General features: G+C 71.7%; 42 protein-coding genes and 2 pseudogenes. 14 read left to right on the top strand and 30 right to left on the bottom strand.

Annotation, left to right across the window (positions count from 1 at the left end):
* The 4 genes and pseudogenes from E1165_RS11205 to E1165_RS11190 all read left to right on the top strand — a co-directional run.
* Positions 1 to 253: pseudogene (locus E1165_RS11205) on the top strand (IS5/IS1182 family transposase); the annotation flags it as partial.
* 37 nt (positions 254 to 290) lie between these two features.
* Positions 291 to 560, top strand: a complete 270-nt coding sequence (locus E1165_RS11200; protein WP_132390469.1) for a hypothetical protein — start codon at positions 291 to 293, stop codon at positions 558 to 560.
* A 923-nt stretch (positions 561 to 1,483) separates the two neighbouring features.
* The gene (locus E1165_RS11195) at positions 1,484 to 1,669 is read left to right on the top strand and encodes a hypothetical protein (RefSeq protein WP_132390467.1); all 186 of its coding nucleotides are present in this window, start codon (positions 1,484 to 1,486) and stop codon (positions 1,667 to 1,669) included.
* Positions 1,666 to 2,049, top strand: coding sequence for a hypothetical protein (locus tag E1165_RS11190; protein ID WP_132390465.1), 384 nt, complete (start codon positions 1,666 to 1,668; stop codon positions 2,047 to 2,049). Before E1165_RS11195 ends, E1165_RS11190 begins: the two co-directional genes overlap by 4 nt.
* 56 nt (positions 2,050 to 2,105) lie before the next feature.
* Here E1165_RS11190 and E1165_RS29880 read toward each other — a convergent pair whose 3' ends face one another.
* Both E1165_RS29880 and E1165_RS11175 read right to left on the bottom strand, forming a co-directional pair.
* Positions 2,106 to 2,306, bottom strand: coding sequence for a hypothetical protein (locus tag E1165_RS29880; RefSeq protein ID WP_243704711.1), 201 nt, complete (start codon positions 2,304 to 2,306; stop codon positions 2,106 to 2,108).
* A 212-nt stretch (positions 2,307 to 2,518) separates the two neighbouring features.
* Positions 2,519 to 4,141: a hypothetical protein gene (locus tag E1165_RS11175; RefSeq protein ID WP_132390463.1), complete on the bottom strand. Its 1,623-nt coding sequence runs from the start codon at positions 4,139 to 4,141 to the stop codon at positions 2,519 to 2,521.
* A gap of 237 nt (positions 4,142 to 4,378) precedes the next feature.
* Between E1165_RS11175 and E1165_RS11170 the strand changes: the two are divergent.
* Positions 4,379 to 4,693, top strand: a pseudogene (locus E1165_RS11170) (transposase); the annotation flags it as partial.
* A gap of 8 nt (positions 4,694 to 4,701) precedes the next feature.
* Here the strand turns inward: E1165_RS11170 and E1165_RS11165 are convergent.
* The 4 genes from E1165_RS11165 to E1165_RS11150 form a co-directional block, all read right to left on the bottom strand.
* Positions 4,702 to 6,684 carry an ABC transporter ATP-binding protein gene (locus tag E1165_RS11165; RefSeq protein ID WP_207916832.1) on the bottom strand — a complete coding sequence of 661 codons (1,983 nt, stop codon included), beginning with the start codon at positions 6,682 to 6,684 and terminating at the stop codon, positions 4,702 to 4,704.
* A gap of 111 nt (positions 6,685 to 6,795) precedes the next feature.
* On the bottom strand, positions 6,796 to 7,563 hold the full coding sequence (locus tag E1165_RS11160) for an enoyl-CoA hydratase/isomerase family protein (protein WP_132390461.1): 768 nt from the start codon (positions 7,561 to 7,563) through the stop codon (positions 6,796 to 6,798).
* Positions 7,564 to 7,609: 46 nt separating this feature from the next.
* Entirely contained in the window at positions 7,610 to 7,837 is a 228-nt protein-coding gene (locus tag E1165_RS11155) for a helix-turn-helix domain-containing protein (RefSeq protein ID WP_007462679.1), read from the bottom strand.
* Between the two features lie 183 nt (positions 7,838 to 8,020).
* Positions 8,021 to 9,625: an ABC-F family ATP-binding cassette domain-containing protein gene (locus tag E1165_RS11150; protein ID WP_132390459.1), complete on the bottom strand. Its 1,605-nt coding sequence runs from the start codon at positions 9,623 to 9,625 to the stop codon at positions 8,021 to 8,023.
* Between the two features lie 238 nt (positions 9,626 to 9,863).
* Between E1165_RS11150 and E1165_RS11145 the strand changes: the two genes are divergently transcribed.
* On the top strand, positions 9,864 to 10,772 hold the full coding sequence (locus E1165_RS11145; RefSeq protein ID WP_132390481.1) for a neutral zinc metallopeptidase: 909 nt from the start codon (positions 9,864 to 9,866) through the stop codon (positions 10,770 to 10,772).
* Positions 10,773 to 10,824: 52 nt separating this feature from the next.
* Here the strand turns inward: E1165_RS11145 and E1165_RS11140 are convergent, their stop codons facing one another.
* The 10 genes from E1165_RS11140 to E1165_RS11090 all read right to left on the bottom strand — a co-directional run bounded on the left by E1165_RS11140 (position 10,825) and on the right by E1165_RS11090 (position 19,557).
* On the bottom strand, positions 10,825 to 11,478 hold the full coding sequence (locus tag E1165_RS11140) for an acVLRF1 family peptidyl-tRNA hydrolase (protein ID WP_132390457.1): 654 nt from the start codon (positions 11,476 to 11,478) through the stop codon (positions 10,825 to 10,827).
* Positions 11,479 to 11,597: 119 nt separating this feature from the next.
* Entirely contained in the window at positions 11,598 to 12,203 is a 606-nt protein-coding gene (locus tag E1165_RS11135; RefSeq protein WP_132390479.1) for a LysE family transporter, read from the bottom strand.
* A 656-nt stretch (positions 12,204 to 12,859) separates the two neighbouring features.
* Positions 12,860 to 13,270 (bottom strand): metal-sulfur cluster assembly factor, encoded by a 411-nt coding sequence (locus tag E1165_RS11125; RefSeq protein ID WP_132390453.1) that lies wholly within the window; start codon positions 13,268 to 13,270, stop codon positions 12,860 to 12,862.
* Entirely contained in the window at positions 13,267 to 13,743 is a 477-nt protein-coding gene (gene sufU, locus E1165_RS11120) for a Fe-S cluster assembly sulfur transfer protein SufU (RefSeq protein ID WP_132390451.1), read from the bottom strand. Before sufU ends, E1165_RS11125 begins: the two co-directional genes overlap by 4 nt.
* Before the next feature lies 1 nt (position 13,744).
* Positions 13,745 to 15,049, bottom strand: coding sequence for a cysteine desulfurase (locus E1165_RS11115; RefSeq protein ID WP_132390449.1), 1,305 nt, complete (start codon positions 15,047 to 15,049; stop codon positions 13,745 to 13,747).
* A 26-nt stretch (positions 15,050 to 15,075) separates the two neighbouring features.
* Positions 15,076 to 15,849 carry a Fe-S cluster assembly ATPase SufC gene (sufC, locus tag E1165_RS11110; protein WP_132390447.1) on the bottom strand — a complete coding sequence of 258 codons (774 nt, stop codon included), beginning with the start codon at positions 15,847 to 15,849 and terminating at the stop codon, positions 15,076 to 15,078.
* Positions 15,849 to 16,175, bottom strand: a complete 327-nt coding sequence (locus tag E1165_RS11105; protein ID WP_132390445.1) for a non-heme iron oxygenase ferredoxin subunit — start codon at positions 16,173 to 16,175, stop codon at positions 15,849 to 15,851. Before E1165_RS11105 ends, sufC begins: the two co-directional genes overlap by 1 nt.
* Positions 16,175 to 17,317, bottom strand: coding sequence for a Fe-S cluster assembly protein SufD (gene sufD, locus E1165_RS11100; RefSeq protein WP_132390443.1), 1,143 nt, complete (start codon positions 17,315 to 17,317; stop codon positions 16,175 to 16,177). The genes E1165_RS11105 and sufD overlap by 1 nt, the downstream gene beginning before the upstream one ends.
* A 60-nt stretch (positions 17,318 to 17,377) precedes the next feature.
* The gene (gene sufB, locus E1165_RS11095) at positions 17,378 to 18,808 is read right to left on the bottom strand and encodes a Fe-S cluster assembly protein SufB (protein WP_132390441.1); all 1,431 of its coding nucleotides are present in this window, start codon (positions 18,806 to 18,808) and stop codon (positions 17,378 to 17,380) included.
* Positions 18,805 to 19,557: a metalloregulator ArsR/SmtB family transcription factor gene (locus tag E1165_RS11090; RefSeq protein ID WP_132390439.1), complete on the bottom strand. Its 753-nt coding sequence runs from the start codon at positions 19,555 to 19,557 to the stop codon at positions 18,805 to 18,807. The genes sufB and E1165_RS11090 overlap by 4 nt, the downstream gene beginning before the upstream one ends.
* A 98-nt stretch (positions 19,558 to 19,655) precedes the next feature.
* Here E1165_RS11090 and E1165_RS11085 point away from each other — a divergent pair, with 98 nt between their 5' ends.
* The gene (locus E1165_RS11085; RefSeq protein ID WP_207916828.1) at positions 19,656 to 20,618 is read left to right on the top strand and encodes a heme A synthase; all 963 of its coding nucleotides are present in this window, start codon (positions 19,656 to 19,658) and stop codon (positions 20,616 to 20,618) included.
* Between the two features lie 57 nt (positions 20,619 to 20,675).
* Here E1165_RS11085 and E1165_RS11080 read toward each other — a convergent pair whose 3' ends face one another.
* The 3 genes from E1165_RS11080 to E1165_RS11070 all read right to left on the bottom strand — a co-directional run bounded on the left by E1165_RS11080 (position 20,676) and on the right by E1165_RS11070 (position 23,115).
* On the bottom strand, positions 20,676 to 21,596 hold the full coding sequence (locus tag E1165_RS11080; protein WP_207916830.1) for a RimK family alpha-L-glutamate ligase: 921 nt from the start codon (positions 21,594 to 21,596) through the stop codon (positions 20,676 to 20,678).
* Positions 21,597 to 21,604: 8 nt separating this feature from the next.
* Positions 21,605 to 21,937, bottom strand: coding sequence for a hypothetical protein (locus E1165_RS11075; RefSeq protein WP_132390433.1), 333 nt, complete (start codon positions 21,935 to 21,937; stop codon positions 21,605 to 21,607).
* Between the two features lie 218 nt (positions 21,938 to 22,155).
* Entirely contained in the window at positions 22,156 to 23,115 is a 960-nt protein-coding gene (locus E1165_RS11070; protein ID WP_132390431.1) for a heme o synthase, read from the bottom strand.
* Positions 23,116 to 23,398: 283 nt separating this feature from the next.
* Here E1165_RS11070 and tkt point away from each other — a divergent pair, with 283 nt between their 5' ends.
* The 5 genes from tkt to pgl all read left to right on the top strand — a co-directional run bounded on the left by tkt (position 23,399) and on the right by pgl (position 32,000).
* Positions 23,399 to 25,537 carry a transketolase gene (gene tkt, locus E1165_RS11065; protein WP_132390429.1) on the top strand — a complete coding sequence of 713 codons (2,139 nt, stop codon included), beginning with the start codon at positions 23,399 to 23,401 and terminating at the stop codon, positions 25,535 to 25,537.
* Positions 25,538 to 25,553: 16 nt separating this feature from the next.
* Positions 25,554 to 26,735, top strand: a complete 1,182-nt coding sequence (tal, locus tag E1165_RS11060) for a transaldolase (RefSeq protein WP_132390427.1) — start codon at positions 25,554 to 25,556, stop codon at positions 26,733 to 26,735.
* A 76-nt stretch (positions 26,736 to 26,811) separates the two neighbouring features.
* On the top strand, positions 26,812 to 29,967 hold the full coding sequence (zwf, locus tag E1165_RS30710) for a glucose-6-phosphate dehydrogenase (RefSeq protein WP_371687329.1): 3,156 nt from the start codon (positions 26,812 to 26,814) through the stop codon (positions 29,965 to 29,967).
* A gap of 112 nt (positions 29,968 to 30,079) precedes the next feature.
* Entirely contained in the window at positions 30,080 to 31,096 is a 1,017-nt protein-coding gene (locus E1165_RS11050; protein ID WP_132390425.1) for a glucose-6-phosphate dehydrogenase assembly protein OpcA, read from the top strand.
* Positions 31,097 to 31,229: 133 nt separating this feature from the next.
* The gene (gene pgl, locus E1165_RS11045) at positions 31,230 to 32,000 is read left to right on the top strand and encodes a 6-phosphogluconolactonase (protein WP_132390423.1); all 771 of its coding nucleotides are present in this window, start codon (positions 31,230 to 31,232) and stop codon (positions 31,998 to 32,000) included.
* Positions 32,001 to 32,083: 83 nt separating this feature from the next.
* Here pgl and E1165_RS11040 read toward each other — a convergent pair whose 3' ends face one another.
* The 8 genes from E1165_RS11040 to rapZ form a co-directional block, all read right to left on the bottom strand.
* Positions 32,084 to 32,428: an RNA polymerase-binding protein RbpA gene (locus E1165_RS11040; protein ID WP_132390421.1), complete on the bottom strand. Its 345-nt coding sequence runs from the start codon at positions 32,426 to 32,428 to the stop codon at positions 32,084 to 32,086.
* 128 nt (positions 32,429 to 32,556) lie between these two features.
* A complete protein-coding gene (secG, locus tag E1165_RS11035) occupies positions 32,557 to 32,817 on the bottom strand; it encodes a preprotein translocase subunit SecG (RefSeq protein ID WP_132390419.1) in 261 nt (86 codons plus the stop codon).
* 95 nt (positions 32,818 to 32,912) lie between these two features.
* Complete coding sequence (gene tpiA, locus E1165_RS11030; protein WP_132390417.1) at positions 32,913 to 33,704, bottom strand: triose-phosphate isomerase; 792 nt, start codon at positions 33,702 to 33,704, stop codon at positions 32,913 to 32,915.
* Positions 33,704 to 34,903, bottom strand: coding sequence for a phosphoglycerate kinase (pgk, locus tag E1165_RS11025; RefSeq protein WP_132390415.1), 1,200 nt, complete (start codon positions 34,901 to 34,903; stop codon positions 33,704 to 33,706). The genes tpiA and pgk overlap by 1 nt, the downstream gene beginning before the upstream one ends.
* 52 nt (positions 34,904 to 34,955) lie before the next feature.
* Complete coding sequence (gap, locus tag E1165_RS11020) at positions 34,956 to 35,960, bottom strand: type I glyceraldehyde-3-phosphate dehydrogenase (RefSeq protein WP_132390413.1); 1,005 nt, start codon at positions 35,958 to 35,960, stop codon at positions 34,956 to 34,958.
* Positions 35,961 to 36,224: 264 nt separating this feature from the next.
* The gene (whiA, locus tag E1165_RS11015) at positions 36,225 to 37,205 is read right to left on the bottom strand and encodes a DNA-binding protein WhiA (RefSeq protein ID WP_132390411.1); all 981 of its coding nucleotides are present in this window, start codon (positions 37,203 to 37,205) and stop codon (positions 36,225 to 36,227) included.
* Between the two features lie 54 nt (positions 37,206 to 37,259).
* On the bottom strand, positions 37,260 to 38,222 hold the full coding sequence (yvcK, locus tag E1165_RS11010) for a uridine diphosphate-N-acetylglucosamine-binding protein YvcK (protein WP_132390409.1): 963 nt from the start codon (positions 38,220 to 38,222) through the stop codon (positions 37,260 to 37,262).
* Positions 38,219 to 39,088 carry an RNase adapter RapZ gene (gene rapZ / locus E1165_RS11005; RefSeq protein ID WP_132390475.1) on the bottom strand — a complete coding sequence of 290 codons (870 nt, stop codon included), beginning with the start codon at positions 39,086 to 39,088 and terminating at the stop codon, positions 38,219 to 38,221. Before rapZ ends, yvcK begins: the two co-directional genes overlap by 4 nt.
* 324 nt (positions 39,089 to 39,412) lie before the next feature.
* On the opposite strand from rapZ, the gene E1165_RS11000 reads away from it, so the two are divergent.
* Positions 39,413 to 39,754 carry a hypothetical protein gene (locus E1165_RS11000; RefSeq protein ID WP_132390407.1) on the top strand — a complete coding sequence of 114 codons (342 nt, stop codon included), beginning with the start codon at positions 39,413 to 39,415 and terminating at the stop codon, positions 39,752 to 39,754.
* 78 nt (positions 39,755 to 39,832) lie between these two features.
* On the opposite strand, the gene E1165_RS10995 is transcribed toward E1165_RS11000, so the two are convergent.
* The 3 genes from E1165_RS10995 to E1165_RS10985 form a co-directional block, all read right to left on the bottom strand.
* The gene (locus E1165_RS10995; RefSeq protein ID WP_132390405.1) at positions 39,833 to 40,732 is read right to left on the bottom strand and encodes an SWIM zinc finger family protein; all 900 of its coding nucleotides are present in this window, start codon (positions 40,730 to 40,732) and stop codon (positions 39,833 to 39,835) included.
* Positions 40,733 to 40,797: 65 nt separating this feature from the next.
* Positions 40,798 to 41,013, bottom strand: a complete 216-nt coding sequence (locus E1165_RS10990) for a DUF397 domain-containing protein (protein ID WP_243704710.1) — start codon at positions 41,011 to 41,013, stop codon at positions 40,798 to 40,800.
* On the bottom strand, positions 41,010 to 42,065 hold the full coding sequence (locus E1165_RS10985) for a helix-turn-helix transcriptional regulator (protein WP_207916826.1): 1,056 nt from the start codon (positions 42,063 to 42,065) through the stop codon (positions 41,010 to 41,012). Before E1165_RS10985 ends, E1165_RS10990 begins: the two co-directional genes overlap by 4 nt.
* Before the next feature lies 1 nt (position 42,066).
* On the opposite strand from E1165_RS10985, the gene recQ reads away from it, so the two are divergent.
* Positions 42,067 to 43,918, top strand: a 1,852-nt coding sequence (recQ, locus tag E1165_RS10980; RefSeq protein ID WP_132390403.1) for a DNA helicase RecQ, incomplete at its 3' end; no start/stop codon positions are given.

Below are 43,918 nucleotides of genomic sequence, written 5' to 3'. Positions count from 1 at the left end.
CCGCCGGGGTATCGCCGCGACCATCCCGATCAAGATTGACCAGGCCGCGAGCCGCCGAAAGAAGGGCTCGAAGGGCGGCCGGCCGCCGACCTTCGACGCCCACATCTACCGGCAGCGTCACGCAGTCGAGTGCGGCATCAACCAGCTCAAACGCAACCGAGCCCTCGCCACCCGCTACGACAAACTCGCCGTCCGCTACCACGCCACCGTGCACATCGCCACGATCAACGAGTGGCTCCGACCCGGCTTATGAAACACCGCCTAGCTCCAGCGTCCGCGCCGACAGCAAGGTGTTCCGCAACGGGCCGTACCTGATGGGCTTCACCGACAGCTTCCGCATGGGGCAACTGCTCCGGTACGCCCTCGACGCGCCGACGCTACCGACCTCGCCGGCCGCCTTGGACCGGCACATGGCCACCACGTTTATCTCGGCCGTACGGAAATGCCTCGACACCGGGGGATGGCTCCACCGGGACGGCGGCCGGGAGACCGGCGGCACCTTCCTCGTCGGAGTCGCAGGCAGGCTGTTCGTCATCCAGGGCGACTTCCAGGTCGGCTAACCCGCCGACGGGTACGCCGCGGTCGGCTGCGGCCAGGACATCGCCCTCGGTGCCCTCCACGCCACCGCTGGGCAGCCACCCGTTCGCCGCGTCCGGGCCGCCCTCGAAGCCGCCGCTCACTTCTCCGCTGGCGTACGGGCGCCGTTCATCCACCTACACCAGCGACCCCCTTCGCCCCGGGAAGGCCCACCCGTAGCTGGGTGAACGCGCTCATGCGGGGCGCCGCAGCAGAGGGGCGATCTTCTCGAAAAGAAAGCCTTGTTCATCGCGCATCCAGTACCGCCCTGCCGAGTCGCGGAACGTCATGCTGACGTCGAGCGCCGACGGCAGTTCTGTGCCGTGGACCCACTCTGGCAGAGGAACTGCAACCTGCCCCTGGTGTGGAGGTATCACCCGGATGGGTTCGTCGGCCCTGAAGCTCCGCCCCCCATCTGGGCGGAACCAAAACCCATACCTCGTAGACGGGCAGGGTGGAGGCGTTGAGGATGTTCGCGCGACAGAACGGATCGCCCGGAACCTCTTGATGCTCAGGCGCCGGCGGAGTCGTCCCCGGAGGGACTATGACGGGCACCCGGACAGGTGGAGCGGGACACGTTCCCGTCTCTCGTCCTCGGCCCGCCGGTCGCGACCGGATTCGATCTTGTACATGCGGTAGCTGACGATGCCTGCCACGAGGGCAAGGGCGGCGGTTGCAAGGCTGGCGACTGCGGAGACCCACGTCGCCAGGTCTCCGAGTTCGGCCCGGGCAAGAAGCCCTGGGGCGAGCCGGACGATGGGCGGTACCACACGCCGTAGCGTACGAAGACATATGTGCGGTTATACGCCGAATGTCTGGCACCGGCAGGACACAAACCGCCTCAGACCAGCCCTCTGCTTGACTTGTTGCACGTGACTGCCGGCCAGGCCAGGGGTATCCTCCGAGCATGGCCCACAGCAGCCCCGACACCGGCGCCCGCAGCGAGGAGATCCTCGCCGCCGCCGGCATCGTCGTCGACGATCAGGGCAAGGCCCGCGCCCGGCGGAAGCTCGACGAGGCCCAGCGCCGCTGGACACCGGAGCTGGACGCTGAACTGCGCGCCCAGATCGGCCTCCCCGCGCGCGCCGCGTGAACGACCGCCCGATCCGGGTCATCCTCGACACCTCCGCGATCGTCGCCTTCACCCGGGCGAGCATCGACGTGGGCGAGGTGATCGCCGAGGTCGCCGACGAGGACTGCCACTTCGGGGTGCCGGTGATGTGCCTAGCGGAAGCGTCCCGGGCCGTCGCCGACACCGCTCGGCTCGATCTGCTCGTCAACCACCCGGCCGCCGCGGTGCTCACCGTCGATCCGGTCAGCTGGCGGGCACTCGCGTTCGTCTACGACACCGTCGGCCGCCTGGACGCGGCCAGCGCGCTGCTCGCCGCCGTCGACAACGGCTGCAACGTGCTCACCGGGCAGCCCGGCCTGTACGCCGGACTCGCCGGCGGCGGCCCGATCATCCCGTTCTGAACGACGACGAAGCCCTCCGCTCGGCTTCAAACGGAGGGCTTCGTCGTGCCGGGGGCTCAGAGTGCGATGACGACCGCGCTGACGAACAGGAACGCGATGTGCCAGGACTGGTCCAGCGCGTACGCGCCGGTACCCAGCGACGGGTTGTCGTCCGGCGCTTCACCGAGCGGGCGCTGCCCGGGGCCTACCTGCGGGTGCTCCAGGAAGGTGAGATCGGCGCCGGTGACCCAGTCGAGGTGGTCTACCGGCCCGCGCACGGGGTCACCCTCGGGGAGGTGTTCCGGGCGATGAACCTGCAGCCCGAGCTGCTGCCCCGGCTGCTCGCTGCCACCGGCCTGCCCGGGCCGGTGCTGGAAAAAGTCCGCCGCCGGGTGGTCGGCGCCCGCCCTTAGCTTGATCTTCAACCTGGCCGAGACCGACTGCGACGCCGACGGCCTCGCCCCTGACAGGCCAGCGATCGAAGGCCCGGTCAGGCAGGACAGCCGACCCTCTGGAACAGGACATCGGTGTCGGTCTGCGTCCGCCAGACCGGGTTCAACCTGATTGGCAGGGCGGGAGCCTGCCATGCCACGAAAAAAGCCAACCTGCCCCGGTAGCGGCGTCTCTCGGGAGTGATGCCCAGTTCGCCGTTGAGGAAGGCACCGATGATCTTCTGTACGGCCGGCCGGTTGATCAACGGCGCATGGATGGCCCCCACCTCGATCAGGGGGATGTCCGGAAGGCCCGGAGGCGGGAGGGCCAACGTGTCGATGGTCGGCAGCAAGGCCATCATCCTTACGCCAGGCACCGGACAGAGCAACTCGTTGCGGAAGAGTGGCGCGTTGTCCAGCAGCGAACGCAGGAACGGTTGGTCGACGTCATCGGGCAAGGGTCCGCCGGGCACTACGAGGAGCCCGCGCAGCAGCCAGCCGGTCCCGATTCCCCATCCGCTGTCGGCACCGGGTGGCGGATAGTAGGTGCGGCCGGCCCGGACCAACGGGTCGCTGAGGACGGCGCTCGTCACCGCCGGATGTCGTAACCGGGCGAGGTAGAAGCGGACGATCATCGCTCCTGCGCTCTCCCCGATCAGCGCAACCGGCCGGCCGGTTACAGCATGCACCCGGTCCACCTGCTCGGCAAGGAGCCGCGCACTGTCGACGATCGACTGATGGGTGTCGCTGGGCGCGTATGGGCGGGCCCGGCCGTCGGCGTTGGTGCCTCGGTAGGAGAAGCGCCACACCGGTCCGGCTGGTGGGGCCGGGTCGCCTGGGTAGGTGGAGTTGAAACCGGCAAGGTAGATCACGGCTTGGGGTACCGGGGGGAGGACAGTGGTCGACGGAGCGGATTGAGGGCCCGTGCTGATCAGCCGCACCGCGACGAGATCGACCGCATACACGCTAGCAACGGTTAGGGCGGCGACGATCGGGGCGACCGGCGCCAGTCGGTAGAGCACCGGCTTCTGGCGCAGGGCGTCCCGGACCAGCCCCAGCCAGATCAGCCCGTTGACCGCCCCCATCGCGCCCGCTGTAGCCACCGCGAACCATCCAGGAGTGGCGGCCACGAGGGCGCCGCCGATGGTGAGGGCTACGAAGGTGAGCAGCGACCAACCGGCCAGGCGAAGCGTCGGCAGGCCACGCCACCAGTCGCTCACGACCCCGCCACGCGCGACGAGCGGAGCCAGGACCAGCAACGGCACCAGTTCCAGGAGCAGGATCCAGGCCAGCGCGAACTGGGCGGTGGCCACCGCGATGGTCGCCCAGGGCAGGAGAAGCAGGGCGATGAACGCGGCGAAGACCAGGCTGCGCCCGGCCAGGCGGCGCAGCGGCGGCCGTGGAATCTCCATGGGCCAGGCGAGCGCGACGTACACGGCGCAGAGCAGCCCATGTACGACGACCGCGGCGAGGAGTTTCGTACCGAGGCTGAACCAACTGTTGTGGTAAACCAGCACCCAGCGCAGGTCGTGGAACATGCTGTACGGCCACACGGCGCTGAACTGCGGCGCAATGGCTCGGGTTCTCAGGAAGCCGACCGCGTGCATCGCCGCTGCCTCGGCCGCGGCCGGCAGCGCCGTCGACGCGAAAAGCAGTACCAGGCGTGCCCGCGCTGTCTGCACCTCCGCCTCCCTTGCCAGAGTGGGAATGGGTCCTCCCCTCTTAACGACTGAGAGTCTCGAAGGCCTCAAGCGGACAACGGTATGTCACCGATTGGTGAAGCCCACTGCGGTTGGGTCCACTGGAGCGTGTGCGGCCTGCCCGTGATGGGCGCTCTCAAAGGTTGATCAAGAGCATCGCTACGCGCTGTTGTGCGCGGACGGCAGCGCTACCCGGGTGACCACTAGCGTGTGTCGAAGCGCCCGGACCGGGTCCTCGCGGACAAGGCCTACAGCTCCCGCGCCAATCGACAGCACCTGGCCCGCCGGGGTATCGCCGCGACCATCCCGATCAAGATTGACCAGGCCGCGAGCCGCCGAAAGAAGGGCTCGAAGGGCGGCCGGCCGCCGACCTTCGACGCCCACATCTACCGGCAGCGTCACGCAGTCGAGTGCGGCATCAACCAGCTCAAACGCAACCGAGCCCTCGCCACCCGCTACGACAAACTCGCCGTCCGCTACCACGCCACCGTGCACATCGCCACGATCAACGAGTGGCTCCGACCCGGCTTATGAAACACCGCCTAGTTGGCGGCGGCGGGCGGCAGGGGCTCGCGGGCGACGTAGGTGCCCATCGGCACGGTGGTGACCACCGGCTCGGGCACCTCGCCCTCGACGTACGGGCGAGGCGAGTCGGTGACCGCGAACTGGGTGCGGTACAGCTCGGCGTAGAGGCCACCGACGGCGACCAGTTCGTCGTGCCGGCCGCGCTCGACGATTCGCCCGTCGTCGAGGACCAGGATCTGGTCGGCGTCGCGGACCGTGGAGAGCCGGTGCGCGATGACCAGCGCCGTCCGCCCGGTCAACGCCACCGACAGCGCGCGCTGCACGGCTGCCTCGCTCTCCGAGTCCAGGTGGGCGGTGGCCTCGTCGAGGATCACGATCGACGGCGCCTTGAGCAGCAGCCGGGCGATCGCGATGCGCTGTTTCTCGCCGCCGGAGAAGCGGTAGCCGCGCTCACCGACCATGGTGTCCAGCCCGTCGGGCAGGGCCCGGACCAGGTCGGCGACCTGCGCGCCCGCGAGGGCCGCCCAGATCTCGTCGTCGGTGGCGTCGGGCTTGGCGTACCGCAGGTTCTCCCGGATGGTCTCGTGGAAGAGGTGGCTGTCCTGGGTGACGACGCCGATCTCGTCGCGCAGCGAGGCGAGGGTGGCGTCGCGGACGTCGACGCCACCGACCAGCACCGCCCCGTCGGTCACGTCGTAGACCCTGGAGATCAACATCGACAGGGTCGACTTGCCCGCGCCGGAGGGACCGACCAGGGCCACCATCTGGCCCGGCTCGACGGTGAACGAGACGCCCCTGAGCACCGGCTCGTTGACGGTGCGGTCGAGGGTGGCGACCTCCTCCAGCGAGGCGAGGGACACCTCGGCGGCGGCCGGGTAGCGGAACCGGACGTCACGGAACTCGACCCGGCCGTCGCCCCGGGGCACCGGCACCGCGTCCGGCTTCTCCTCGATGCCCGGACGCAGGTCGAGCACCTCGAAGACCCGGTCGAAGGAGACCAGCGCGCTCATCACGTCCACCCGGACGTTGGACAGCGCGGTCAGCGGCCCGTACAGGCGGGTGAGCAGCAGCGCGAGGGTGACCACGGTGCCGGCGCTGACCGCGCCGGCGACCACCAGCCAGCCGCCCAGGCCATAGGTCAGCGCCTGGGCCAGCGAGGCGACCAGCAGCATCGCCACGAAGAACGTCCGCGAGTACATCGCGGACTGGATGCCGATGTCCCGGACCCGTTCGGCGCGGAGGGCGAAGCGCCGGGCCTCCTCCTCCGGCGAGCCGAAGAGCTTGACCAGCAGCGCCCCGGCCACCCCGAACCGTTCGGTCATGGTGGCGTTCATCTTGGCGTCGAGGTTGTACGACTCCCGGGTGATCTCGGCCAGCCGCCGCCCGACCCGGCGGGCCGGAAGGATGAAGATGGGCAGCAGCACCAGCGACAGGATGGTGATCTGCCAGGAGAGGGTGAACATCACCGCGGCGGTGAGGACCAGTTGGATGACGTTGCTGACCACCCCGGACAGCGTCGAGGTGAACGCCCGCTGGGCGCCCATCACGTCGTTGTTGAGGCGGCTGACCAGGGCACCGGTCTGGGTGCGGCTGAAGAACTGCAACGGCATCCGCTGCACGTGGTCGTAGACCCGGGTGCGTAGGTCGAGGATGATGCCCTCGCCGATACGCGCCGAGTACCACCGTTGGGCCAGGGAGAAGAGCGCGTCGGCGACCGCCAGGGCGGCGATGACCAGGGCCAGGCGGACCACCGTGCCGCCGGCGTCCGGACCGCCCCGGGTGATGGTGTTGATGACGTCGCCGGCGAGCACCGGGGTGGCCACCCCGATGACCGCGGCGATCACCACGGTGATCAGGAAGACGACGATGTCCCGCCGGTAGGGCCGGGCGAACGCGACGATCCGGCGGGCCGTGCCGCGCTTGAGCCGGTGGGCGCTGACCTCGTCACGGCTGCGCATCGACCGGAGCATGCTCCAACTGGCCATGCCCCCGCCGGACATCGGGTTGGACATCGTCACCTCCGGTCCTGCGCGTGCCGCACCGTCGGGTCCGATTCTCCCGACGACTACGACAACTTCGGCAGTAACCCGGATCTTCCCGAACGGTCCTTACTATTCTCCGCGTCCGGCGAGATCACGCAGCCGGCGGGTCTGCGCCTCCCGCTCCGCGCGCTGCTGCTCGGCGTGGGTACGCCCCGCCGCGCCCGCGAGCAGCGCCTTGATCTCCACCACCGCGTCCCGGTTCGCCGACAACAGCCCGGCGGTCAGGTCCCGGACGGCGCCATCCAGCTCGACCGGAGGCACGACGAGGGTGGCCAGGCCCAGCCGGTCCGCCTCGACGGCGTCCAGCCGCCGACCGGTCGCGCAGATCTCCAGCGCACGGGAGTATCCGACCAGCTCGACGAGACGCTTGGTGCCGGCCAGGTCGGGGACCAGGCCGAGGGTCACCTCGGCCATGGAGAGTCTGGCGTCCTCGGCGAGCACCCGCAGGTCGCAGGCGAGGGCCAGCTGGAAGCCGGCGCCGATGGCGTGCCCCTGGACGGCCGCCACCGAGATCACGTCGGGGCGGTGCAGCCAGGTGAACCCCTGCTGGAACTCGGCGATCCGGTCCGCGCACTCCTGCTCGGGCAGGGTGGACAGCTCCGCCAGGGAGCCGGGGCCCGAGGCGCCGGCCGCCGACAGGTCGAGGCCGGCGGAGAACGCCCGCCCCTCGCCGCGCACGACGACGACACGCACGTCGCCGGGCAGGTCCCGCGAGAAGTCGCGCATGGCGCGCCACATCGCCGGGGTCTGTGCGTTGAGTACGTCGGGCCGGCACAACGTGACCGTCGCGACCGGCCCGTCGCAGTCGAGTCGTACCCCGGTCGTCTCTGCGGTCACCGGACCGCCCGGAGCGCGACGCTGATGGACGACACTGCGGGGCGGGTCACGCCTTCTTGCGGCGCCGGGCGCCGCCACGCTGGCGCAGCTGCACCCCGGACTCGGTGAGCACCCGGTGGATGAACCCGTAGGATCGTCCGGTCGAGGCTGCGAGAGCACGGATGCTCTCGCCCGAGGTGTACCGCTTTACCAGGTCCTTGGCGAGCGTCTGACGCTCGGCTCCGACGATCCGGCGACCCTTCTCAGTGCTGGTGGCTGTGCCAGTGGCTGCCATGCTGATTCCTCACGTCGCAGACTGTGCGGTTCGGATACGGTCCCACCTATTAGACCGCCTCGAACGATCATGCGCCAGATATCAACTCTTCGCCAACCGACACGCTATGCGATGTCAGCTTCCCGATAGAGTGACCCTCCCCTCCCCCGTCCTGTGGAAGGGGAGTGCGCGCCCGCGGGGCGGTCAGGCCAGTTCGACCAGTTCCAGGAGGTCGTCGCTCCAGGCGTCCTCGTCGCCGTCGGGGAGCAGGATCGCACGGTCGGGCTTGAGCGCCAGCACCGCACCCGGATCGTGGGTGACCAGCACGATCGCGCCCGGGTACCGGGCGATCGCGTCCAGCACCTGCTCGCGGCTGACCGGGTCGAGGTTGTTCGTCGGCTCGTCCAGCAGCAGCACGTTCGCGCCCGAGCAGACCAGGGTGGCCAGGGCCAACCGGGTCTTCTCGCCGCCGGACAGCACCCCGGCGGGCTTGTCGACATCCTCACCGGAGAAGAGGAACGCGCCGAGGATCCGGCGCAGGTCGGTGTCGGTCTGCTCCGGCGCGGCACTGCGCATGTGCTCCAGGATCGTCCGCTCCACGTCCAGCGTCTCGTGCTCCTGGGCGTAGTAGCCCAACCGCAGCCCGTGCCCCGCGTTGACCGAGCCGGTGTCCGGTTCCAGCAGGCCGCCGAGCATCCGCAGCAGGGTGGTCTTGCCGGCGCCGTTGAGACCGAGGATCGCCACCCGGGAACCCCGGTCCACCGCGACGTTCACGTCGGTGAAGATCTCCAACGAGCCGTACGACTTCGACAGGCCGGTCGCGGTGAGCGGAGTCTTGCCGCACGGCGCCGGGGTCGGGAAGCGCACCTTGGCCACCTTGTCGGCGACCCGGACCTCGTCCAGGCCGGAGAGCAGCCTCTCGGCCCGGCGGGCCATGTTCTGCGCGGCCACGGTCTTGGTGGCCTTGGCACGCATCTTGTCGGCCTGCGCCATCAGCGCGCCGGCCTTCTTCTCGGCGTTGGCCCGCTCCCGGCGGCGACGCCGCTCGTCGACCTCCCGCGCCTCCAGGTACGCCTTCCAGCCCAGGTTGTAGACGTCGACCACCGAACGGGTGGCGTCCAGGAACCAGACCTTGTTGACCACCGACTCCAGCAGCGAGGCGTCGTGGGAGATCACGATCAGCCCGCCCTTGTGGTTGGCGAGGAAGCCGCGCAGCCAGGTGATCGAGTCGGCGTCCAGGTGGTTGGTCGGCTCGTCGAGCAGCAGGATGCCGCCGCCGTTCTCACCCGCGTCCCGGAACAGGATCCGGGCCAGCTCGATCCGGCGCCGTTGACCGCCGGAGAGGGTGCCGATCGTCTGCGCCAGGGCCCGGTCGGGCAGCCCGAGGTTGGCGCAGATCCGGGCCGCCTCGGCTTCGGCGGCGTACCCGCCGAGGGCGGCGAACTGGTCCTCCAGCGCGCCGTAGCGGCGCACCAGCTTCTCGTCGGCGTCCTCGGCGAGCCGGGCCTCCAGCTCCTTCATCTGGGCCATCAGCACGTCCAGCCCTCGGGCGGAGAGCACCCGGTCCCGCCCGGTGACGTCCAGGTCGCCGGTACGCGGGTCCTGCGGCAGGTAGCCGATCGCGCTGCGCCGGTCGATCTGGCCGGCGTACGGCTGCCCCTCGCCGGCCAGCACCTTCAGGGTGGTGGTCTTGCCGGCGCCGTTGCGGCCGACCAGGCCGATCCGGTCGCCCGGCTGCACCCGCAGGGTGGTGTCGGACAGCAGGATCCGGGAGCCGGCGCGCAACTCCAGGCCGGTGGCAGTGATCATTTCCGGTACTCGCTCTCGGGGTCTGGAAGGGCTGACTCAGGGCACGCGAAACGGCCGGCGGACCGATGGACCGTCGGCGCGGGGCGGTTCAGCCTTCGCAGAGCAGCACGGGGGCAAGTGTACCGGGCGTCCCGCGCCGCGCCGCCCGGATTACCGCGCAAGATCAGCGGGTATCGAAACGGCCTCCGGACCCGGTCCGGTGCCGCAGCCACGTGACGAATCGGTGATCGGGGTCAACATGGAGCTGAACGAGAACGCACGCATCGACACCAGCCAGGTGGACGACCGCCGAGGATCCGGCGGAGGCGCCGGGATGGGCCTCCCCATCCCGATCGGCGGCGGACGCGGAGGGATCGTCGGCATCGTCATCGCCGTGCTGGTGGCGCTGGTCGGCGGCGGCTTCGGGCTGAACGCGGCCATGGACGGCGGGGAGCAGGGCGACAACACCGCCCTGACGCAGAAGTGCGCCACCGACGACGCCCTCCAGCAGCTCGACTGCCGCAACACGCTCTACGTCAACTCCATCCAGGCGTACTGGCGTACCGCCCTGCCGGAGGCGTTCGGCGAGCAGTACCGGCCGGCGAAGACAATCTTCTTCGACCAGCGCGTCACCACCGGCTGCGGGGCGGCCGACTCCGGCGTCGGCCCGTTCTACTGCCCCGCCGACCGCCAGGTATACATCGACCTCACCTTCTACCGGGTCCTGGCCGACCAGCTCGGCGCCGCCGGCGAGTTCGCCCAGCCGTACGTGCTGGCCCACGAGTACGGCCACCACGTGCAGACCCTGCTCGGCACCGAGGCGCAGGTACGCCGCCAGCAGCAGCGTGATCCGGGCAACACCAACGCGCTGTCGGTCAGGATGGAGTTGCAGGCCGACTGCTACGCCGGGGCCTGGGCGAAGAACGCCACCGCCACCGCCGACGCGACCGGCGAACCGCTCTTCAGAAGCATCACCGAGCAGGACATCAGCCAGGCCGTCGACGCCGCCGAGAAGATCGGCGACGACGCCATCTCGGCGCGGGCGAACCGCCCGGTGAACCCGGAGGAGTTCACCCACGGCTCGTCCGCCCAGCGCAGGGACTGGTTCACCCGGGGGTACTCCACCGGCGACCCGAAGTCCTGCGACACCTTCGGCGGCGGCCGCTGACCGAACCGGCCACCCACCGCCCGGCCCCACCGGCATCCGAGACCCGGACGGCTCAGGCCGGACCCGGGTCCCGGACCCGGATGTGCACCGCGCGGGCGGCGGCGACCGCGCCGACCAGCACCGCGTGCCGGGGCTCGGGCACGTCCAGCAGCCGCTCGGCGCGCAGCGCCGCCAGCGGCGCGAGTCGCCGGTCGGCGAGCACGGTGTCCACCGCCCGCCGGTCACCACCGCAGACCAGCGCGGTCAGCGTCGACGTCTCCGGCAGCAGCAGCCGTACGGCCAGCTCGACCGCGTCGCCGAGGGCCGCTCTGGCCTGGTTGTCCCGCCGCCGGGCGAAACGCTGCTGGGACCAGCCGCCGGCCGCCGTCCGCCCCTGCACGTACCGGGTGTCCACCTTCGAGACGGTCAACTCCTCACCCACCGCCACGCCGACCGCGACCGCGCCCTTGCGGGCGAGCAGCAGGCCGATCCGGCGGGGCGCGGCGGCCACCCCCACGAACCCGGGCAGGTCCGGTGCGCGTGGCGCGCCGGGTGGGGTGTGCAGCTCGGCGGTGGCGCCGTCCGGGGCGGTGAGCAGCAGGCCGTACCCCAGGGCGGTGGTGGTGGGTGGGCCGTGCCGGTCCGCGAAGCCCGCCACCCAGCGGGCTACACGGGCCGGGGCCACCTCGACCCACCGGCCGCCACCGACTGCGGGTCTGATCCTCACTCTCCCGAACCTACGCCACCCACCTCCGCCTCACCCCACCCCACCGCCCCGCGATCTCGCCTGCGGGACGACCACCAAGCGGCGCCCGCACGAAACGAATTCGGAAGTGGACCGACGGCTCAGGCCGGCAGGAGGGTGGCCACGGCGAGCGCGGCGATCAACGCGCTGGAGAGCAGGGCGGTGACCAGGCGCCCGCGCGGACCCGTCAGCACCCGGCCGACCAGGGAACCGCCACCGGCGACCAGTAGTTGCCAGCTCGCCGAGGCGAGAAACGCCCCGAGCACGAACGCCGACGCGGCCGGCAGGTCCGGGTCCGTGGAGTCCCGGCGGCCGAGGACGAGCGCCGCGAAGTAGACCACGGTGGCCGGGTTCAGCAGGGTCAGCGCGAGCACTCCGGCGAAGGCTCGGAACGGGCTGTCCAAGCCCCGGCGAGGAATGGCGGCCGGCGTCGGACCGACCGCTGGACGCAGCGCGTACCAGGCGGTGCGGACGGCCAGACCGAACAGCGCCACAGCGGCGGCCACCCGCAGCGGGCCGGCGATCGGGGTGATCACGGAGGCGAGTGCGGCTCCGCCGAGCGCCGCGGCCGCCGCGTACAGACCGTCGGCTGTGGCGACCCCGAGCGCGGCGGCGGCACCCACCCGGAACGAGGTCCGCGCGGCCAACCCCATGACGAGCACGGCGATGGCGCCGACCGGGATCGCGACCCCGTACCCCGCGATCATGCCCGCCAGGAAGGCCGCCGTCACGACGGCGGGCGACGGGTCGCGACCGACGCCGAGGCGGTCCGCTGTCGGCGCGCGGTGGTGGCCGCACGAACAGGGACCCGCATCCGGTACGCCTCGATCACCGCGCCATTCTGGCCCGGCACCGGGCCGTCCCGCCTCTGGTTTTGGCTCCGTCCGGGCAACGGCGGGATCCACCCGACGCGGGCGCAGATCAGGTGCGGCGTGTCCGGAGAACCCTCGCGCCCGCCAAGCAGGGGCCCGGAAAACTGTCGAGGTCCGCGTGGCCGCCGGGCCACCGCCTGCGGACACAATGGCCGGGCCGTCCGACCGCTACCCAGAAGGGGCGCCGAGGACCGTGGATCGTGTCCAGCCCAACGAGACCGTCGTGCCGATGCTGCACTGCGTGTCGGTCGAGGAGAACCTGGCGTTCTGGCAGGCCCTCGGCTTCGCGGTGACCTGGCGGCAGACGAGGCCGTACCTGTCGAGTGGGGGCCCGGCTGCGGGCGCTGCCGCTGACCGCGCCGGAGCGGGAGCAGGTTACGCGCTGGGTCGCCGACGCGGCCGTGCTCGTCCCCTGGCTTGCCGGAGCGGAGTCATAGACGCGTCGAGCGCGGGTACCCGGAACAGGGCGCCCGCGCTCGACGTAGCGATGATCAGACGTTGAAGCCAAGCGAGCGCAGCTGGTCACGCCCCTCGTCGGTGATCTTGTCGGGACCCCACGGCGGCAGCCAGACCCAGTTGATCCGGATGTCGTCGACCAGTCCTCCGCCGGGCCCGGTGGTCAGCGCCTGCCGGGCCTGGTCCTCGATCACATCGGTCAGCGGGCAGGCCGCCGAGGTGAGCGTCATGTCCAGCGTCGCGACGTTCTGGTCGTCGACGTGCACGCCGTACACCAGGCCGAGGTCGACCACGTTGATGCCCAGCTCGGGGTCGACGACGTCCTTCATCGCCTCCTCGATGTCGGCGACGGCGGCCCTGCCGCCGGCCGCCACGGCACCGGTCTGCGGCGTCGCGGCGGCGTCGCCGGTCTCCGGCGTCGCCGCGGTAGCGGTGTCCTCGCTCATGCCTTCACCTCCGTCGGGCTCGCGCCCACCCCGGCGCGTGCCGCGGCGTCCTTGAACGCCATCCACGGCAGCAGCGCGCACTTGACCCGGGCCGGGTAGCGCGCGACACCCGCGAACGCCACCCCGTCACCGAGCACGTCCTCGTCCGGCGTGACCTGGCCACGGCCGGACATCAACTCCACGAACGCCTGGTGTACCACGAACGCCTCACCCGCGCCCCGGCCGGTGAGCAGCTCGTGCAGCACACTCGCCGACGCCTGGCTGATCGAGCAGCCCATCCCGTCGTACGAGATGTCGGCGAACCGGTCGCCGTCGGTGGCCACCCGGACGGTGATCTCGTCACCGCAGGTCGGGTTGACATGGTGCGCCTCGGCCACCCGGGCCTGCGGGTCCTCGGCGTCGCGCAGGCCACGGCCGTGCGGGTGCTTGTAGTGGTCCAGGATGATCTCCTGGTAGAGCTGGTCGAGCTGCATGTCAGTCGAACACCTTCCGCACCTGCTCGAGCCCCGCCACCAGGGCGTCGATCTCCTCCGTCATGGTGTACAGGTAGAACGAGGCCCGGGTCATCGCCGGAACCCCGAACCGGCTGCACACCGGCTTCGCGCAGTGGTGCCCCACCCGCACCTGCACGCCGAGCGAGTCGAGGACCTGCCCCACGTCGTGCGGGTGCACGTCACCGAGGGCGAACGAGATCGTCCCACCCCGACCGACCGGCACGGCCGGACCGAAGATCCGCAACCCGGGCACGGTGGCGAGGGCGTCCAGCGCGTACGCCGTCAGCTCCTTCTCGTGCCACTGGATGGCGCGCATCCCGATGCCGGTGAGGTAGTCCACCGCCGCGCCGAGCGCGACCGCCTCGGCGATCGGCGGGGTGCCCGCCTCGAACCGGGCCGGCGGCGCGGCGAACGTCGAGCCCGCCATCGAGACCGTCTCGATCATCGAGCCGCCGCCGAGCACCGGAGGCATCGCGGCGAGCAGGTCGCCCCGGCCCCAGAGGACGCCGATGCCGGTCGGACCGCACATCTTGTGCCCGGTGAAGACGATGAAGTCGGCGTCGAGGTCGACCACGTCCACCGGCATGTGCGGCACCGACTGGGAGCAGTCGAGCAGCAGCAGCGCACCGACCTGACGGACCCGCTCGGTGATCCGTGCGGTGGCGTTGACCGTGCCGAGGATGTTGGAGGTGTGCACCAGCGAGACGATCTTCGCCCGCTCGGTGACCAGTTCCTCCAGCCCCGACTCGTCCAACCGCCCGGCGTCGGTGACCGGGAACCAGCGCAGGGTCGCGCCGGTCCGCTCGGCCAGCAGCTGCCACGGGACGATGTTCGAGTGGTGCTCCATCTCGGAGATCACGATCTCGTCGCCCGGCCCGAGCCGGAAGCGCGGGTCGGCGTCGGGTCGCAGCGAGGCGTTCGAGAACGCGTACGCCACGATGTTGATCGCCTCGGTGGAGTTCTTCGTGAACACCACCTCGTCCACGCTCGGGGCGTTGACGAACGCGGCGACCTTCGCCCGCGCGCCCTCGTACGCCTCGGTCGCCTCGGTGCCCAGGGTGTGCACCGAGCGCGACACGTTGGCGTTGTGCATCGCGTAGTGCTCGGCGAGCACGTCGAGCACCTGCCGCGGCTTGTGGGAGGTGTTGGCGCTGTCGAGATAGACCAGCCGGTGCCCGTTGACCTCCCGGTCGAGGATCGGGAAGTCGGCGCGTACCGCGGCCACGTCGAAACGCGGCACGTCGTCGTACTGCGGCATCCCCTCGGGAATGACGGTGGTGGTCATCTCAACAGCCCCTGTCGTTCGTGTGGTCAGGCCCGCGCCGAACCGGCCCCGGCGGCGTAACGCTCGTAGCCGGACTCCTCCAGCGTGTCGGCCAACTCCGGGCCGCCCTGCTCGACGATCCGGCCGGCGACGAAGACGTGCACGAAGTCCGGCTTGATGTAGCGCAGGATCCGGGTGTAGTGGGTGATCAGCAGCAGGCCGGTGTCACCGGTGTCGCGGACCCGGTTGACGCCCTCGCTGACCACGCGCAGCGCGTCCACGTCCAGGCCGGAGTCGGTCTCGTCGAGGATGGCCATCTTCGGCTTGAGCAGCTCCAGCTGCACGATCTCGTGCCGCTTCTTCTCGCCGCCGGAGAAACCCTCGTTGACGTTGCGCTGGGCGAACGCCGGGTCCATCTGGAGGCGCTCCATGGCCCCACGCAGCTCGCCACCCCAGGTACGCAGCTTCGGCGCCTGACCGTCGATGGCGGTCTTGGCGGTACGCAGGAAGTTCGCCACCGAGACACCGGGGACCTCGACCGGGTACTGCATGGCCAGGAAGAGGCCGGCGCGGGCCCGCTCGTCGACGGACATCTCCAGGACGTCGACGCCGTCGAGGGTCACCGAGCCGCCGGTGATCTCGTACTTGGGGTGGCCGGCGATCGAGTACGCCAGGGTCGACTTCCCGGAACCGTTCGGTCCCATGATCGCGTGGGTCTCCCCCGACCTCACGGTCAGGTCGACGCCGTGCAGGATCGGCTTGAGCTCACCCTCCGGCAGCTTCACCGACACCTGCAGGTCGCGGATCTCCAGGGTGCTCATTATCGGGTCACTCCATTGCTCGGCGTCAGGCTGATGTAGATCTCACCGTCGCGGATCTCGACGGGGTAGACGGGAACGGGTTCGGTGGCGGGCAGGCCGGTCGGTTCGCCGGTACGTAGGTCGAAACGGGATCCGTGTAGCCAGCATTCCAGCGTGCAGCCCTCGACCTCGCCCTCGGAGAGGGCGACCGCGGCGTGGGAGCACTCGTCGTACACGGCGTAGAACCGGTCGTCCTCGCCGTGCACCAGGGCGATCTGGGTGCCGTCCACGTCGGCGCTGATCACGCTGCCCTTCGGCACGTCCTCGGTCGCGCAGATCCGGATCATCAGGCGTCGGCCTTCGTGAGCCGGGCCTCGATCGCGTCACCGAGCCGCTCACGCAGCTCCTCGACGGGGATCTTGTTGATCAGCTCGGCGAAGAAGCCCCGGACCACCAGGCGGCGGGCCTCGGCCTCCGGGATACCCCGGGCCATCAGGTAGAACAGCTGCTCGTCGTCGAAGCGGCCGGTCGCGCTGGCGTGGCCGGCCCCGGCGATCTCGCCGGTCTCGATCTCCAGGTTCGGTACCGAGTCCGCCCTCGCCCCGTCGGACAGCAGCAGGTTCCGGTTGATCTCGTACGTGTCGGTGCCGGTCGCCTCGGCGCGGATCAGCACGTCGCCCACCCAGACCGTCCGGGCCTCGTCGCCCTGCAACGCGCCCCGGTAGCCGACGTAGCTGCGGCAGTCCGGCACGTTGTGGTCGACCAGCTGCCGGTGCTCCAGGTGCTGCCCGGAGTCGGCGAAGTAGAGGCCGTACAGCTCGGCCTCGCCGCCCCGGCCGGTGTACTCCACGGAGGTGTACTGCCGGACCAGGTCCCCGCCGAGGGTGACCTGCACGTGGGTGGCCTTGGCGTCCCGACCCAGCCTGATCTTCAGGTGCTGGGCCTGGACCGCGTCGGCGGCCCAGTCGGCGACGGTGACCAGGGTCAGCTTCGCGCCGTCGGCCACCGACACCTCGACGTTGTCGGCCAGGGTCGTCGACCCCACCTGCTCCAGCACCAGGATCACCTCGGCGAAGCGCCCCACCTCGACGTAGGTGTGCCCGAAGGCCAGCCCGTCCGCGCCCTCGCCGACCACCCGCAGGACCACCGGGGTGTCCACCACCGCGTCGGCGGCCACCGACACCAGCAGCGCCTGTCCGGTCCCGCCGTACGCCAGCGCGCTGACGCGGTCGACCGGGGTGAGCACGCCGCCCACCCGCGGGTCGTCCCGGACGACCCGCTCGACGGTGACGCCCTGGGGCAGGTCGCCGTACTCGTGGCGGACCGCGGCGGACGCGGCCTGCGCCTCGCCGACGAGGCCGCGCAGGCGCTTGAGCGGGGTGAAACGCCACTCCTCCTCCAGGCCGGTGAGGGCCGGGAAGTCGGCGACGTCGTACGAGCGGAGCGCCTGCGACTTGGTGCTGGGCGGCGCGGAAGCCTGGGTAGTCATCTCTTCCTTGGTCTGTTCCGGGACGACGGTGTCATTGAGCGGAGGGAGGGTCGGGCGGCGTCAGCCGACCGCGCCCTCCATCTGCAGCTCGATCAGGCGGTTGAGCTCCAGGGCGTACTCCATCGGGAGCTCCTTGGCGATCGGCTCGATGAAGCCGCGCACGATCATCGCCATCGCCTCGTCCTCGCTCAGGCCCCGGCTCATCAGGTAGAAGAGCTGGTCCTCGCTGACCTTGGAGACGGTCGCCTCGTGCCCCATCGCCACGTCGTCCTCGCGGATGTCGACGTACGGGTAGGTGTCCGAGCGGGAGATGGTGTCGACCAGCAGCGCGTCGCACTTGACCGTGCTCCGGCTGTGGTGCGAGCCCTCCAGCACCTGCACCAGACCGCGGTACGAGGTGCGGCCCCCGCCCCGGGCGATCGACTTCGACACGATCGTGCTGCTGGTGTGCGGCGCGGCGTGCACCATCTTGGCGCCGGCGTCCTGGTGCTGGCCCTCGCCGGCCATGGCCACCGAGAGCACCTCGCCCTTGGCGTGCTCACCGGTCATGTACACGGCGGGGTACTTCATGGTCACCTTGGAGCCGATGTTGCCGTCGATCCACTCCATGGTCGCGCCCTCGTGGCACACGGCGCGCTTGGTGACCAGGTTGTAGACGTTGTTCGACCAGTTCTGGATGGTCGTGTACCGGCAGCGGGCGTTCTTCTTGACGATGATCTCCACCACGGCGCTGTGCAGCGAGTCCGAGGAGTAGATGGGCGCGGTGCAACCCTCGACGTAGTGCACGTACGCGCCCTCGTCGACGATGATCAGGGTCCGCTCGAACTGGCCCATGTTCTCGGTGTTGATCCGGAAGTAGGCCTGCAACGGGATCTCCACGCGCACGCCCTTCGGCACGTAGATGAACGAGCCGCCGGACCAGACCGAGGTGTTCAGCGCGGCGAACTTGTTGTCGCCGACCGGGATGACGGTGCCGAAGTACTCCTTGAACAGATCCTCGTGCTCCTTGAGGGCGGTGTCGGTGTCGAGGAAGACGACCCCCTGCTCCTCCAGGTCCTCGCGGATCTTGTGGTAGACGACCTCGGACTCGTACTGGGCCGCGACACCGGCGATCAGCCGCTGCTTCTCCGCCTCCGGGATGCCCAGCCTGTCGTAGGTGTTCTTGATGTCCTCGGGCAGGTCCTCCCAGCTGGTGGCCTGCTTCTCGGTGGACCGCACGAAGTACTTGATGTTGTCGAAGTCGATCCCGGTGAGGTCGGCGCCCCACGCCGGCATCGGCTTACGGCCGAACAGGCGCAGGCCCTTCAGGCGCAGGTCGAGCATCCAGGCCGGCTCGTTCTTCTTGGCCGAGATGTCCCGCACCACCGCCTCGCTGAGGCCACGCTGGGCAACCGCCCCGGCGGCGTCGGGGTCGGCCCAGCCGTACTCGTAGCGACCGAGGGCGGCGAGCTGCTCTTCCTGGGTCAGGGGCTGGACGATCTGCTCGGTCATCTATCTGTCCTCACAGTGGTGACGGTGTTACCGGACTGGGCGCGCGGCTGGGCCGGAATGTGCGTGGTGCACACCCCGTCGCCGTGGGCGATGGTGGCCAGGCGCTGCACGTGGGTGCCGACCAGCCGGGAGATGACCCCGGTCTCGGCCTCGCACAGCTGGGGGAACTCGGCGGCCACGTGCGCCACCGGGCAGTGGTGCTGGCAGAGCTGGCCGCCGGAGGCGATCGTGGACGCGTTGGCAGCGTAACCCTCGGCGGTGAGCGCGGCGGCGAGTGCCTCCGCCCGCGCGAGCGGGTCGTCCCCGGCGTCCTCCATGGCGGCCCGGCAGCGCGCCTCCAGCGCGGCGACCTGCTCGGTGGCGAACGCCGCCACCGCCTCGGAACCGCCGCTGCGGGCGATCCAGCGCAGCGCCTCGGTGGCCATGTTGTCGTAGTGGTGCGTGCCGCACCGGCCCCGGGCGGCGTCGGTCAGCAGGAACACCTTCGCCGGGCGACCCCGGCCCCGGCTGCCCCGCACGACCTGTTCCCGGGCGATCACGTCGCCGTCGGCGAGCATCGCGTCCAGGTGCCGGCGGATGGCGGCCGGGCTCAGCCCGAGCGCCGAGCCGAGCTGGGCGGCGGTGGTCGCGCCCTGCTCCAGCAGCAGCTGGGTGACCCGGTCACGGGTGGGAAGATCGGCGGACGGCGGCACGCCGGTGACCGGCACGGTCACCGGCGGGTGCCCGGAGAGCGCCGCCGCGTTTTTCACAACGGCAACGTTACGTAATTCGCCCCAGGCCCGCAAACCGGACCTTCGGTGATCCCCGACACCGGGACGGCGGAGCCGCCCGATCGGGCTCCACTACAGTGCGTAGGATTCGCGATGTGAAGGCTTCCGTCCGGTTCCCGGTCTCCGAGACCCTGCTGCGCCGCCTCGCGTACGCCTCGCTCGTGGCGAACGTGGCCATCGTCGTCACCGGCGGGGCCGTCCGGCTCACCGCCTCCGGCCTGGGCTGCCCGACCTGGCCTCGGTGCACCGACGAGTCGTACACGGCCACCCCGGAGATGGGCGTGCACGGGGTGATCGAGTTCGGCAACCGGCTACTCGCCTTCGCCGTCGGGGCCATCGCACTCGCCGTGGTGCTGGCGGTGCTGGCGCACCGGCCGCGTCGGCGCCGGCTGCTGCCGCTGGCGGTGGCCGTGCTGTTCGGCATCCCCGCGCAGGCGGTCGTCGGCGGGATCACCGTGCTGACCAACCTCAACCCGTGGGTGGTCGGGCTGCACTTCCTCGCCTCGATGGCGGTGATCGCCGCCGCGTACGCGCTGTGGCGCCGGATCACCGAGCCGGACGGGCCGGCGGTGCCCGTGGTGCCCGGTCCGCTGCGCGCCCTGGCGGCGCTCACCACGGCGGTCAGCGCCTCGGTGCTGGTGGTGGGCACCTGGGTGACCGGCAGCGGGCCGCACGCCGGCGACGGCGGGGCCGCCCGCAACGGCCTGGATCCCGAGCAGATCTCCCAGGTGCACGCCGACGTCGTGTTCCTGCTGATCGGCCTCTCCGTGGCGCTGGTCTTCGCCTTCCGGGCGGTCGGCGCCGCCGGCCCCGCCCGGGCCGCCCTCGTGCTGGTCGCCGTCGAGCTGGGTCAGGGCGTGATCGGCTTCGTGCAGTACCTCACCGACCTGCCGGCGTTCCTGGTCGGCGCGCACATGCTCGGCTCCTGCCTGGTGCTGCTGGCCACCCTGTCGGTGCTCTGGTCGACCCGGGAACGCCGCCCGGTCGAGCCCACCCCGCAGCCCACGCCGGCCGCCGACCGCGTCCCCGCCGCCGCCTGACCCGGCGGGGCCGGTGTCCGCGCCCGGCCGGGCGCGGCCGGCGGCGGGACCGGCGGGTCAGCCCCGGCGGCGGGCCAGGTGGGTGACGATCGCGTCGGCGAGCCGGTCGGGGGCGCCGTCGGCGTACCCGACGAACAGCGACGGCTCGGTCAGTTCCAGCTCCACCAGGACGGGCCTGCCGTCCGCGCCCGGGATCAGGTCCACCCGGGCGTAGAGCAGCCGCTGCGTCCCGCCGGGCACGGCGGCCAGGACCTGCTCCGCGACGGCCAACTGGTCGGGGGTGGCGGAGCGCGCGGTGATGTCCTCCGGGCGGTATAGCCCCTCGACGCCGAGGTCCGGGCCGTCCAGCATCGGACCCTTGCGGATGGCGTGGCTGAGGGTCAGGCCGTCCGGACCGGCCAGGAAGAGCAGCGCGGTCTCCCCCGCGGTGTCCACGGCGTCGAGGTACGGCTGGACCATGGCGACCCGCCCGGCCGCGGAGAGCCGACGCACGTGCGCGACGGCCAGTTCCCGGTGTTGCGGATCGGCCGGGTCGTAGCGGCCGGTGTCCTGGCTGCCGGCGCTGACCGCCGGCTTGACCACGTACTGGCCGGGGCCGGCCGGGGGCGTCCAGTCCGCTCCCGGGTCGACCCAGGAGGTCGGCACGGTCGGGACGCCGGCGGCGGCCAACTCGCCCAGGTACCGCTTGTCGGTGTTCCAGCGCACCACGTCGGCCGGGTTGACCAGCTGCGGCACGGTGTCCGCCCAGGCCACGAACTCGTCGCGGCGCAGCGCGTAGTCCCACGGGGAACGGAGCACGACCAGGTCGTACGCCGGCCAGTCGACGTCGGGATCGTCCCAGACGGCCGGGTCCACGCGGACACCCCGGCCGGCGAGCGGGGCGAGCACGAGCCGGTCGTCGGGGTCGAGGTCGGTGAGCCGGTCACAGGTGACGAGAGCGACCCGGGGTTTCCCCCGGGCCGCCTGGTGGTCCGTCACGACATCTCTCAACGGGCCATCGTGCGCCGGGCCATGGACCGCCAGAGGTCGTTGCTCGGACGCATCTGGTCCATGAGTTCGCGTTCCCAGGCGTTCTCCACGGTGACGCCCGCCTTGGCGCACGCCTGCCGCGCGACGACGGTGTCGTCGGCGAACTGGTCGGCCCACGCGCCGTCGGAGCCGACGAGGACGATGCGGGCCCCGCGCTTGCCGACGTACTCGATGACCGCTTTCGCGCCGCCATGCCCGGCGGCGAACGACTTGATGCCGGCGACCAGGCCGTTGGGGGCCTGCTCCACGTCCTGCTCAGTCGTCAGCGTTGTATCGGAACCATCTGCCATGACGGGCAGCCTAAGCAGAGACGCACCCGTCCGGGCGAGAACGATGAACCTTTTGTGATGCCAATTACGAACAGGTTTACGGAAAAGCGCAGGCGATTCACCCGGACTTGCCGGAAACGATGACCGAAAACGGACGGCCCGCTAAGACCTGGTATGCCCGATTTACTGCCCTGCGATCGAGAGTGGGGAAGCACGCCCTCCCGCACCCCGGACGGGCGTCAGACCAGCGCGTCGAGCGCGACGGCGGCGAAGAGGATGGTCAGGTAGGTGGTCGACCAGTGGAACAGCCGCATCGGCTTGACCGCCTGCCCCCGGGTCACCCGACGGCACAGCCGGTGCGCCTCGACGAGGAAGACGGCCCCCACCACGAGGGTCGGCACACCGTAGACCAGGCTCATACCCAACGGCCACAGCACCAGCGAGGCGAGCACGGTCAGCCAGGCGAAGACCAGGATCTCCGCGTTGACCCGGCGGGCCGAGGCGACCACCGGCAGCATCGGAATCCCCGCCCGGGCGTAGTCGTCCTTGTACTTCATGGCCAGTGGGTAGAAGTGCGGCATCTGCCAGAAGAAGACCACCGCGAACAGCACCCACGCCTGCGGCGCCAGGGAATTGGTGACCGCCGCCCAGCCGATCAGCACCGGGGCGGCCCCGCACGCCCCGCCCCAGAAGGTGTTCGCCGTGGTGGTGCGCTTGAGCCAGAGCGTGTAGACGAGGTCGTAGTAGACGATCGCGGCCAGGGTCAGCGCGGCGGCCAGCAGGTTGGTGAGCGCCGCCATCAGCGCCGTCGACACCACCGCCAGCACCAGCCCGAAGACCAGCGCGTTGCGCGGCGACACGGTGTGCGCGGGCAGCGGGCGACGCTTGGTGCGCCGCATCAGCTGGTCGATGTCCCGGTCGATGTAGCAGTTGAGGACGCTGGCCGCCCCGGCGGCCAGCGAACCACCGACCAGCACCACCGCCACCAGCCAGAGCGAGGGCATCCCACCGTCGGCGAGCATCATCGCCGGCACCGTCGTCACCAACAGCAGCTCGACGATCCGCGGCTTGGTCAGCGCGACGTAGGCGGAGACCACGGCCCGGACGTCGCGGCGCGGTGTCGCCGACTCCTCGGCCACCGTGCGCACCGGCGGTTGCCCGGCAGAGTTGCTGACGGGGCGCTCGGTGATCATGCTCACGGATTGCCACCTTCCGGCTTCGGCAGGGGGAGACGGGTCGGCCGGACCCGACCGGGCCCACACACCGCCCCACAGACTACGCGGCGTCGTTTTGGCTGCCCGGGCGACCCGTCAACGGTGCGAGCCGTCACACCTTCGGTGGAACACGCCCCGCCCGGCCCTGAACGATCACCGTGTCAGGCACGTACCCAGGTACGTGCAGAGATCCCCGGGCGGACGTTTACGGCCGCTCGATAGGGTCACCAGTGAGGGTTCCGCCCATCTGCCGAGGAGCACAACCATCGTGGCTGCCAACCGACCCGAGCACCCCGCACTCAACTGGTCCGACCTCGACCGTCGGGCCGTCGACACCGTCCGCGTGCTGGCCATGGACGCCGTAGAGAAATCCGGCAACGGCCACCCGGGCACCGCGATGAGCCTCGCGCCCGCGGCGTACCTGCTCTTCAACCGGGTGATGCGGCACAACCCGGCCGACCCGAACTGGCCCGGCCGCGACCGGTTCGTCCTCTCCGCCGGCCACTCCAGCCTCACCCTCTACATCCAGCTCTTCCTCTCCGGCTACCCCCTGAGCCTGGAGGACCTCAAGTCGCTGCGGCAGTGGGGCTCGCTCACCCCGGGCCACCCGGAGCACGGCCACACCCCGGGCGTGGAGACCACCACCGGCCCGCTGGGCCAGGGCCTGGGCAACGCGGTCGGGATGGCGATGGCGGCCCGCCGCGAGCGGGGCCTGTTCGACCCGGAGACCGAGCCGGGCGCCTCGGTCTTCGACCACGACATCTGGTGCATCGCCTCCGACGGCGACATCGAGGAGGGCATCAGCCACGAGGCCAGCGCGCTCGCCGGGCACCAGCAGCTGGGCAACCTCTGCCTGATCTACGACGACAACGAGATCTCCATCGAGGACGACACGCGGATCGCCAAGAGCGAGGACGTCGCGGCCCGCTACCAGGCGTACGGCTGGCACGTGCAGACCGTCGACTGGCGGGCCGGCGACGCCGACCGGGGCGACTACCACGAGGACGTCGAGGCGCTGTACCAGGCGCTGCTCGCCGCCAAGGCCGAGACCGGCCGGCCCTCCTTCATCGCGCTGCGCACCATCATCGGCTGGCCCGCTCCGAACAAGCAGAACACCGGCAAGATCCACGGCTCGGCGCTCGGCGCCGACGAGGTGGCCGCCACCAAGCGGATCCTCGGCTTCGACCCGCAGCGGACCTTCGAGGTCGACGAGGAGGTGCTGGGCCACGCCCGGCAGGTGATGGGCCGCGGCGAGGCCGCCCAGCGGCAGTGGCAGCAGGCCTTCGACGCCTGGGCCGGCGCGAACGCCGAACGCAAGGCGACCTACGACCGGATGGCCGGCCGGGTGCTCCCCCAGGGCTGGACGGACGCCCTGCCCACCTTCCCCGCCGACGCCAAGGGCATCGCCACCCGGGCCGCCTCCGGCAAGGTGCTGGAGGCCCTCGCCCCGGTGCTGCCGGAGCTGTGGGGCGGCTCGGCCGACCTGGCCGAGAGCAACAACACCACCATGAAGGGCGAGCCGTCGTTCATCCCGGCCGTGCACGCCACGAAGGACTTCCCGGGCCACGAGTACGGCCGCACGCTGCACTTCGGCATCCGTGAGCACGCCATGGGCGCGATCCTCAACGGCATCGCCCTGCACGGCGGCACCCGCCCGTACGGCGGCACGTTCCTGGTGTTCAGCGACTACATGCGCCCGGCGGTGCGGCTCGCCGCGCTGATGAGGCTGCCGGTGGTCTACGTCTGGACGCACGACTCGATCGGTCTCGGCGAGGACGGCCCCACCCACCAGCCCGTGGAGCACCTGACCGCGCTGCGCGCCATCCCCGGCCTGGACGTGGTCCGGCCCGCCGACGCCAACGAGACCGCCTGGGCGTGGCGGCAGGCGCTGGAGCACACCGACCGGCCGACCGCGCTGGCGCTGAGCCGGCAGGCGCTGCCGACGCTGGACCGCGAGCGGTTGGCCGGCGCGGAGGGCGTGGCCCGGGGCGGCTACGTGCTCGCCGAGGCGTCCAACGGCAAGCCGCAGGTGATCATCGTCGGCACCGGTTCCGAGGTGCAGCTCTGCCTCACCGCCCGGGAGCGGCTGGAGGCCGACGGCACCCCGACCCGGGTGGTCTCGATGCCCTGCCAGGAGTGGTTCTTCGAGCAGGACGAGGCGTACCGGGAGTCGGTCCTGCCACGCGGGGTAAAGGCTCGGGTGAGCGTGGAGGCGGGCATCGCCATGTCCTGGCGGGGGATCGTCGGCGACTGCGGCGAGAGCGTCAGCCTGGAGCACTACGGCGCGAGCGCCCCGCACTCGATGCTCTTCGAGCAGTTCGGGTTCACCCCCGACCGGATCGTGGCCGCCGCGCACGCGGCGCTGACCCGGGTGGGCGACATCACCGGTTTCACGACCGGCAACTGAGGGGAGCGTGGACGGTATGACGACGGACAGGCTGAGCGAACTCACCGCCGCGGGCGTGGCGGTCTGGCTCGACGATCTTTCCCGGGTGCGGCTGAGCTCCGGCGGGCTGGACCAGCTCCGCCGGGAGAAGCACGTGGCCGGGGTGACCACCAACCCGACCATCTTCGCGAAGGCGCTGAGCGACGCCGACGAGTACGACCGGCAACTGCGCGAGCTGGCCACCCGGGGCGTGGACGTCGAGGAGGCCGTCCGCATGCTCACCACGTACGACGTGCGCTGGGCCTGCGACGTGATGCGCCCCTCGTACGACACGAGCAACGGCGTCGACGGCCGGGTCTCCATCGAGGTCGACCCCCGGCTGGCCCACGAGACGGAGAAGACCGTCGCCGAGGCCAAGGCGCTGTGGTGGCTGGTGGACCGGCCGAACCTGTTCATCAAGATCCCGGCCACCGAGGCGGGCCTGCCGGCGATCACCGCCACCCTGGCCGAGGGGATCAGCGTGAACGTGACGCTGATCTTCGGCCTGGACCGCTACTCGCAGGTGATGGACGCCTTCCTCGCCGGCCTGGAGCAGGCGAGGGCGAACGGCCACGACCTCTCCAAGATCGGCTCGGTGGCCTCCTTCTTCGTCTCCCGGGTCGACTCCGAGGTCGACAAGAGACTGGAGAAGATCGGCTCGGACGAGGCCAAGGCGCTGCGCGGCAAGGCCGCCGTCGCCAACGCCCAGCTCGCCTACGAGCGCTACGGCGAGGTGTTCTCCTCCGACCGCTGGCAGGCCCTCGCCGACGCGGGCGCCCACCCGCAGCGGCCGCTGTGGGCGTCGACCTCGACCAAGAACCCGGACTACCGGGACGTCGTCTACGTCGAGGAGCTGATCGCCCCCGGCACGGTCAACACCATGCCCGAGTCGGTGATCCACGCCTACGCCGACCACGGCGAGACCCGGGGCGACACCATCACCGGGTCGTACGACGCGGCGCGGCAGGTCTTCACCGACCTGGAGTCGGCCGGGGTGGACATGACCGACGTGATCGCCACCCTGGAGCGCGAGGGCGTGGAGAAGTTCGAAGCCAGCTGGCAGGAGCTGCTCGACGGGGTGCGGAGGTCGCTGGCCGAGGCGGCGAAGGGCAGCAACCGGCCGGGTGCGGCCGCGAAGGGCAATGCGCAGGCCGCCGCCCAGGCCGGCGGCAACGCGTGACGATGGCGTTCGGACGCGTCGCGGGGCAGCGCCCCGCGGCGCGGGACGTCACCGCCGATCCTGGACGGACGGCGACATGACCGATCTGATGGCCGGCCCGGCGGTCACGACCGCCGGGTTCGCCGTGCACGGTGCCGACGGCGTCGACGGCGTCGCGGCGTTGCGGGCGGAGCTGGTCGCCCGTGGCCTCCCGGCGAGGCTGGCCGGACCGGACCCGGCGGGGCGTGGGCAGACGGACCGGTCCGGCCCGGTCCCGGCGGACGCCCCCCGCAGCCGCCGGGAGTTGCTCGCCCAGCTCGCCGAACTGGTCGCCGAGCTCGGCGACCTGGACCACGTGGTGCTCGCCGGGCCGGCCGGCACGACACTGTCCGCCGAAGCCATGGCCCGCACCCTGGGTCGGCCGTTGACCGTGCTCGACGGCACCGACCCCGGGCGGCTGCGCGCGGCGCTGGCCGACCGGTTGGACCGGACCGTGGTCGTGCTGGCCGACCCGCGCGGCGACTCGGTGACGGTCGACGGCCTGGGGCGGGCGTACTGGCGGGCGTTCCTGGACGCTGGAATGATCAAGGCCGAGGCGGCGCGGCACTTCGTCGTGGTGACCACACCCGGCTCGCCGCTGGCGGCCACCGCCGACGGGTCGGGCGTGCTGGTGCTGCCGGTGGACCCGCGACCGGACGGCCGGTACCCGGCGCTGACCGCGCTCGACCTGGTCCCGGCCGCGCTGGCCGGGGTCGAGGTGACCGCCGTGCTGGACGACGCCGAGGCGTTCGCGGCGTCGCTGGCCCGCGACGAGGGCAGTCCGGCCCTGGCGCTGGGCGCGGCGCTGGCCGCGGCGGCCAACGGCGGGCGGGACACCGTCGTGCTGGTCCCCGACGGCACCGGCCTGGAGGGCCTCGGTGACTGGGTCGCGCGACTGCTCGCCACGGCCGGGATCCGGCCGGTGCCGGTGGAGTCCCCCGACGCGCCCGGCGTGCGCGGGCCGGACGTACTGACCGTCAGCTACGGCGGTGCCCTGACCCCGCAGGCGGTCCCCGGAGGTGGGTGTGCCGCCGACCTGGCGGTGACCGGTCCGCTCGGCGCGCACCTCCTGGCCTGGGAGTACGCGACGGCGGTCACCGCGGCGACGCGCGGCGACGACCCGTCCGACCCGCCGGACGCCGCCGGTAGCCCGGACATCCGTCGGGCCCCCACCGCCGGGCCACCGGCACCCTCGTTCACCGAGGGCGCCATCGAGGTGTACGCCCCGCCGGGCGCCCCCACCGACCTGCGCGGCGTGCTGCGCCACCTGGCCGCCGAGGTGTGCGACGGCGGCCACCTGGCCGTGACGGCGTACCTGGACCGGGTGGCCGACGCCGACGCGGCCCGGCTGCGGCCGGCGCTGGCGCGGGCGGTCGGCCGGCCGGTGACCTTCGGCTGGGGCCGGTTGCCGCATTCCACCGAATGGTACGACCCGAGCGGGCCGCCGGTGGGCGGCTATCTTCAGGTCACCGGAGCGGTGGACGGCGATCTGCCGGTGCCGGGACGCCCGTACTCCTTCGGGGAGTTGCAGGCGGCGCGGGCCGCCGGTGACCGGCAGGCGTTGGCCGACCGGAGCCGGCCGGTGCTGCGGCTGCACCTGACCGACCGGACGGCCGGTTTGGCACAGCTGCGGAATGCGATCGGCACGATGGCGGACGGGACGATGGACGACATGGACCAGACCGAGCGAGGAGGCGGCGTGAACCCGCTGCGCGACGCGCAGGACCGACGACTCCCCCGGATCCCGGAGCCCTGCGCTCTGGTGATCTTCGGGGTGACCGGTGACCTGGCGCGGAAGAAGTTGCTGCCGGCGGTCTACGACCTGGCCAACCGGGGGCTGCTGCCCCCCGGATTCGTGGTCCTGGGCTTCGCCCGGCGCGACTGGGGCGACGGCGACTTCGAGTCACTGGCCCACGAGGCGGCGAAGCAGCACGCCCGCACGCCGTGGCGGGAGGAGGTGTGGTCCCGGCTGGCCGGCAACATCAAGTTCGTGGGCGGATCGTTCGACGACGACGCGGCCTTCGACCGGCTCGCGAGCACCCTGGACGACCTGCGCGACAGCCACGGCATCCACGGCAACGCCGCCTTCTACTTCTCCATCCCCCCGGCGGCCTTCCCCGTGGTGCTCAAGCAGCTGGCCCGCACCGGCATGGCGGACAACGAGAAGTGCGGCGGCTGGCGCCGGGTCGTGGTGGAGAAGCCGTTCGGCAACGACCTGTCCTCGGCCAAGGAGCTCAACGACCTGGTCGACGACGTCTTCACCCGCCAGGACGTGTTCCGGATCGACCACTACCTGGGCAAGGAGACGGTCCAGAACATCCTCGCCCTGCGGTTCGCCAACAACCTCTTCGAGCCGCTGTGGAACTCCAAGTACGTCGACTCGGTGCAGATCACCATGGCCGAGGATGTCGGCATCGGCACCCGGGCCGGCTTCTACGACTCGGTCGGCACCGCCCGCGACGTGCTCCAGAACCACCTGCTCCAGCTGCTCGCCCTGGTGGCGATGGAGGAGCCGACCAGCTTCGACGCCGACGAGATCCGGGCCGAGAAGCTGAAGGTGCTCAAGGCCATCACCCTGCCGAAGGACATCTCCCGCGGCACCGTGCGCGGGCAGTACCTGCCCGGCTGGGTCGGCGGCCAGCGGGCGGTCGGCTACCTGGACGAGGAGGGCGTGCCGGCGGACTCGACCACCGAGACGTACGTCGCCGTCGAGCTGGGCATCCAGAACCGGCGCTGGGCGGGGGTGCCCTTCTACATCCGGGCCGGCAAGCGGCTGCCGCGCCGGGTCACCGAGGTGGCCGTCATCTTCAAGAAGGCCCCCCACCTGCCCTTCAATGCCGCCGACATGGAGTCGCTCGGCCCCAACCAGTTGGTCATCCGGGTGCAGCCGGACGAGGGCGTGGTGCTGAAGTTCGGCTCGAAGGTGCCGGGCACCACGATGGAGGTCCGCGACATCGCGATGGACTTCCAGTACGGCGAGGCGTTCACCGAGTCCAGCCCCGAGGCGTACGAGCGGCTGGTGCTGGACGTGCTGATCGGTGACCGGACGCTGTTCCCGGACGCCGCCGAGGTGGAGCAGAGCTGGGCGGTGGTGGATCCGCTGGAGCACGCCTGGACCGGCACGAAGCCGGAGCCGTACCGGGCCGGCGAGTGGGGGCCACGGGCGGCCGACGAGATGCTGGCCCGCGAGGGCCGCGCCTGGCGGCGGGCGTGACCGGGCACCGCCGCACGGCGGGCGTGACCGGACGCCGCCGCACGGCGGGCGTGACCGGACGCCGCCGCACGGCGGGCGTGCAGAGTCGAAGCGAACAGAGCGGGAGGCCCCAGTGATCGGCCTGTGGGACACCACCGGCAACGAGGTGGTCAAGGCGCTCGCCGCCGAACGGCGCAGCGCGGGCGGGGTGGCCAGCGGAATGGCCCTCACCCTGATCGTGGTGGTGGACGAGAAGCGGGTCCGGGAGGCGGAGGCGGCGGCCACCATCGCCGCCGCGGCCCACCCGTGCCGGCTGCTGGTCGTCGTCCGCTCGGACGTCGAACGGGAACGCAACCGGCTGGACGCGGAGATCGTCGTCGGCGGCCGGCTCGGCCCCTGCGAGGCCGTCGTGACCAGGATGTACGGCCGGTTGGCCCTGCACGCCGAGTCGGTGGTGATGCCGCTGCTGGTGCCGGACGTCCCGGTGGTCACCTGGTGGCACGGCGAGCCACCGGACGAGATCGCCACCGACTTCCTCGGCGTCGTCGCCGACCGGCGGATCACCGACTCCGCGCAGGCCGCCGACCCGATCGAGGCGCTGCGGCAGCGGGCCCGGGACTACGCCCCGGGCGACACGGACCTGGCCTGGACCCGGATCACCCCGTGGCGCACCCTGGTCGCCGGGGCGTTCGACACCACCGAGGCCCGGGTCACCGAGGCGACGGTGGTCGCGCCGCGTACCGACCCGACGGCGGCGCTGATGCGCGGCTGGCTGGCCGCCCGGCTCGGCATCGACCCGCGCTGGGAGCACACCGACGCGTACCCCCGGATGCGGGAGGTGCAGCTGCGCTGCGCCAACGGCGACGAGCTGACCCTCACCCGCGACGACAGCGTGGCGACGTTCCGGCGTACCGGCCAGGACGACCGGATGCTGCCGCTGGTACGTCGCCCGCTCGGTGACGAGCTGGCCGAGGAACTGCGCCGGCTCGACGCCGACCAGGTGTACGCCGAGGCGCTGGGCGCCGCGGCCGGCCTGACCGGCCTGGAGCAGCGCCCCGCCCAGCGGGTGCACGTGTGGAAGGATCCGGCCACGGCACGACGCGCCGAGGCCGGGGTGACCGCGCACACGGGCACCAGCGCGAACCACTGACCGCCGCCGTGCCGGTGACGGGCCGTCGCCGGCACGGACCGGGGCGGTGTGGCCCGCGACGGAACGGGTCGACCGGCCCTCCCGGGCACGACGACAGGGACCGCGTGGACGCGGCCCGGAAACGAAGGCACACATGAGTGAGGCGAGTGTCGCCGTCCACGCCGACGCCGACCTGCTGGCGCAGGCGGTGGCGGCCCGGCTGGTGGTGAAGCTGCTCGACGCGCAGGCGGAGCGGGGGCAGGCCGCCGTGGTGCTGACCGGCGGGCGGATCGCCGCGGCCGTGTACCGGGCGGTGTCGGCGCTGCCGGCCCGGGAGGCGGTCGACTGGGCCCGGGTGGATGTCTGGTGGGGTGACGAGCGCTTCCTGCCCGCCGGCGACCCGGAGCGCAACGAGACACAGGCCCGGGCGGCGCTGCTGGACGCGGTGCCGCTGGACCCGGCCCGGGTGCACCCGATGCCGGCCGCCGACGGCCCGGCCGGGGCGGACCCGGAAGCGGCGGCGGCGGCGTACGCGGAGGAACTGGCCCGCGCTGCCCGTCCCGGCCACGCCGCGCTGCCCCACTTCGACGTGCTCATGCTGGGCGTCGGCGAGGACGGGCATGTGGCCTCGATCTTCCCCGAGCACCCGGTGCACCACGACACCCGGCCGGTCAGCGCGGTGCGGGGCAGCCCGAAACCGCCGCCCCTGCGGACCACCCTCACCCTGCCGACGATCAACACCGCCGAGGAGGTCTGGTTGGTGGCCAGCGGCGGGGACAAGGCCCGGGCGGTAGGCATGGCGCTGGCCGGGGCCGGGCCCCGGCAGCTGCCGGTCGCGGGTGTGCGGGGAGTCACGCGTACCCTCTGGTTGCTGGACCGCGCGGCGGCGGCCGACGTGCCACCGCGCTCACGCAGCCTGCGCTGACTCGACACGCCGGAGCCCCGACCAGTGGTCGGGGCTCCGGCGTGTCGCTGCCCGGGTGTCACCGGGGCCGGGGCTCCGGTGTCTCAGCTACGGCCGCGGCGTCGACGCAGGGCGGCGAGGGCCTCGGCCAGGATCGCCTCTCCCTCGGCGTCGCTGCGTCGCTCCTTCACGTACGCCAGGTGGGTCTTGTAGGGCTCCGGACGGACCCGGCCCGGCGGGTTCTCCGCGTCCCGGCCTGCGGGCAGACCGCAGCGCGGGCAGTCCCAGACCGCCGGGGTCTCGACGTCCACCGCCATCCTGATCTCGGTGGCGTGCCCGTTGCGGCACCAGTAGGTCACCGGTCGACGGGGCGCCAGCTCGTAGCGCTCGGCGGGGCGCTCGGGGGCCGATCCGACCCGCGCGCCCCGGATGATGTTGACACTGGGCACAGCAATTCGCTCCTGTCGTCGGAGGGGACCACCGCCCGGAGGATGGCGGCGGCGACGCGGTGCACAACACAACTGCGCGCGGTCCGTAACGGACCGCGCGCAGATTGTACGCCGAGACTCCGACGGGATCAGGCCCCGTTGTTGAGCGCGAGCTTGAGCCAGAGGCCCAGCCCGATGATGCAGGCGAACCAGACGATGCTCACCAGGACGGTGTAGCGGTCCAGGTTCTTCTCGGCCACCGACGAGCCGGCCAGGCTGGAGCTGACACCGCCGCCGAACATGCTGGACAGGCCGCCGCCCTTACCGCGGTGCAGCAGGATCAGCATGGTGAGCAGAACGCTCGTGATGACCAGCAACACGATCAACGTGTATGCGAACCAGATCGGCATGGCTGGGGTCAGTCCTCTCGTTACGATCCTCGCCCGGACAGGTCGGGCACGGCGGCACCGGCCGGTGGACGGGCGGAGTCAAGGATAGCGAGCGATCAGCGCCCGGTGTGCTCCGGGAACCGGCAGATCTTCGCGAACTCCTCGGCGTCCAGGCTGGCACCACCGACCAGGGCCCCGTCCACGTCCGGTTGGGCCATGATCGCGGCCACGTTCGAGGACTTCACCGACCCCCCGTACAGGACCCGGACCTGGTCCGCGGTGGCCTGGCCGTAGGTCTCGACCAGGCGCTTGCGGACCTCGCCGCACACCTCCTGGGCGTCCTCCGGGGTCGCCGTCTTGCCCGTGCCGATCGCCCAGACCGGCTCGTACGCCACCACGACCTTGGTGACCTGCTCCGGCGTGAGCCCCTTCAGGGCGGCGTCGAGCTGGTCGCAGCAGTGCGGCACGTGCCGCAGTTGCTCCCGGATCTCCAGCCCCTCACCGATGCACAGGATCGGGGTGAGCCCGTTCGCCAGCGCGGCGGCCACCTTGGCGTTGACCAGGGCGTCGTCCTCGTGGTGGTACTGCCGCCGCTCGGAGTGGCCGACCGCCACGTAGGTGCAGCCCAGCTTCGCCAGCATCGGGCCCGAGATGTCCCCGGTGTAGGCGCCCGACTGGTACGGCGACAGGTCCTGCGCGCCGTACCCGATCAGCAGCTTGTCGCCGTCCACCGCGGTCTGCACGGTGCGCAGGTCGGTGAAGGGCGGCAGGACGACGCACTCGACGTCGGTGAGCTGCTTCTCGGTGAGGCTCGCGGCCAGCTTCTGCACCAGCAGGTTGGCTTCGAGGTGGTTGAGGTTCATCTTCCAGTTGCCGGCCATCAGTGGCCGGCGGCTGACGCTCGCCATCAGTTCTCCAGGGCCGCGATGCCGGGGAGGGTCTTGCCCTCCAGGTACTCCAGGGAGGCGCCGCCGCCGGTGGAGATGTGCCCGAAGGCGGACTCGTCCAGCCCCAGGGCACGGACCGCCGCCGCCGAGTCACCGCCGCCGACCACGCTGAACGCCTCCGCCTTGGTGATCGCCTCGGCGACACCCCGGGTGCCGGCCGCGAACGCGGCCATCTCGAACACGCCCATCGGCCCGTTCCAGAAGATGGTCTTGGCCTGGGAGAGCGCGGCGGCGAAACCGGCCACCGTCCGCGGCCCGATGTCCAGCCCGAGCCGGTGGCTCGGGATGCCGTCGGCGGGCACCGTGTCGTGCGCGGCGTCCGGGGCGAAGGCGTCCGCGGCCACCACGTCGACCGGGAGCATGATCTTGCCCGGGGCGCGCTCCAGGAGGTTGCGGCAGGTCTCCACCATCTCCTTCTCCAGCAGCGAGGTGCCCACCTCGTGGCCCTGGGCCTTGAGGAAGGTGAAGCACATCCCGCCGCCGATCAGCAGCCGGTCGACCTTCGGCAGCAGCGCCTCGATCACCGCCAGCTTGTCGGAGACCTTCGACCCGCCGAGCACCACCACGTACGGGCGCTCCGGCTCGCCGGCCAGCCTGGAGAGCACCTCCACCTCGCGCAGGACGAGGCGGCCGGCCACGTGCGGCAGCCGGGCCGGCACGTCGAAGACGCTGGCGTGCGCGCGGTGCACGGCGCCGAAGGCGTCGTCGACGTACGCCTCGCCGAAGGCGGCGAGTTGGTCGGCGAACGCCCCCCGCTCGGCGGCGTCCTTGCTGGTCTCGCCGGCGTTGAAGCGCAGGTTCTCCAGCAGTGCGACCTGGCCGTCGGCCAGGCCCGCCACGGTGGCGCGGGCCGAGTCGCCGACGGTGTCGGCGGCGAAGTGCACCGGCGCGCCGAGCAGCTCACCGAGCCGGCCGGCGACCGGGCGGAGGCTGAACTGCGGGTCCGGGGCGCCCTTCGGGCGGCCGAGGTGCGAGCAGACGACCACCTTCGCGCCGGCCTGCACCAGCGCGCCCAGGGTCGGCAGGACGGCCCGGATCCGGCCGTCGTCGGTGATCTCACCGGTCTGCTTGTCGAGTGGGACGTTCAGGTCGGCGCGCACCAGCACGCGCCGACCCGACACCCCCTCGGCGAGCAGGTCGTCGAGGTCGCGGATGGTCACAGAGCTAACCCTCCGTTCGTGACCGCGGGGCTCGCAAGCTCACTCCTCGCACTCACAGGGACTGACCCACCAGCTTGACGAGGTCGACCAGACGGTTCGAGTAGCCCCACTCGTTGTCGTACCAGCCGACGACCTTGACCTGGTTGCCGATCACCTTGGTCAGCGGCGCGTCGAAGATGCAGGACGCCGGGTCGGTCACGATGTCGGCGGAGACGATCGGGTCCTCGTTGTAGACCAAGATGCCCTTGAGCGGGCCGTCGGCGGCGGCCTTGATCGCGGCGTTGACCTCGTCCACCGTGGTCTCGCGGTTGAGGTTCACGGTCAGGTCGGTGGTCGAGCCGGTCGGGATCGGCACCCGCAGGGCGTAGCCGTCCAGCTTGCCCTTCAGCTCCGGCAGCACCAGGCCGATCGCCTTGGCGGCGCCGGTCGAGGTCGGCACGATGTTCAGCGCGGCCGCCCGGGCCCGACGCAGGTCCTTGTGCGGCGCGTCCTGGAGGTTCTGGTCCTGGGTGTACGCGTGGATGGTGGTCATCAGGCCGTGCTGGATGCCGAACGTGTCGTGCAGCACCTTGGCCATCGGGGCGAGGCAGTTGGTGGTGCAGGAGGCGTTCGAGATGATGGTGTGCTTGGCCGGGTCGTACTGGTCGTGGTTGACGCCCATCACGACCGTGACGTCCTCGTTCTTCGCCGGGGCGGAGATGATGACCTTCTTGGCCCCGCCGTCGACGTGCGCCTTCGCCTTCGTGCCGTCGGTGAAGAAACCGGTGGACTCGATCACGACGTCGACGCCGACCTCGCCCCACGGCAGCTTCGCCGGGTCCTTCTCGGCGTACGCCTTGATGGTCTTGCCGCCGACGGTGATCTCGTCCGCGGTGGCCTTCACCTCGTGCGGGAGGCGGCCCAGGATGCTGTCGTACTTGAGCAGGTGGGCGAGCGTCGCGTTGTCGGTCAGGTCGTTCACCGCCACGACCTCGATGTCGGCGCCGGACGCCAGCACGGCCCGGAAGAAGTTACGGCCGATGCGGCCGAAGCCGTTGATGCCAACCCGGATGGTCACAGGTCCCATCTCCTCGCGTGTTGTCCGCCGGCGTCAGACCCCGGCCGGCGGAGGTGTGTTCGCCGACCGTTGGAGCCGGCCGTTGACGTGTCATCTCGGCCACCCCGCCGCGGTCGTGTGAGGACCCTGACCGCCGGAGGCGGTGAGCACGGCGAGGAGTGCCTGTGCCGGCCCCCTTGCCGTACGCAGCGACCCTATCCGAGCGTGCGCCGCCGCGCTGCGGCGGGTGGTGATCCCGCTCGCAGCATGCCGACCACCGCCCTATCAGACCACGAGCATGTCCGGCGTGACGGCCGCTTCGGTATCCGGGATGCCCAGGTCGCGGGCCCGCTTGTCGGCCAGCGCCAGCAGCCGGCGGATCCGACCGGCGATGGCGTCCTTGGTCAGCGGCGGGTCCGCCAGCGCGCCCAGTTCCTCCAGGGAGGCCTGCCGGTGCTCCAGGCGCAGCCGCCCGGCCGAGGTCAGGTGGTGGGGGGCGTCGTCGGCGAGGATCTCCAGCGCCCGGGTCACCCGGGCGGCGGCGGCCACCGCCGCCCGCGCCGAGCGGCGCAGGTTGGCGTCGTCGAAGTTGGCCAACCGGTTGGCGGTGGCCCGCACCTCGCGGCGGACCCGCCGCTCCTCCCAGGCCAGCACGCTGGAGTGCGCGCCGACCCGGGTGAGCAGCGCGGCGATGGCGTCACCGTCCTTGACCACCACCCGGTCGACCCCACGCACCTCGCGGTTCTTGGCGGTGATGCCGATCCGCCGGGCCGCGCCGACCAGGGCCAGCGCCGACTCCGGCCCGGGGCAGGTGATCTCCAGCGCGCTGGACCGGCCGGGCTCGGTGAGCGAGCCGTGCGCCATGAACGCGCCTCGCCAGGCGGACACCGCGCAGCAGACGTTGGCCGCCACCACGTGCGGGGGCAGCCCACGCACCGGGCGACCGCGCACGTCGAGCAGACCGGTCTGCCGGGCCAGGGCCTCACCGTCCTTGACCACCCGGACGATGAAGTGGCTGCCCTTACGCAGCCCGCCCGAGGCCAGCACGTGAATCTCGCTGGGGTAGCCGTACACCTCGGCGATCTCCCGACGCAGCCGTCGGGCCACCGCCCCGGTGTCCAGCTCGGCCTCCACCACCACCCGGCCGGAGACGATGTGCAGCCCGCCGGCGAACCGGAGCAGCGCGGCCATCTCCGCCCGCCGGCAGCAGGGCTTGGGCACGTCGACCCGGCTCAGTTCGTCCTTGACCGCAGCCGTCATCGCCATTGTGCGCCCCTCCACGGACCGGTACCGGCGTGTCGCCGGTGATTACGTACGTGCTTAACGATCGGCGCCCAGGACAGGCACCAACGCGGTGCCCAGGGCGGCCGGATCATGACGAGGGGAGCCGTCGATGACGGCGACGGGGGCGAGGACCAGCCGGGCACCCAGCGATTCTGCCGCACGGCCGACCGGTTCGGGATCACCCACCGCCTTCGAATCGGCCAACACGTAGTCGATGGTGAGCTGCGGAAGGTACCAGTGCAGGGCGGCCAGGTGGTCGGCGACGGAGAGCCCGAGGGTCTCCTTCTCGGCGGCCAGGTTGAGCGTGACCAGCCGCCGGGCCGGGCTGGCGACGATCGCGGCGGCCAGCCCCGGCACCAGCAGGTGCGGCAGCACGCTGGTGTACCAGCTGCCCGGCCCGAAGATCAACCAGTCGGCCGCACCGACCGCGGCCACCGCCTCGGCGCACGCGGCCGGCGCGTCCGGGGTGAGCCGCAGCGCCTCCACCCGGCCGCTGGTCACCGCGACCTGGTGCTGGCCGCGCACGGTGGTCACCTCGTCGGGCCGCCCCGGGTCGACGCCACGCACCCGGGCCTCGATGCCGACCGGCTGCGGCGACATCGGCAGCACCCGGCCGACCGCGCCGAGCATCGCGCCGGCGTGTTCCAGCGCCGCCACCGGGTCGCCGAGCTGTTCCATCAGCCCGCAGAGGACCAGGTTGCCCACCGCGTGCCCGGCCAGGCCGTCGCCGCTGTCGCCGGTGAAGCGGTGCTGGAACAGCCCGGCGCTGCGCCGGGTGGCCGGGTGGTCACCGGCCAGCGCGACGAGGGCCTGCCGCAGGTCGCCCGGGGGCAGGCCGCCACGCTCGGCACGCAGCCGGCCGCTGGAGCCGCCGTCGTCGCCGACGGTCACCACGGCGGTGATGTCCAGGTCGAGCTCTCCGGCCGTGTGCCGCAGCGCCCGCAGGGAGGCGGACAGGCCGTGCCCCCCGCCGAAGGCGACCACCTTCGTCGCGGTCATTCCCGCCCCAGGTCCCGGTGCTGCGCGTTGGCGGCCAGATTGGCGCGGCGCAGCCGGCCGGCGAGCTCCTCGGCGATGGCGACACTGCGGTGCTTGCCACCGGTGCAGCCGACCGCCACGGTCAGGTAGCGCTTGCCCTCCCGCTCGAAGCCGGCCGTGGTCGCGCCGACCAGGTCGGCGTACGCGGAGACGAAGGCGTCGGCACCCTCCTGGCCGAGCACGTACGCGCTGACCGGCTCCTCCCGCCCGGTGTGCTCACGCAGTTCCGGCACCCAGTACGGGTTGGGCAGGAAACGGGCGTCGAGGACGAAGTCGGCGTCCGGCGGCAGGCCGTACTTGAAGCCGAAGGAGAGCACGGTCACCCGCAGCCGGCGGGCGTCCTCGCCGCCGAAGAGTTCCTCGATGCGCCGGCGGAGCTGGTTGACGTTGAGCTGGCTGGTGTCGATGATCACGTCGGCCTGGTCGCGGGCCTCCTCCAGCAGCCCGCGCTCGACGGCGATACCGTCGGCCAGCCGCCCCTCCCCCTGCAACGGGTGCGACCGCCGGACGCTCTCGAACCGGCGGATCAGCACCTCGTCGTCGGCGTCGACGAAGACCACCCGGGGTGAGTAGCCGCGCTCCTTCAACTCCCGGATCGCGCCGGCCAGGTCGGTGGAGAAGGCCCGGGACCGCACGTCCAGCACCATCGCGGTCCGCCGGGCCGCGCCGCCGGCCTTGACCGCCAGCTCGGCCATGTCGAGCAGCAGCGCCTGGGGCAGGTTGTCCACCACGTAGTACCCGACGTTCTCCAACGCCCGGGCCACCGTGCTGCGGCCACCGCCGGACAGCCCGGTCACCACCACCAAGGAGGTGTCCGTCTCTGTCATCGCCGTGCCGTTCGGGGCGTACCCGTCGGCCGTCCGCGCCTCGCTCACTTACCACTCCCGAGTCCCTGACGCCGGTCCGGTCCGCCCGGCCGCGCATGGTCGATCAGCGACTCTATCCCGCCGGGCCGGTCGGTCCGCCCGCCCACACCGACGCCCCTCGGATCGCGGGTCCGCCCGTCCGGTGTCGAGCCACGGCCCGGCGGGCAGAACGCCGCGCCGCGCCGGTCGCAATCCCGACAGATCGACTCGTTGCTCACGATCTGCAACCGGGACCATTCTTTGCGTGGTCGCCGCAGGTGACGGCCCGCACAACCGGAGGGCGCCATGCACGATCTGGCCGAGAAGAACAAATACGTCGGCTTCCTGTTCATGAAGATCAGTCCGGAGTACTTCGCCCTCGGCGAGGAGGGCATCCGTGAGGTCTCCCACGAGCACGCCCGCGACCTGGCCCGCTTCGCCAAGCAGCTCACCCATGTGGTCTGCACCGGCGTGAACGGCAGGTACGACCAGGTCACCATGGTGGAGGCGGACACCCTGGAGGAGATCAACGCGGCAGCCACGGCGTTCCGGATGGGTGGCAAGGCCCGCTACATCGAGATCGTCGACATCGTGGTGGGGATGAAGGCGCCGCCGCGAGCGCTGGCCAACCGACCGGCTGGGGCCTGATCAGCCCTTCGGGACGCGACCGGGCCGCACCCGGTCGCGTCCCTCCGTCGGCGACGGCGGTGTGGATCGTGGCCGCCGTCAGCGGCGCTGCTGTAACGCCTTGACCCGGTCGCGGCCGAGCACGCCGAGGTAGTCCCACGGCTCGTCGAGGCAGGAGTCGACCTCGGCCGCCTCGATGATCTCGGCCAGCCGGGCGGCCAGCTCGTCCGGGTCCGGCTGCACCTGCTCGCAGAGCTGGACGTGGACCGCCCGCAGCGCGCCGCCGATCTCGGCCGGCTCCTCCTCGTACGTCTCCCAGGCGTCGTACAGGTGACCGGAGATGCCGTCCCAGGCGCGGGCGGCCCGCTCGACCAGCAGCAGCGTCTCCTCGGTCGGCGGCCGTTGGGCAAGCACCTCGATCTCCTCGACGATCGCCCGCCCGGCCTTCTCCACGTCGTGCAGATCCCAGCGGTCGCCGCTGGTCGCCTCGTGGGCCAGGCTGTGGATCGTGCGAAGGATGTCGCCCAACTCGGCGGCGGTGGGGGGAGCGAGCTGGCCGGCGCGCGCCCGCAACGCGGTCTCCAGCACGCGATCCGTGGCCGCCCACTCGGCGACCAGCAACGTCAGTCGCCGGGTGGGGAGGCTCCGCGCGAGTTCGGCCAGTTGAGCCACCCTGGGGTCGATCGCCAGGCATGACGGTGGGGTGGCCGCCGAGGACCAGGCGAAGCCGTCCGCCAGGGCGGCGAGGGTGAGGGCCACCGCGTGCGCGCACAGCTCCCCGCCGGCTGGGCAGCCGCACTCGGCGTGGAAGCCGTCCGCCGTGATCCCCACCCAGACCTCGTACGGCGACTGCCCGGCCTCCCGGATCACGCAGGACGCTCCCCCGCCCGCCGGCATGATCGCCTCCGGCCGACCGGCTTCCCGTAGTTTGTCCGCCGCCGCACAGGCCCCGGCTCCAGCCGCGTCCCGGAGGGCGTCGATATCGATGCTTACCGCCATCCGGTCATCTAACCGGGCGTCGGTGATGCCGCCGGCATCAGGGCGGTGGCAGCCTCGCCGAGGCGTCAGCCGCGCTGGCCGCGCCGCAGACCGGTGACGAACGTCGACCAGGCACCCCGGCCGAAGAGGAGCGCCGGCCCGTCCGGATCCTTGGAGTCCCGCACCGCCAGCGCGTCAGGCAGCTCGGCCACCTCGACGCAGGAGCCTCCGGTGTCACCGCTGCGGGTGCTCTTCCACCACCGGGCGTTCGCGACATCGGTAGCCCGCTGAACGTGGATCACGAGATCTCCTTGACCAAGCCGGCGATCATGGTGGCCGACACCTTGGTGTCGCACGCCTCCGCACGTAGGTAGTCGAACTTCAGCGTACAGTCCCGCACCTCGTTGGGCTTCTCCAGATAGATCCCCCCGGCCTGGTTCTCGACGAAGATCACCGACTGGTCGGCCACCCCCGGGAAGTCGATGATGGTGAAGGGTCCGAGCACACAGGCACCGGCCGAGAAGGGCAGCACCTGTAGCGACACGTTGGGCAGATCGGCGATCTCCAGCAGCCGACGGAGTTGATCGCGGAGCACTTCGGGTCCGCCGATGGCGCGACGCAGGACGGCTTCGTCCAGCACGGCGCGGATCCGGAGGCCCTGCTCGGTCACGAGATGCTGGCGGTCCATCCGCAGCCGCACCCGGCGATCGATTTCGTCCGGTGCCAGCGGGTTCACCGCTGCCCGGTAGACCGCTCGGGCGTACGCCTCCGTTTGAAAGAGACCGTGCACGAACTGGGACTCATAGACGGCAAGGCCGGCCGCCTCGGACTCCAAGCCGACGTAAACCTCGAACCAGTCCGGCACGGCATCGCCGTACCCACGCCACCAGCCGCGCTGCCGCGACTCGCGCGCAAGGGTGACCATGGCCGCCTGCTCGTCGGGCGGCACCTGGTACACCTCCAGCAGCGTCTTCAAGTCGGGTGCCCTGATGCCGCTCTGGCCGGTCTCGATCCGCGACAGCCGCGAGTGCGAGCTGTCGATGTGGCGCGCCGCCTGTTCCAGAGTCAGTCCAGCGGCTTCCCGGTAGCGACGCAACTCTGAAGCAAGCCGGCGACGGCGGACAGTCGGACTGAATCGGCCGACGCCTGGAACCACGTGGAACCGGTCTTCTGCGGCCGGATCGGCCCCGACAACGAGGTGTGCATGGACATCACCGGGCACCCCGGCTTCCACAGCGCGGCCGGCATCGGCGGGCTCTGCTGGGGCGACGGGGACGGCGAGGCGGGCAGCTGACAGTCCGCCGCGCTCGCGGTCGATGTCGGGCGCTGTCGGCCACCGCTCGTACAATCCCACGATGTCCTCCCCCACCGACCTGGACACCGCCGACGCCCTCGGGGTGCTCCGCCGGGTCTTCGGCTACGACGCCTTCCGCGGCTTCCAGCAGGAGGTCATCGACCACGTGGTGGCCGGCGGCGACGCCCTGGTGCTCATGCCCACCGGTGGCGGCAAGTCGCTCTGCTACCAGATCCCGGCCCTGGTCCGCGACGGTGTGGCGGTGGTGGTCTCGCCGCTGATCGCGCTCATGCAGGATCAGGTCGACGCGCTGACCGCGGTCGGCGTCCGGGCCGGCTTCCTCAACTCCACCCAGGATCTCGACGCCCGCCGCCAGGTCGAGCGGGCGTTCGTCGCCGGTGAGCTGGATCTGCTCTACCTGGCCCCGGAGGCGTTGGGCACGCGCGCCGTGCCCCAGCTGCTCGACCGGGGCCGGATCAGCCTGTTCGCGATCGACGAGGCGCACTGCGTGTCGCAGTGGGGGCACGACTTCCGCCCCGACTACCTGGCCCTGTCGATGCTGCACGAGCGCTGGCCGGCGGTACCCCGGATCGCGCTGACCGCCACCGCGACCAGCGCCACCCGGGCCGAGATCGCCACCCGGCTCCAGCTCACCGGGGCACGGCACTTCGTGGCCAGCTTCGACCGGCCCAACATCCAGTACCGGATCGTGCCCAAGCGGGAGCCCCGCCGGCAACTTCTCGGCCTGCTGCGTGACGAGCACCCGGGTGACGCCGGCATCGTCTACTGCCTGTCCCGGGCCTCGGTGGACAAGACCGCCGAGTTCCTGGTCGCCAACGGCATCGCCGCGCTGCCGTACCACGCCGGGCTGGACTCGGCCACCCGCGCCGCGAACCAGCAGCGCTTCCTGCGCGAGGACGGCTTGGTCATGGTCGCCACGATCGCGTTCGGGATGGGCATCGACAAGCCGGACGTCCGGTTCGTCGCCCACCTCGACCTGCCCAAGTCGGTGGAGGGCTACTACCAGGAGACCGGCCGCGCCGGCCGGGACGGGCTGCCGTCCACGGCCTGGCTCGCGTACGGGCTCCAGGACGTGGTGCAGCAGCGCAAGATGATCGAGACGTCCGACGGGGACCTGGCCCACCGGCGCAACCTCGCCGCCCACCTGGACGCGATGCTGGCGCTCTGCGAGACGGTTCGGTGCCGCCGGGTGCAGTTGCTGGAGTACTTCGGCGAGACCGGCACGACCACCTGCGGCAACTGCGACACCTGCCTGGAGCCGCCGGAGACCTGGGACGGCACGGTCCCCGCGCAGAAGCTGCTCTCCACCGTCTACCGCCTCGACCGGGAGCGCAACCAGCGTTTCGGTGCCGGCCACTGCGTGGACATCCTGCTCGGCAGGCAGACCGACAAGATCACCCAGTACGGCCACGACTCTCTGAGCACCTTCGGCATCGGTGCCGAGCTACGCGAGGCGGAGTGGCGCGGCGTGGTCCGGCAACTGCTCGCCGAAGGGCTGCTCGCGGTCGAGGGCGACTACGGCACGCTGGCGCTCACCGACGCCAGCGCGGAGGTGCTGGGCCGTCGCCGCGCCGTCACCATGCGCCGCGAGCCGGAGCGGCCGGCGTCGTCACGGTCGGCGAAGCCGCGCGGCGCGGCCACCGTGGTCGCCGACCTGACCCCGCAGGCCACCGGTGTGTTCGAACGGCTGCGCGCCTGGCGGGCGGCGAGCGCGAAGGAACAGGGCGTCCCCGCGTACGTGATCTTCCACGACGCGACGCTGCGGCAGATCGCCACCGACGCGCCAGGCTCGTTGGCCGAGCTGTCCCGGGTCAACGGGGTCGGCGAGAACAAGCTCGCCAGGTACGGCGACCAGATCCTGGCCGTCCTCGCCGAACCCGTTGACCCGGGAC

The organism is Micromonospora sp. KC723 (assembly GCF_004348595.1).
Lineage (GTDB): Bacteria > Actinomycetota > Actinomycetes > Mycobacteriales > Micromonosporaceae > Micromonospora.
The sequence above is the reverse complement of the archived record's forward strand: the minus strand, read 5'-3'. Positions and strand labels throughout refer to the sequence as shown.

Bases quoted from the DNA above. Each gene is read 5' to 3' on its own strand.
- E1165_RS11195 (WP_132390467.1), top strand. From the start codon at position 1,484: ATGGCCCACAGCAGCCCCGACACCGGCGCCCGCAGCGAGGAGATCCTC.
- E1165_RS11165 (WP_207916832.1), bottom strand. From the start codon at position 6,684: ATGTCCGGCGGGGGCATGGCCAGTTGGAGCATGCTCCGGTCGATGCGC.
- E1165_RS11155 (WP_007462679.1), bottom strand. From the start codon at position 7,837: ATGGCAGCCACTGGCACAGCCACCAGCACTGAGAAGGGTCGCCGGATC.
- E1165_RS11150 (WP_132390459.1), bottom strand. From the start codon at position 9,625: ATGATCACTGCCACCGGCCTGGAGTTGCGCGCCGGCTCCCGGATCCTG.
- E1165_RS11145 (WP_132390481.1), top strand. From the start codon at position 9,864: ATGGAGCTGAACGAGAACGCACGCATCGACACCAGCCAGGTGGACGAC.
- E1165_RS11135 (WP_132390479.1), bottom strand. From the start codon at position 12,203: ATGATCGCGGGGTACGGGGTCGCGATCCCGGTCGGCGCCATCGCCGTG.
- E1165_RS11125 (WP_132390453.1), bottom strand. From the start codon at position 13,270: ATGAGCGAGGACACCGCTACCGCGGCGACGCCGGAGACCGGCGACGCC.
- sufU (WP_132390451.1), bottom strand. From the start codon at position 13,743: ATGCAGCTCGACCAGCTCTACCAGGAGATCATCCTGGACCACTACAAG.
- E1165_RS11115 (WP_132390449.1), bottom strand. From the start codon at position 15,049: ATGACCACCACCGTCATTCCCGAGGGGATGCCGCAGTACGACGACGTG.
- sufC (WP_132390447.1), bottom strand. From the start codon at position 15,849: ATGAGCACCCTGGAGATCCGCGACCTGCAGGTGTCGGTGAAGCTGCCG.
- E1165_RS11105 (WP_132390445.1), bottom strand. From the start codon at position 16,175: ATGATCCGGATCTGCGCGACCGAGGACGTGCCGAAGGGCAGCGTGATC.
- sufD (WP_132390443.1), bottom strand. From the start codon at position 17,317: ATGACTACCCAGGCTTCCGCGCCGCCCAGCACCAAGTCGCAGGCGCTC.
- sufB (WP_132390441.1), bottom strand. From the start codon at position 18,808: ATGACCGAGCAGATCGTCCAGCCCCTGACCCAGGAAGAGCAGCTCGCC.
- E1165_RS11075 (WP_132390433.1), bottom strand. From the start codon at position 21,937: ATGGCAGATGGTTCCGATACAACGCTGACGACTGAGCAGGACGTGGAG.
- tal (WP_132390427.1), top strand. From the start codon at position 25,554: ATGACGACGGACAGGCTGAGCGAACTCACCGCCGCGGGCGTGGCGGTC.
- zwf (WP_371687329.1), top strand. From the start codon at position 26,812: ATGACCGATCTGATGGCCGGCCCGGCGGTCACGACCGCCGGGTTCGCC.
- pgl (WP_132390423.1), top strand. From the start codon at position 31,230: ATGAGTGAGGCGAGTGTCGCCGTCCACGCCGACGCCGACCTGCTGGCG.
- secG (WP_132390419.1), bottom strand. From the start codon at position 32,817: ATGCCGATCTGGTTCGCATACACGTTGATCGTGTTGCTGGTCATCACG.
- tpiA (WP_132390417.1), bottom strand. From the start codon at position 33,704: ATGGCGAGCGTCAGCCGCCGGCCACTGATGGCCGGCAACTGGAAGATG.
- whiA (WP_132390411.1), bottom strand. From the start codon at position 37,205: ATGGCGATGACGGCTGCGGTCAAGGACGAACTGAGCCGGGTCGACGTG.
- yvcK (WP_132390409.1), bottom strand. From the start codon at position 38,222: ATGACCGCGACGAAGGTGGTCGCCTTCGGCGGGGGGCACGGCCTGTCC.
- rapZ (WP_132390475.1), bottom strand. From the start codon at position 39,088: ATGACAGAGACGGACACCTCCTTGGTGGTGGTGACCGGGCTGTCCGGC.
- E1165_RS11000 (WP_132390407.1), top strand. From the start codon at position 39,413: ATGCACGATCTGGCCGAGAAGAACAAATACGTCGGCTTCCTGTTCATG.
- E1165_RS10995 (WP_132390405.1), bottom strand. From the start codon at position 40,732: ATGGCGGTAAGCATCGATATCGACGCCCTCCGGGACGCGGCTGGAGCC.